The 56,870-nt window shown below is 52.3% G+C and carries 56 protein-coding genes and 6 pseudogenes (2 of these 62 only partly in view); 7 read left to right on the top strand and 55 right to left on the bottom strand.

Going from position 1 to position 56,870, the window contains the following annotated elements; all coding sequences use genetic code 11:
* The 3 genes from ACLHV8_RS25660 to chrA all read right to left on the bottom strand — a co-directional run.
* Positions 1 to 73, bottom strand: partial view of an IS6-like element IS6100 family transposase gene (locus ACLHV8_RS25660; protein ID WP_001389365.1) — the 5' portion only. The gene continues 692 nt to the left of window position 1, outside the view; 73 of the gene's 765 nt are visible here — the first part of the coding sequence; its start codon is at positions 71 to 73; the stop codon falls past the left edge of the window.
* 226 nt (positions 74 to 299) lie between these two features.
* Positions 300 to 605 carry a PadR family transcriptional regulator gene (locus tag ACLHV8_RS25665; RefSeq protein WP_000130000.1) on the bottom strand — a complete coding sequence of 102 codons (306 nt, stop codon included), beginning with the start codon at positions 603 to 605 and terminating at the stop codon, positions 300 to 302.
* A 10-nt stretch (positions 606 to 615) separates the two neighbouring features.
* Positions 616 to 1,821, bottom strand: a complete 1,206-nt coding sequence (gene chrA, locus ACLHV8_RS25670) for a chromate efflux transporter (RefSeq protein ID WP_000184001.1) — start codon at positions 1,819 to 1,821, stop codon at positions 616 to 618.
* Positions 1,822 to 2,048: 227 nt separating this feature from the next.
* On the opposite strand from chrA, the pseudogene ACLHV8_RS25675 reads away from it, so the two are divergent.
* Positions 2,049 to 3,052 (top strand): annotated as a pseudogene (locus tag ACLHV8_RS25675) (IS110-like element IS5075 family transposase).
* Positions 3,053 to 3,233: 181 nt separating this feature from the next.
* Here ACLHV8_RS25675 and ACLHV8_RS25680 read toward each other — a convergent pair.
* The 7 genes and pseudogenes from ACLHV8_RS25680 to ACLHV8_RS25710 form a co-directional block, all read right to left on the bottom strand.
* Positions 3,234 to 3,506: a hypothetical protein gene (locus tag ACLHV8_RS25680; RefSeq protein ID WP_004883563.1), complete on the bottom strand. Its 273-nt coding sequence runs from the start codon at positions 3,504 to 3,506 to the stop codon at positions 3,234 to 3,236.
* A gap of 127 nt (positions 3,507 to 3,633) precedes the next feature.
* A pseudogene (gene sul1, locus ACLHV8_RS25685) lies at positions 3,634 to 4,474 on the bottom strand (sulfonamide-resistant dihydropteroate synthase Sul1).
* Positions 4,468 to 4,815, bottom strand: a complete 348-nt coding sequence (locus ACLHV8_RS25690; protein WP_000679427.1) for a quaternary ammonium compound efflux SMR transporter QacE delta 1 — start codon at positions 4,813 to 4,815, stop codon at positions 4,468 to 4,470. Before ACLHV8_RS25690 ends, sul1 begins: the two are co-directional and overlap by 7 nt.
* Before the next feature lie 186 nt (positions 4,816 to 5,001).
* Complete coding sequence (gene dfrA33 / locus ACLHV8_RS25695; RefSeq protein ID WP_071846242.1) at positions 5,002 to 5,499, bottom strand: trimethoprim-resistant dihydrofolate reductase DfrA33; 498 nt, start codon at positions 5,497 to 5,499, stop codon at positions 5,002 to 5,004.
* Between the two features lie 68 nt (positions 5,500 to 5,567).
* A complete protein-coding gene (gene aac(6')-Ib, locus ACLHV8_RS25700; RefSeq protein WP_022631510.1) occupies positions 5,568 to 6,122 on the bottom strand; it encodes an AAC(6')-Ib family aminoglycoside 6'-N-acetyltransferase in 555 nt (184 codons plus the stop codon).
* 84 nt (positions 6,123 to 6,206) lie between these two features.
* The gene (aac(6')-Ib, locus tag ACLHV8_RS25705; RefSeq protein WP_022631510.1) at positions 6,207 to 6,761 is read right to left on the bottom strand and encodes an AAC(6')-Ib family aminoglycoside 6'-N-acetyltransferase; all 555 of its coding nucleotides are present in this window, start codon (positions 6,759 to 6,761) and stop codon (positions 6,207 to 6,209) included.
* Between the two features lie 147 nt (positions 6,762 to 6,908).
* Positions 6,909 to 7,649: a subclass B1 metallo-beta-lactamase IMP-1 gene (locus ACLHV8_RS25710; protein ID WP_003159548.1), complete on the bottom strand. Its 741-nt coding sequence runs from the start codon at positions 7,647 to 7,649 to the stop codon at positions 6,909 to 6,911.
* Between the two features lie 152 nt (positions 7,650 to 7,801).
* Here ACLHV8_RS25710 and intI1 point away from each other — a divergent pair.
* The 4 genes and pseudogenes from intI1 to ACLHV8_RS25730 all read left to right on the top strand — a co-directional run bounded on the left by intI1 (position 7,802) and on the right by ACLHV8_RS25730 (position 13,733).
* Positions 7,802 to 8,814: pseudogene (intI1, locus tag ACLHV8_RS25715) on the top strand (class 1 integron integrase IntI1).
* Positions 8,815 to 9,119: 305 nt separating this feature from the next.
* A pseudogene (locus ACLHV8_RS25720) lies at positions 9,120 to 9,676 on the top strand (recombinase family protein).
* A gap of 2 nt (positions 9,677 to 9,678) precedes the next feature.
* Positions 9,679 to 12,651 (top strand): Tn3 family transposase, encoded by a 2,973-nt coding sequence (locus ACLHV8_RS25725; protein WP_099595303.1) that lies wholly within the window; start codon positions 9,679 to 9,681, stop codon positions 12,649 to 12,651.
* Positions 12,652 to 12,729: 78 nt separating this feature from the next.
* Positions 12,730 to 13,733: pseudogene (locus ACLHV8_RS25730) on the top strand (IS110-like element IS4321 family transposase).
* A 198-nt stretch (positions 13,734 to 13,931) separates the two neighbouring features.
* Here the strand turns inward: ACLHV8_RS25730 and ACLHV8_RS25735 are convergent.
* The 38 genes and pseudogenes from ACLHV8_RS25735 to ACLHV8_RS25920 form a co-directional block, all read right to left on the bottom strand.
* Complete coding sequence (locus tag ACLHV8_RS25735) at positions 13,932 to 17,447, bottom strand: DUF6531 domain-containing protein (RefSeq protein ID WP_407197503.1); 3,516 nt, start codon at positions 17,445 to 17,447, stop codon at positions 13,932 to 13,934.
* 132 nt (positions 17,448 to 17,579) lie between these two features.
* Positions 17,580 to 18,305, bottom strand: a complete 726-nt coding sequence (locus tag ACLHV8_RS25740; protein WP_000988732.1) for a hypothetical protein — start codon at positions 18,303 to 18,305, stop codon at positions 17,580 to 17,582.
* 113 nt (positions 18,306 to 18,418) lie between these two features.
* Entirely contained in the window at positions 18,419 to 18,793 is a 375-nt protein-coding gene (locus tag ACLHV8_RS25745; RefSeq protein ID WP_000868821.1) for a hypothetical protein, read from the bottom strand.
* A 246-nt stretch (positions 18,794 to 19,039) separates the two neighbouring features.
* The gene (locus ACLHV8_RS25750; protein WP_000714162.1) at positions 19,040 to 19,279 is read right to left on the bottom strand and encodes a permease; all 240 of its coding nucleotides are present in this window, start codon (positions 19,277 to 19,279) and stop codon (positions 19,040 to 19,042) included.
* 72 nt (positions 19,280 to 19,351) lie between these two features.
* Entirely contained in the window at positions 19,352 to 19,630 is a 279-nt protein-coding gene (locus ACLHV8_RS25755; RefSeq protein WP_000268337.1) for a hypothetical protein, read from the bottom strand.
* The gene (locus ACLHV8_RS25760) at positions 19,617 to 21,344 is read right to left on the bottom strand and encodes a toprim domain-containing protein (RefSeq protein WP_000122923.1); all 1,728 of its coding nucleotides are present in this window, start codon (positions 21,342 to 21,344) and stop codon (positions 19,617 to 19,619) included. Before ACLHV8_RS25760 ends, ACLHV8_RS25755 begins: the two co-directional genes overlap by 14 nt.
* 177 nt (positions 21,345 to 21,521) lie before the next feature.
* A complete protein-coding gene (locus tag ACLHV8_RS25765; protein WP_001077335.1) occupies positions 21,522 to 21,908 on the bottom strand; it encodes a hypothetical protein in 387 nt (128 codons plus the stop codon).
* 457 nt (positions 21,909 to 22,365) lie between these two features.
* Positions 22,366 to 23,217: a hypothetical protein gene (locus tag ACLHV8_RS25770; protein WP_000595210.1), complete on the bottom strand. Its 852-nt coding sequence runs from the start codon at positions 23,215 to 23,217 to the stop codon at positions 22,366 to 22,368.
* Positions 23,218 to 23,291: 74 nt separating this feature from the next.
* Positions 23,292 to 23,849, bottom strand: coding sequence for a pyruvate dehydrogenase (locus ACLHV8_RS25775; RefSeq protein WP_000064431.1), 558 nt, complete (start codon positions 23,847 to 23,849; stop codon positions 23,292 to 23,294).
* A 73-nt stretch (positions 23,850 to 23,922) separates the two neighbouring features.
* On the bottom strand, positions 23,923 to 24,141 hold the full coding sequence (locus ACLHV8_RS25780; RefSeq protein WP_000260293.1) for a hypothetical protein: 219 nt from the start codon (positions 24,139 to 24,141) through the stop codon (positions 23,923 to 23,925).
* 13 nt (positions 24,142 to 24,154) lie between these two features.
* Positions 24,155 to 24,424: a hypothetical protein gene (locus tag ACLHV8_RS25785; RefSeq protein ID WP_000184110.1), complete on the bottom strand. Its 270-nt coding sequence runs from the start codon at positions 24,422 to 24,424 to the stop codon at positions 24,155 to 24,157.
* Entirely contained in the window at positions 24,417 to 25,022 is a 606-nt protein-coding gene (yfbR, locus tag ACLHV8_RS25790; RefSeq protein WP_000071870.1) for a 5'-deoxynucleotidase, read from the bottom strand. Before yfbR ends, ACLHV8_RS25785 begins: the two co-directional genes overlap by 8 nt.
* Before the next feature lie 71 nt (positions 25,023 to 25,093).
* Positions 25,094 to 25,297: a hypothetical protein gene (locus ACLHV8_RS25795; RefSeq protein WP_000050848.1), complete on the bottom strand. Its 204-nt coding sequence runs from the start codon at positions 25,295 to 25,297 to the stop codon at positions 25,094 to 25,096.
* 201 nt (positions 25,298 to 25,498) lie between these two features.
* Positions 25,499 to 27,952, bottom strand: coding sequence for a phosphoadenosine phosphosulfate reductase (locus ACLHV8_RS25800; RefSeq protein WP_001187970.1), 2,454 nt, complete (start codon positions 27,950 to 27,952; stop codon positions 25,499 to 25,501).
* An 87-nt stretch (positions 27,953 to 28,039) separates the two neighbouring features.
* A complete protein-coding gene (locus tag ACLHV8_RS25805) occupies positions 28,040 to 28,426 on the bottom strand; it encodes a hypothetical protein (protein ID WP_000042274.1) in 387 nt (128 codons plus the stop codon).
* Between the two features lie 232 nt (positions 28,427 to 28,658).
* Positions 28,659 to 29,213 (bottom strand): hypothetical protein, encoded by a 555-nt coding sequence (locus tag ACLHV8_RS25810; protein WP_001093868.1) that lies wholly within the window; start codon positions 29,211 to 29,213, stop codon positions 28,659 to 28,661.
* Positions 29,214 to 29,286: 73 nt separating this feature from the next.
* Positions 29,287 to 29,718, bottom strand: a complete 432-nt coding sequence (locus ACLHV8_RS25815) for a hypothetical protein (RefSeq protein WP_000687894.1) — start codon at positions 29,716 to 29,718, stop codon at positions 29,287 to 29,289.
* A 60-nt stretch (positions 29,719 to 29,778) separates the two neighbouring features.
* Positions 29,779 to 31,404, bottom strand: a complete 1,626-nt coding sequence (locus ACLHV8_RS25820; RefSeq protein ID WP_000201432.1) for a DNA cytosine methyltransferase — start codon at positions 31,402 to 31,404, stop codon at positions 29,779 to 29,781.
* A gap of 77 nt (positions 31,405 to 31,481) precedes the next feature.
* Positions 31,482 to 31,784, bottom strand: a complete 303-nt coding sequence (locus tag ACLHV8_RS25825; protein ID WP_000410925.1) for a hypothetical protein — start codon at positions 31,782 to 31,784, stop codon at positions 31,482 to 31,484.
* A gap of 77 nt (positions 31,785 to 31,861) precedes the next feature.
* The gene (locus ACLHV8_RS25830; protein ID WP_000209093.1) at positions 31,862 to 32,206 is read right to left on the bottom strand and encodes a hypothetical protein; all 345 of its coding nucleotides are present in this window, start codon (positions 32,204 to 32,206) and stop codon (positions 31,862 to 31,864) included.
* A gap of 191 nt (positions 32,207 to 32,397) precedes the next feature.
* On the bottom strand, positions 32,398 to 32,751 hold the full coding sequence (locus ACLHV8_RS25835; RefSeq protein ID WP_000994741.1) for a hypothetical protein: 354 nt from the start codon (positions 32,749 to 32,751) through the stop codon (positions 32,398 to 32,400).
* 68 nt (positions 32,752 to 32,819) lie between these two features.
* Positions 32,820 to 33,011: a hypothetical protein gene (locus ACLHV8_RS25840; RefSeq protein WP_000651508.1), complete on the bottom strand. Its 192-nt coding sequence runs from the start codon at positions 33,009 to 33,011 to the stop codon at positions 32,820 to 32,822.
* A 337-nt stretch (positions 33,012 to 33,348) separates the two neighbouring features.
* Positions 33,349 to 33,801: a hypothetical protein gene (locus ACLHV8_RS25845; RefSeq protein WP_001176699.1), complete on the bottom strand. Its 453-nt coding sequence runs from the start codon at positions 33,799 to 33,801 to the stop codon at positions 33,349 to 33,351.
* Positions 33,791 to 34,180, bottom strand: a complete 390-nt coding sequence (locus tag ACLHV8_RS25850) for a hypothetical protein (RefSeq protein ID WP_000026577.1) — start codon at positions 34,178 to 34,180, stop codon at positions 33,791 to 33,793. The genes ACLHV8_RS25845 and ACLHV8_RS25850 overlap by 11 nt, the downstream gene beginning before the upstream one ends.
* Before the next feature lie 61 nt (positions 34,181 to 34,241).
* On the bottom strand, positions 34,242 to 34,466 hold the full coding sequence (gene yfaE / locus ACLHV8_RS25855) for a class I ribonucleotide reductase maintenance protein YfaE (RefSeq protein ID WP_001102700.1): 225 nt from the start codon (positions 34,464 to 34,466) through the stop codon (positions 34,242 to 34,244).
* 65 nt (positions 34,467 to 34,531) lie between these two features.
* A complete protein-coding gene (locus ACLHV8_RS25860; RefSeq protein WP_000477209.1) occupies positions 34,532 to 35,416 on the bottom strand; it encodes a hypothetical protein in 885 nt (294 codons plus the stop codon).
* Positions 35,417 to 35,489: 73 nt separating this feature from the next.
* Entirely contained in the window at positions 35,490 to 35,990 is a 501-nt protein-coding gene (locus ACLHV8_RS25865; protein ID WP_000793769.1) for a hypothetical protein, read from the bottom strand.
* Between the two features lie 90 nt (positions 35,991 to 36,080).
* Positions 36,081 to 36,620, bottom strand: coding sequence for a hypothetical protein (locus ACLHV8_RS25870; RefSeq protein ID WP_000018872.1), 540 nt, complete (start codon positions 36,618 to 36,620; stop codon positions 36,081 to 36,083).
* A gap of 264 nt (positions 36,621 to 36,884) precedes the next feature.
* Positions 36,885 to 37,220 (bottom strand): hypothetical protein, encoded by a 336-nt coding sequence (locus tag ACLHV8_RS25875; protein WP_001071288.1) that lies wholly within the window; start codon positions 37,218 to 37,220, stop codon positions 36,885 to 36,887.
* Positions 37,221 to 37,281: 61 nt separating this feature from the next.
* Positions 37,282 to 39,078, bottom strand: coding sequence for a VWA domain-containing protein (locus ACLHV8_RS25880; RefSeq protein WP_000039318.1), 1,797 nt, complete (start codon positions 39,076 to 39,078; stop codon positions 37,282 to 37,284).
* An 84-nt stretch (positions 39,079 to 39,162) separates the two neighbouring features.
* Positions 39,163 to 40,440 carry a DUF3150 domain-containing protein gene (locus tag ACLHV8_RS25885; protein WP_000170086.1) on the bottom strand — a complete coding sequence of 426 codons (1,278 nt, stop codon included), beginning with the start codon at positions 40,438 to 40,440 and terminating at the stop codon, positions 39,163 to 39,165.
* 199 nt (positions 40,441 to 40,639) lie between these two features.
* A complete protein-coding gene (locus tag ACLHV8_RS25890; RefSeq protein ID WP_000706865.1) occupies positions 40,640 to 41,650 on the bottom strand; it encodes a YqaJ viral recombinase family protein in 1,011 nt (336 codons plus the stop codon).
* 463 nt (positions 41,651 to 42,113) lie between these two features.
* Positions 42,114 to 42,702 (bottom strand): annotated as a pseudogene (bet, locus tag ACLHV8_RS25895) (phage recombination protein Bet); the annotation flags it as partial.
* Between the two features lie 94 nt (positions 42,703 to 42,796).
* The gene (ssb, locus tag ACLHV8_RS25900) at positions 42,797 to 43,327 is read right to left on the bottom strand and encodes a single-stranded DNA-binding protein (RefSeq protein ID WP_000987165.1); all 531 of its coding nucleotides are present in this window, start codon (positions 43,325 to 43,327) and stop codon (positions 42,797 to 42,799) included.
* A gap of 60 nt (positions 43,328 to 43,387) precedes the next feature.
* Positions 43,388 to 44,296 carry a hypothetical protein gene (locus ACLHV8_RS25905; protein ID WP_000739139.1) on the bottom strand — a complete coding sequence of 303 codons (909 nt, stop codon included), beginning with the start codon at positions 44,294 to 44,296 and terminating at the stop codon, positions 43,388 to 43,390.
* Positions 44,297 to 44,306: 10 nt separating this feature from the next.
* The gene (locus ACLHV8_RS25910; protein ID WP_000085162.1) at positions 44,307 to 45,275 is read right to left on the bottom strand and encodes an AAA family ATPase; all 969 of its coding nucleotides are present in this window, start codon (positions 45,273 to 45,275) and stop codon (positions 44,307 to 44,309) included.
* 219 nt (positions 45,276 to 45,494) lie between these two features.
* Positions 45,495 to 45,680 carry a hypothetical protein gene (locus tag ACLHV8_RS25915; RefSeq protein ID WP_001186917.1) on the bottom strand — a complete coding sequence of 62 codons (186 nt, stop codon included), beginning with the start codon at positions 45,678 to 45,680 and terminating at the stop codon, positions 45,495 to 45,497.
* Between the two features lie 303 nt (positions 45,681 to 45,983).
* On the bottom strand, positions 45,984 to 46,304 hold the full coding sequence (locus tag ACLHV8_RS25920; RefSeq protein ID WP_000547566.1) for a hypothetical protein: 321 nt from the start codon (positions 46,302 to 46,304) through the stop codon (positions 45,984 to 45,986).
* 293 nt (positions 46,305 to 46,597) lie between these two features.
* On the opposite strand from ACLHV8_RS25920, the gene ACLHV8_RS25925 reads away from it, so the two are divergent.
* The gene (locus ACLHV8_RS25925; RefSeq protein WP_000796664.1) at positions 46,598 to 47,239 is read left to right on the top strand and encodes a hypothetical protein; all 642 of its coding nucleotides are present in this window, start codon (positions 46,598 to 46,600) and stop codon (positions 47,237 to 47,239) included.
* A 122-nt stretch (positions 47,240 to 47,361) separates the two neighbouring features.
* Entirely contained in the window at positions 47,362 to 48,222 is an 861-nt protein-coding gene (locus ACLHV8_RS25930; RefSeq protein ID WP_000709517.1) for a hypothetical protein, read from the top strand.
* 38 nt (positions 48,223 to 48,260) lie between these two features.
* On the opposite strand, the gene traN is transcribed toward ACLHV8_RS25930, so the two are convergent.
* From traN to traC, 7 genes are all read right to left on the bottom strand, one after another.
* A complete protein-coding gene (traN, locus tag ACLHV8_RS25935; RefSeq protein WP_001256487.1) occupies positions 48,261 to 51,059 on the bottom strand; it encodes a conjugal transfer mating pair stabilization protein TraN in 2,799 nt (932 codons plus the stop codon).
* Between the two features lie 115 nt (positions 51,060 to 51,174).
* Complete coding sequence (locus ACLHV8_RS25940) at positions 51,175 to 52,182, bottom strand: TraU family protein (protein WP_000983283.1); 1,008 nt, start codon at positions 52,180 to 52,182, stop codon at positions 51,175 to 51,177.
* Positions 52,179 to 52,850 carry an EAL domain-containing protein gene (locus ACLHV8_RS25945; protein WP_001337754.1) on the bottom strand — a complete coding sequence of 224 codons (672 nt, stop codon included), beginning with the start codon at positions 52,848 to 52,850 and terminating at the stop codon, positions 52,179 to 52,181. The genes ACLHV8_RS25940 and ACLHV8_RS25945 overlap by 4 nt, the downstream gene beginning before the upstream one ends.
* On the bottom strand, positions 52,847 to 54,112 hold the full coding sequence (locus ACLHV8_RS25950; RefSeq protein WP_000621288.1) for a TrbC family F-type conjugative pilus assembly protein: 1,266 nt from the start codon (positions 54,110 to 54,112) through the stop codon (positions 52,847 to 52,849). The genes ACLHV8_RS25945 and ACLHV8_RS25950 overlap by 4 nt, the downstream gene beginning before the upstream one ends.
* Positions 54,075 to 54,605 carry a S26 family signal peptidase gene (locus ACLHV8_RS25955; protein ID WP_001010738.1) on the bottom strand — a complete coding sequence of 177 codons (531 nt, stop codon included), beginning with the start codon at positions 54,603 to 54,605 and terminating at the stop codon, positions 54,075 to 54,077. Before ACLHV8_RS25955 ends, ACLHV8_RS25950 begins: the two co-directional genes overlap by 38 nt.
* Positions 54,602 to 54,919, bottom strand: a complete 318-nt coding sequence (locus ACLHV8_RS25960; protein ID WP_000351984.1) for a hypothetical protein — start codon at positions 54,917 to 54,919, stop codon at positions 54,602 to 54,604. The genes ACLHV8_RS25955 and ACLHV8_RS25960 overlap by 4 nt, the downstream gene beginning before the upstream one ends.
* Positions 54,920 to 54,933: 14 nt before the next feature.
* A protein-coding gene (gene traC, locus ACLHV8_RS25965) for a type IV secretion system protein TraC (RefSeq protein ID WP_000637386.1) crosses the window boundary here: on the bottom strand, positions 54,934 to 56,870 show its 3' portion. The gene runs 511 nt beyond the window's last position; the window shows 1,937 of its 2,448 coding nt (coding positions 512-2,448); its start codon lies off the right edge, out of view; its stop codon occupies positions 54,934 to 54,936.

A 56,870-nucleotide genomic window follows, 5' to 3' on the forward strand; every position in this document is an offset into this window, starting at 1 on the left:
GATAGCGACAATACCAGCGCACCGCCCACAGGATCACATCACCCTGGAAATGGCGCCACTTGAAATCCGTCATCGTTCCGTCCGTCCAATCTCCGCCAAGCATGCTCAAGCTTCACGATTTTTGCAACAGAGCCCACACGAGTATTGAGCATAGTCGAGATTGGTGCAGATCACTTCTGATATTGAACTGTCAGGAGCTGGCTGCACAACAGCCATTACGCCCAATCAACTGGTGCAGTCGTCTTCTGAAAATGACAATCCAGTTAGGGTATAGCTCAACCTGACATAGAAGCAAAAACTCAACCACCTTCTACCAACTCTCCGAACAGCTCCTTGACCTTTGTTTTCGCATCAGCAAGTGCAGTTCTGCCTTGTTCAGTGATGTCATAAACACGCCGTTCACGTCGCCCGGTGCGTTCGTGGCGTGAGGTCAGATAGCCTTTTTTTTCCAGGCCGTGCAGCATCGGGTACACGGTGCCAGCGCTCATCTCGTAGCCGTGTCGGCGTAGCTCTTCGATGATCCCCAGCCCAAAGACAGGTTCCTCGGCTGCATGGTGAAGGATGTGCAGGCGGATCAAACCGCCGTAGAGGTCTTTGTCAGTCATTTTTTGTGCCTCACAGAGCGACGCTCAACAGCCACCCAGCTGCACCGCTACCGAGGACAACCAGCCACGGCGGGAGCTTCCAGAACATAAGTGCGACAAGGGCAACTAATGCCAAGCCGAAGTCTTGCGGCTGAAAGATGGCGCTAGTCCATACAGGCTGATACAGCGCGGCCAGCAGCAAGCCGACTACAGCGGCATTGATCCCGGCCAGCGCAGCTTGGATGCCTGTATTGCGGCGCAAACGCTCCCAAAATGGCATTGATCCGACGACCAGCAAGAACGAGGGCGCGAAGATAGCCAGCAGACACACAATGCCGCCGATCCAGCCCGACGGGGCGGTGTTCATCGAGGCACCAAGAAACGCGGCGAACGTGAACAAAGGGCCGGGCACCGCTTGAGCTGCCCCGTACCCCGCGAGAAAGGATTCATTGTTGACCCAGCCGGAGGGCACCACTTCGGCTTGCAGTAATGGCAGCACAACGTGACCACCGCCGAACACCAGTGATCCGACACGATAGAAGGAATCCACCATTGCCATGGTTTGACTTGGCATCAGTTCGGCCAACACCGGCAGGCCAATCAGCAAGACAAAGAACAGCGAGAGCCAAAGCACGCCGGCCCGGTGACTGACCGTGATAGGTAGGGGGTCATGCTCAACAACTTTCGCTGGCTTGAACAATAACCGGCCTGCGATGCCTGCGATAGCAATCACGCCAACCTGTCCCCACGCGGACGGCACAAGTAAAACGACGCAGGTAGCAATTGCCATGATGGTGACTCGCAGCCCATCCGTGCATAGGTTACGCGCCATGCCCCATACTGCTTGAGCGACCACGGCCACAGCCACCACTTTTAAGCCATGCAACGCGCCCTGCGAGACGTAATCGCCATAGCTGGAGATGCCGAGCGCAAAAAGGATCAAGGCTATGGCAGACGGCAGCGTGAAGCCAGCCCAAGCAGCCAGCGCCCCGCTGTATCCAGCCCGAGACAGTCCTACCGCTATGCCGACCTGGCTGCTTGCAGGCCCTGGCAAGAACTGACAAAGCGCGACCAAGTCAGCATAGCTCCGTTCGGAGAGCCAGCGCCGCCGTGTGACAAATTCGGCGCGGAAGTAGCCCAAGTGCGCAATGGGGCCGCCAAAAGATGTCAATCCAAGCCGCAGAAAAATAAGAAAGACCGACCATGGTCTGCTGTCATCGGTAGGGTTATTCGTCATACTTTCGCCTTCATGATCTGCAACGAGTTGATCAATAATAAGCGAAATTCGATAACGAAATTCGATATAAATCTAGAAAAAAATACCTCTATGTGTACTACGCAGTTTTAGCTGTGGCTTTCACAGGAGCACGCTTACTTACGGCTTAGCGTGCTTTATTTAATGAGATGGTCACTCCCTCCTTCCCAGTACTATGCTGAGGACAGGCTTTCATTCGGAGAACCATCATGGAAAACATTGCGCTTATTGGTATCGATCTGGGTAAGAACTCTTTCCATATTCATTGTCAGGATCATCGTGGGAAGGCCGTTTACCGTAAAAAATTCACCCGACCAAAGCTAATCGAATTTCTGGCGACATGCCCGGCAACAACCATCGCGATGGAAGCCTGTGGCGGTTCTCACTTTATGGCACGCAAGCTGGAAGAGTTAGGGCATTTTCCAAAGCTGATATCACCGCAATTTGTCCGCCCATTCGTTAAAAGCAACAAAAATGACTTCGTTGATGCTGAAGCTATCTGTGAAGCAGCATCACGTCCATCTATGCGTTTCGTGCAGCCCAGAACCGAATCTCAGCAGGCAATGCGAGCTCTGCATCGTGTCCGTGAATCCCTGGTTCAGGATAAGGTGAAAACAACTAATCAGATGCATGCTTTTCTGCTGGAATTTGGTATCAGCGTTCCGCGAGGTGCTGCCGTTATTAGTCGACTGAGTACCCTTCTTGAGGACAGTAGTTTGCCTCTTTATCTCAGCCAGTTACTGCTGAAATTACAACAGCATTATCACTATCTTGTTGAGCAGATTAAAGATCTGGAATCTCAGTTGAAACGAAAGTTGGACGAAGATGAGGTTGGACAGCGCTTGCTGAGTATTCCCTGCGTTGGAACGCTGACTGCCAGTACTATTTCAACTGAGATTGGCGACGGGAAGCAGTACGCCAGCAGCCGTGACTTTGCGGCGGCAACAGGGCTGGTACCCCGACAGTACAGCACGGGAGGTCGGACGACATTGTTAGGGATTAGCAAGCGGGGCAACAAAAGATCCGAACTTTGTTGGTTCAGTGTGCCAGGGTATTCATACAAAAACTGGAACACCAGTCTGGCAAGTTGGCCGACTGGGTCAGGGAGTTGTTGTGTCGGAAAAGCAACTTTGTCGTCACCTGTGCTCTGGCAAACAAGCTGGCCAGAATAGCCTGGGCACTGACGGCGCGACAGCAAACTTACGAAGCATAAAGGCAGAAATACACCAGTTTAAACAATCATTCATCTGGTTTTGCGAATACTGATATTGATGATACTAACGGCCCACCGGCCTGTTGAGGAACCTGTAAAACGGAAAGGCTCATTGAAGCCGTATATTTTCTGGAGGTTCATCAGGCGCGGAACTCATCGAGGCGCGGGAATAAAATCCCATTCAGACGCCGGATAGATTCAAGCAAGCCAACTTGTCGTCAAAATCGGTGTTGCAAAAACGGGAGTGACCATAGATTCCGTTTTCTGAGGCGATCCCTAGGAGCTCGGATCTCAGGACGAAGGTCTCCGCGAATGTCCGGTCGATCCGCGCGACGTCCCAGGCGGGCGTTCCCTTGGCGGACATCCACGCCGCAGCGTCGTGCATCAGCCGCACAACCTCGTCGATATCACCCGAGCAGGCGACCCGAACGTTCGGAGGCTCCTCGCTGTCCATTCGCTCCCCTGGCGCGGTATGAACCGCCGCCTCATAGTGCAGTTTGATCCTGACGAGCCCAGCATGTCTGCGCCCACCTTCGCGGAACCTGACCAGGGTCCGCTAGCGGGCGGCCGGAAGGTGAATGCTAGGCATGATCTAACCCTCGGTCTCTGGCGTCGCGACTGCGAAATTTCGCGAGGGTTTCCGAGAAGGTGATTGCGCTTCGCAGATCTCCAGGCGCGTGGGTGCGGACGTAGTCAGCGCCATTGCCGATCGCGTGAAGTTCCGCCGCAAGGCTCGCTGGACCCAGATCCTTTACAGGAAGGCCAACGGTGGCGCCCAAGAAGGATTTCCGCGACACCGAGACCAATAGCGGAAGCCCCAACGCCGACTTCAGCTTTTGAAGGTTCGACAGCACGTGCAGCGATGTTTCCGGTGCGGGGCTCAAGAAAAATCCCATCCCCGGATCGAGGATGAGCCGGTCGGCAGCGACCCCGCTCCGTCGCAAGGCGGAAACCCGCGCCTCGAAGAACCGCACAATCTCGTCGAGCGCGTCTTCGGGTCGAAGGTGACCGGTGCGGGTGGCGATGCCATCCCGCTGCGCTGAGTGCATAACCACCAGCCTGCAGTCCGCCTCAGCAATATCGGGATAGAGCGCAGGGTCAGGAAATCCTTGGATATCGTTCAGGTAGCCCACGCCGCGCTTGAGCGCATAGCGCTGGGTTTCCGGTTGGAAGCTGTCGATTGAAACACGGTGCATCTGATCGGACAGGGCGTCTAAGAGCGGCGCAATACGTCTGATCTCATCGGCCGGCGATACAGGCCTCGCGTCCGGATGGCTGGCGGCCGGTCCGACATCCACGACGTCTGATCCGACTCGCAGCATTTCGATCGCCGCGGTGACAGCGCCGGCGGGGTCTCAGCCGCCGGCTCTCATCGAAGAAGGAGTCCTCGGTGAGATTCAGAATGCCGAACACCGTCACCATGGCGTCGGCCTCCGCAGCGACTTCCACGATGGGGATCGGGCGAGCAAAAAGGCAGCAATTATGAGCCCCATACCTACAAAGCCCCACGCATCAAGCTTTTGCCCATGAAGCAACCAGGCAATGGCTGTAATTATGACGACGCCGAGTCCCGACCAGACTGCATAAGCAACACCGACAGGGATGGATTTCAGAACCAGAGAAAGAAAATAAAATGCGATGCCATAACCGATTATGACAACGGCGGAAGGGGCAAGCTTAGTAAAGCCCTCGCTAGATTTTAATGCGGATGTTGCGATTACTTCGCCAACTATTGCGATAACAAGAAAAAGCCAGCCTTTCATGATATATCTCCCATTTTGTGTAGGGCTTATTATGCACGCTTAAAAAAATAAAAAGCAGACTTGACCTGATAGTTTGGCTGTGAGCAATTATGTGCTTAGTGCATCTAACGTTGGACGTAACGGGCGCCGAGGCGCAGCCGAGGGAACCCAAATGCGCAGCATTTGGGTGTCCCGTTGACGGACTTGTTAGCCGTTACGACGTGCATAGACGGAGTGCGTGTACGTAATTGTGGCTTGAACGGTTTCGGCTGAGACAACGTCGAATTCTGCTGCGTCGAGCACTGGGAAGAAGGCGTCACCCTCGAAGGTTTGATGTACCTCAGATAGAAAGACGCCATCGGCACGAGGTAGTGCCAGTGCATATACCTCGGCTCCGCCGGCCACGTAGAGTTCCTTGCCGTGTTCGGCTGCGATGGCAATAGCCTGCGACAGCGTTGAAACAACTGCACAACCAGCAGCGCTATAACTAGCTTGGCGCGAGAGCACCACTGTGCGACGGTTTGGTAAGGGCTTGCCTATGGACTCAAACGTCTTGCGGCCCATAACGACCACTTTGCCCTCGGTGAGCCTGCGAAAAATCTTTTGCTCACCAGGGATATTCCAAGGGATATCAGGGCCATTGCCAATAACCCGATTGGCACCCATGGCAGCGACCAGATAAATGCGGACCGATTCCGGGTTCATACGGCTAACGTTTGACATGAGGGGCGGCCAAGGGCGCCAGCCCTTGGACGTCCCCCTCGATGGAAGGGTTAGGCATCACTGCGTGTTCGCTCGAATGCCTGGCGTGTTTGAACCATGTACACGGCTGGACCATCTGGGGTGGTTACGGTACCTTGCTTCTCAAACCCCGCTTTCTCGTAGCATCGGATCGCTCGCAAGTTGCTCGGCGACGGGTCCGTTTGGATCTTGGTGACCTCGGGATCATTGAACAGCAACTCAACCAGAGCTCGAACCAGCTTGGTTCCCAAGCCTTTGCCCAGTTGTGATGCATTCGCCAGTGACTGGTCTATTCCGCGTACTCCTGGATCGGTTTCTTCTTCCCACCATCCGTCCCCGCTTCCAAGAGCAACGTACGACTGGGCATACCCAATCGGCTCTCCATTCAGCATTGCAATGTATGGAGTGACGGACTCTTGCGCTAAAACGCTTGGCAAGTACTGTTCCTGTACGTCAGCAAGTGTCGGGCGTGCTTCTTCTCCGCCCCACCACTCGACGATATGAGATCGATTTAGCCACTCATAGAGCATCGCAAGGTCATGCTCAGTCATGAGGCGCAGTGTGACGGAATCGTTGCTGTTGGTCACGATGCTGTACTTTGTGATGCCTAACGTTTGACATGAGGGGCGGCCAAGGGCGCCAGCCCTTGGACGTCCCCCTCGATGGAAGGGTTAGGCATCACTGCGTGTTCGCTCGAATGCCTGGCGTGTTTGAACCATGTACACGGCTGGACCATCTGGGGTGGTTACGGTACCTTGCTTCTCAAACCCCGCTTTCTCGTAGCATCGGATCGCTCGCAAGTTGCTCGGCGACGGGTCCGTTTGGATCTTGGTGACCTCGGGATCATTGAACAGCAACTCAACCAGAGCTCGAACCAGCTTGGTTCCCAAGCCTTTGCCCAGTTGTGATGCATTCGCCAGTGACTGGTCTATTCCGCGTACTCCTGGATCGGTTTCTTCTTCCCACCATCCGTCCCCGCTTCCAAGAGCAACGTACGACTGGGCATACCCAATCGGCTCTCCATTCAGCATTGCAATGTATGGAGTGACGGACTCTTGCGCTAAAACGCTTGGCAAGTACTGTTCCTGTACGTCAGCAAGTGTCGGGCGTGCTTCTTCTCCGCCCCACCACTCGACGATATGAGATCGATTTAGCCACTCATAGAGCATCGCAAGGTCATGCTCAGTCATGAGGCGCAGTGTGACGGAATCGTTGCTGTTGGTCACGATGCTGTACTTTGTGATGCCTAACGCTAAGTTCAGCGGCAGTTTGTAAGTTGCGCGTTGTGGAATACTTTGCGAAGCAAACCACAAAAGCGCAACTTACAAACTGTCCAGCCACGTCGTGGCGTGCTGCAACGACTTGTTAGAAATTTAGTTGCTTGGTTTTGATGGTTTTTTACTTTCGTTTAACCCTTTAACCGCCTGCTCTAATGTAAGTTTCAAGAGTGATGCGTCTCCAACTTCACTGTGACTTGGAACAACCAGTTTTGCCTTACCATATTTGGACTTTAATAATTTGGCGGACTTTGGCCAAGCTTCTATATTTGCGTCACCCAAATTGCCTAAACCGTACGGTTTAATAAAACAACCACCGAATAATATTTTCCTTTCAGGCAACCAAACCACTACGTTATCTGGAGTGTGTCCCGGGCCTGGATAAAAAACTTCAATTTTATTTTTAACTAGCCAATAGTTAACTCCGCTAAATGAATTTGTGGCTTGAACCTTACCGTCTTTTTTAAGCAGTTCATTTGTTAATTCAGATGCATACGTGGGGATAGATCGAGAATTAAGCCACTCTATTCCGCCCGTGCTGTCGCTATGAAAATGAGAGGAAATGCTGCCTTTTATTTTATAGCCACGCTCCACAAACCAAGTGACTAACTTTTCAGTATCTTTAGCCGTAAATGGAGTGTCAATTAGGTAAGCCTCAGCATTTACAAGAACCACCAAACCATGTTTAGGAACAACGCCCCACCCGTTAACTTCTTCAAACGAAGTATGAACATAAACGCCTTCATCAAGCTTTTCAATTTTTAAATCTGGCAAAGACTCTGCTGCGGTAGCAATGCTGCAAAACAAAAATATAAAGAATACAGATAACTTGCTCATACTTTTCCTTTTCTAACTTTGTTTTAGGGCGACTGCCCTGCTGCGTAACATCGTTGCTGCTCCATAACATCAAACATCGACCCACGGCGTAACGCGCTTGCTGCTTGGATGCCCGAGGCATAGACTGTACAAAAAAACAGTCATAACAAGCCATGAAAACCGCCACTGCGCCGTTACCACCGCTGCGTTCGGTCAAGGTTCTGGACCAGTTGCGTGAGCGCATACGCTACTTGCATTACAGTTTACGAACCGAACAGGCTTATGTCAACTGGGTTCGTGCCTTCATCCGTTTCCACGGTGTGCGTCACCCGGCAACCTTGGGCAGCAGCGAAGTCGAGGCATTTCTGTCCTGGCTGGCGAACGAGCGCAAGGTTTCGGTCTCCACGCATCGTCAGGCATTGGCGGCCTTGCTGTTCTTCTACGGCAAGGTGCTGTGCACGGATCTGCCCTGGCTTCAGGAGATCGGAAGACCTCGGCCGTCGCGGCGCTTGCCGGTGGTGCTGACCCCGGATGAAGTGGTTCGCATCCTCGGTTTTCTGGAAGGCGAGCATCGTTTGTTCGCCCAGCTTCTGTATGGAACGGGCATGCGGATCAGTGAGGGTTTGCAACTGCGGGTCAAGGATCTGGATTTCGATCACGGCACGATCATCGTGCGGGAGGGCAAGGGCTCCAAGGATCGGGCCTTGATGTTACCCGGAGCTTGGCACCCAGCCTGCGCGAGCAGCTGTCGCGTGCACGGGCATGGTGGCTGAAGGACCAGGCCGAGGGCCGCAGCGGCGTTGCGCTTCCCGACGCCCTTGAGCGGAAGTATCCGCGCGCCGGGCATTCCTGGCCGTGGTTCTGGGTTTTTGCGCAGCACACGCATTCGACCGATCCACGGAGCGGTGTCGTGCGTCGCCATCACATGTATGACCAGACCTTTCAGCGCGCCTTCAAACGTGCCGTAGAACAAGCAGGCATCACGAAGCCCGCCACACCGCACACCCTCCGCCACTCGTTCGCGACGGCCTTGCTCCGCAGCGGTTACGACATTCGAACCGTGCAGGATCTGCTCGGCCATTCCGACGTCTCTACGACGATGATTTACACGCATGTGCTGAAAGTTGGCGGTGCCGGAGTGCGCTCACCGCTTGATGCGCTGCCGCCCCTCACTAGTGAGAGGTAGGGCAGCGCAAGTCAATCCTGGCGGATTCACTACCCCTGCGCGAAGGCCATCGGTGCCGCATCGAACGGCCGGTTGCGGAAAGTCCTCCCTGCGTCCGCTGATGGCCGGCAGCAGCCCGTCGTTGCCTGATGGATCCAACCCCTCCGCTGCTATAGTGCAGTCGGCTTCTGACGTTCAGTGCAGCCGTCTTCTGAAAACGACACCATGTGCAAACGATGTCAGAATAGAGTTAAATTTCCTATTGATTGACATATTCCGTCAAAGGTAATAGATTTCATCCTGACACTTTTGCCTTTGGAGGCATCTTGCAAGGTCAACGCATCGGCTATGTCCGCGTCAGCAGCTTCGACCAGAACCCGGAACGGCAATTGAGGGTGTTCAGGTGGCGCGGGTGTTCACCGACAAGGCTTCTGGCAAGGACACCCAGCGTCCCGAGCTGGAAAGGCTGCTGGCCTTCGTCCGCGAGGGCGACACCGTGGTGGTGCATAGCATGGACAGGCTGGCACGCAACCTTGATGACCTGCGCCGCATCGTCCAAGGGCTGACACAACGGGGCGTGCGCATGGAGTTCGTCAAAGAAGGGCTGAAGTTCACCGGCGAGGACTCACCGATGGCCAATCTGATGCTGTCGGTCATGGGAGCCTTCGCTGAGTTCGAGCGCGCCCTGATCCGCGAACGTCAGCGCGAGGGAATCGTGCTGGCCAAGCAGCGCGGTGCCTACCGGGGACGAAAGAAATCGCTGAACAGCGAACAAATTGCCGAGTTGAAACGGCGAGTTGCGGCAGGCGACCAAAAAACCTTGGTGGCCCGTGACTTCGGCATCAGCCGCGAAACCTTGTACCAGTACCTGCGGGAAGACTGACCATGCCACGCCGCTCAATCCTGTCCGCCACCGAGCGCGAAAGCCTGCTGGCACTGCCAGATGCCAAAGACGAACTGATACGGCACTACACGTTCAACGAAACCGACCTGTCGGTGATCCGTCAGCGTCGCGGCGCCGCGAATCGATTGGGCTTCGCTGTGCAGCTTTGCTACTTGCGATTCCCTGGCACCTTTTTGGGCGTCGATGAGCCTCCGTTTCCGCCCCTGTTGCGCATGGTGGCCGCGCAACTCAAGATGCCAGTGGAAAGTTGGAGCGAGTACGGCCAGCGCGAACAGACACGGCGGGAGCACTTGGTCGAGCTGCAAACGGTTTTTGGGTTCAAGCCCTTCACCATGAGCCACTATCGGCAAGCCGTGCATACATTGACCGAGCTGGCCTTGCAGACCGACAAAGGCATCGTGCTGGCGAGCGCACTTGTCGAGAATCTGCGGCGGCAGAGCATTATCCTGCCCGCCATGAATGCCATCGAGCGCGCAAGCGCCGAGGCCATCACCCGTGCCAACCGACGCATTTACGCGGCGCTGACCGATTCTTTGTTATCACCCCACCGTCAGCGCCTGGACGAACTTCTCAAGCGCAAGGACGGCAGTAAAGTGACGTGGCTGGCATGGCTGCGCCAGTCGCCTGCCAAACCGAACTCTCGCCACATGCTCGAACATATTGAGCGCCTGAAATCCTGGCAAGCACTTGATCTGCCCGCAGGCATCGAGCGGCAGGTTCACCAGAACCGCCTGCTCAAAATCGCTCGTGAAGGTGGCCAGATGACGCCTGCTGATCTGGCAAAGTTCGAGGTGCAACGACGCTATGCCACGCTGGTAGCGCTGGCCATCGAAGGCATGGCCACCGTCACCGATGAAATCATCGACCTTCACGATCGCATCATCGGCAAGCTGTTCAACGCGGCCAAGAACAAGCATCAGCAGCAGTTCCAGGCTTCCGGCAAGGCGATCAACGACAAGGTGCGGATGTATGGGCGCATCGGTCAAGCGTTGATTGAGGCCAAGCAAAGCGGCAGCGATCCGTTCGCCGCCATCGAGGCCGTTATGCCCTGGGACACCTTCGCCGCCAGCGTCACCGAAGCGCAAACATTGGCGCGGCCTGCCGACTTTGATTTCCTGCACCACATCGGTGAAAGCTATGCCACGCAACGCCGCTACGCGCCGCAGTTCCTGGGCGTGCTCAAATTGCGGGCTGCGCCCGCCGCCAAGGGTGTGCTCGATGCCATCGACATGCTGCGCGGCATGAACAGCGACAGCGCGCGCAAGGTGCCCGCCGATGCGCCAACCGCATTCATCAAGCCGCGCTGGGCAAAGCTGGTTCTGACCGACGACGGCATCGACCGGCGTTACTACGAGTTATGCGCCCTGTCGGAGCTGAAGAACGCGCTGCGCTCCGGTGATGTCTGGGTGCAGGGTTCTCGCCAGTTCAAGGACTTCGACGAATACCTGGTGCCGGTCGAGAAGTTCGCCACTTTGAAGCTGGCCAGCGAATTGCCGCTGGCAGTGGCCACCGACTGCGACCAATACCTGCATGACCGGTTGGAATTGTTGGAGGCGCAACTCGCCACAGTCAACCGCATGGCTGCGGCCAACGACTTACCGGATGCCATCATCACCACCGCGTCAGGCCTGAAGATCACGCCGCTGGACGCGGCAGTACCAGACGCCGCGCAAGCCATGATCGACCAGACAGCTATGCTGCTGCCGCACCTCAAAATCACCGAGTTGCTGATGGAGGTCGATGAATGGACGGGCTTCACCCGCCACTTCACACACCTGAAGACCAGCGACACGGCCAAGGACAAAACCTTGCTGTTGACGACGATCCTGGCCGACGCGATCAACCTGGGTCTGACCAAAATGGCCGAGTCCTGCCCTGGCACCACCTACGCCAAGCTGTCTTGGCTGCAAGCCTGGCACATCCGCGATGAAACCTATTCGACGGCGCTGGCCGAGCTGGTGAATGCGCAGTTTCGGCAACCCTTCGCCGGCAACTGGGGTGACGGCACCACGTCATCGTCGGACGGCCAGAACTTCAGAACCGGCAGCAAAGCAGAAAGCACTGGTCATATCAACCCGAAGTATGGAAGCAGTCCAGGACGGACTTTCTACACCCATATCTCCGACCAGTACGCGCCCTTCAGTGCCAAGGTGGTCAACGTGGGCATTCGTGATTCAACTTACGTGCTTGATGGCCTGCTGTACCACGAGTCGGACTTGCGCATCGAGGAACACTACACCGACACGGCAGGCTTCACCGATCACGTGTTTGGCTTGATGCATTTGCTGGGATTTCGCTTCGCGCCGCGTATCCGTGACTTGGGCGAAACCAAGCTATTCATCCCCAAGGGCGATGCCGCCTATGACGCGCTCAAGCCGATGATTAGCAGCGACAGGCTGAACATCAAGCAAATACGCGCCCATTGGGATGAAATTCTGCGGCTGGCCACCTCCATCAAGCAAGGCACGGTAACGGCTTCGCTGATGCTGCGCAAACTCGGCAGCTACCCGCGCCAGAACGGCTTGGCCGTGGCGTTGCGCGAGCTGGGGCGCATCGAGCGCACGCTGTTCATTTTGGATTGGCTGCAAAGCGTGGAGCTGCGCCGCCGCGTCCATGCGGGGCTGAATAAGGGCGAGGCGCGCAACGCGCTGGCCAGGGCGGTCTTCTTCTACCGATTGGGTGAAATCCGCGACCGCAGTTTTGAGCAGCAGCGCTACCGGGCCAGCGGCCTCAATCTGGTGACGGCGGCCATCGTGTTGTGGAACACGGTATATCTGGAGCGTGCCACCAGTGCTTTGCGTGGCAACGGCACGGCGCTGGACGACACATTGTTGCAATATCTGTCGCCGCTGGGGTGGGAGCACATCAACCTGACCGGCGATTACCTATGGCGCAGCAGCGCCAAGGTCGGTGCGGGGAAGTTTAGGCCATTGCGACCGCTGCCACCGGCTTAGCGTGCTTTATTTAATGAGATGGTCACTCCCTCCTTCCCGGTACTATGCTGAGGATAGGCTTTCATTCGGAGAACTATCATGGAAAACATTGCGCTCATTGGTATCGATCTGGGTAAAAACTCTTTCCATATTCATTGCCAAGATCGTCGCGGCAAGGCTGTTTACCGTAAAAAATTTACACGGCCAAAGTTAATCGAATTTTTGGCGACATGCCCCGCTACAACCATCGCAATGGAAGCCTGTGGTGGCTCTCACTTTATGGCACGCAAGTTGGAAGAGTTGGGGCATTTTCCTAAGCTGATATCACCACAATTTGTCCGTCCATTCGTTAAAAGTAACAAAAACGACTTTGTCGACGCCGAAGCTATTTGTGAAGCTGCATCGCGTCCGTCTATGCGTTTTGTACAGCCCAGAACTGAATCTCAGCAGGCAATGCGTGCGCTGCATCGTGTCCGTGAATCCCTGGTTCAGGATAAGGTAAAAACAACCAATCAGATGCATGCTTTTCTGCTGGAATTTGGCATCAGCGTTCCACGAGGAGCTGCCGTTATTAGCCGACTGAGTACCCTTCTTGAGGACAATAGTTTGCCTCTATACCTCAGCCAGTTATTGCTGAAATTACAACAGCATTATCACTATCTTGTTGAGCAGATTAAAGATTTGGAATCCCAGTTGAAACGAAAGTTGGACGAAGATGAGATTGGACAGCGCTTGCTGAGCATTCCCTGCGTCGGAACACTGACAGCGAGTACTATTTCAACTGAGATTGGCGACGGGAAGCAGTACGCCAGCAGTCGTGACTTTGCGGCGGCAACAGGGCTAGTGCCTCGACAGTACAGCACGGGAGGTCGGACGACATTGCTGGGAATTAGTAAGCGAGGTAACAAAAGATCCGAACTTTGTTGGTTCAATGTGCCAGGGTATTCATACAAAAACTGGAACACCAGTCTGGCAAATTGGCCGATTGGGTCAGGGATCTACTGTGTAGGAAAAGCAACTTTGTCGTCACTTGTGCTCTGGCAAACAAGCTGGCCAGAATAGCCTGGGCCCTAACGGCACGACAGCAAACTTATGTAGCATAACGGCAGAAATACACCGGTTTAAAGAATCACTGATCTGGTTTTGCGAATACTGATATTGATGATACTAACGGCCCACCGGCCTGTTGAGGAACCTGTAAAACGGAAAGGCTCATTGAAGCCGTATATTTTCTGGAGGTTCATCAGGCGCGGAACTCATCGAGGCGCGGGAATAAAATCCCATTCAGACGCCGGATAGATTCAAGCAAGCCAATTTATCGTCAAAATCGGTGTTGCAAAAACGGGAGTGACCATAGATTCCGTTTTCTGAGACGACCCCTGATAGGTCTGTCCTGACTGAGCAAAGCTCAAGGGGGTGCCATCGAGCCAGATATACTCCGCCAGCACGTCTCCAGTGGCTGCGTCCAGCTCCTCGATGAGGTTTCCTGCCAAGCCGTAAATCAGTAGGCGGGTCTGGCCGTTTAGGGTCTTAGTTACACGCTGATCCAGATGGTTGTAGGTGTAAGCTGCTGTCACTCCAGCGACCGTTGCGGCCACCAGCCGGTTCTGGCTGTCATAGGTGAAGGTATCCGCCCCCTGCTTCGTCAGGTTGCCATTGGCGTCATAGCTTCTGGAGGTTTGCCCAGTCTTCACCAGCCAGTTGTTCATGTAGTTGATGGTGTAGCTTTGGCTCAGGCCATCGGTCGTGATCGAGGTCCTGTTGCCGGTGGCGTCATAGCCATAGCCCAAAACGCCATAGAGCCCCTCAGCAGAGGTGATGCGGCCAACCGCGTCATAACCGAGTGACTGATTGACTGATGAGCTGAGATTGTCGTCTATGGCTGAAATCAACGAGTCTGGCGTGTACCGATAGACCAGCGAATGCACTCTAGTAGCGTCGATGCCGGTGACTCGGTAATTGAGATCCAAAGAGCGACTTTCTGAAATGCCGTTCCATCTGACCATACTGGTGACGGGGCCAAAGGGCGCTCGCTCGATCTGGCTTGCCAGGCTTGTTGTGGTGCCTGCTTGTGTCGTTGCCACCTCGATGACGTCACCGGCTAAATCACGGGTGTAGGAAACCTCACGACCACTGGGATACGTGATCTTCGTGATGAGGCCTGCACCATCGTATTGGTACTGGGTAGTAAGGCTCTGCCCGTGGGTTTCCCAGGTCTCGTAAGCCAACCATCCTTCGGGTGTATAGCCATATCTCCGGACACCGTTGCCATCATCGACTGAGGTCAAGCGGCCCATGCCGTATGGTGAGGTTGCTTCGTCGTACCCGTACAGAATTGGCGATTCGCCAGCGACACCGCTGGATGCCTCGATGATCCGGTTCAGCGCGTCGTAGCTGTAGCTTGTGGTTTGTCCCTTGGCCGTCTTGCGCGTTGCCACGTTACCGGCTTCGTCATAGGTAATGTCGGTGGTGCCGGTGTCCGGGCTCCGGACCTGAGTCACTTCGCCAAAGCCGTTGTAGCTGTAGTAGGTCAGGCGCGAACGAGGGTCGGAGACACGGTAAACATCGCCGGTATCCTTGTAGAGCACCTGCGTGACCTTCCCGAGTGGATCGGTCGTTTGTGTCCGGTGATGGAAGCCGTCGTACTTGTAGGAGTGTGTGTTACCAGAGGGACTGGTCTCCTGTATCAGGTTTGCCACCACATCGTAGGAAAACGATGACTGATTGCTATAGGCGTCGGAGACACTGGAGAGCCAGCCGATTTCGTTGAAGATCCGGCGCTCTATCCAACGGGTCTGGCCCAGCGCATCGAGCAGTCGCTCTTCTACTGGGTTCCCGAGGTCATTGAGCTCAAGCTCGCGCCGGTTGCCCTGTGCATCTGTTTCCGCCACCAGCCGATGTGCAGCGTCGTACTCATAGCTGACGGTTGCACCATTTGGCTTAGTCAGCGAGCTCAGGAGGCCCACAGCATCATAGTTGTAGGCCGTGGTTCCTTCTGGTCCAGTGGAGCTGACAAGTCTTCCTCTGGCGTCATAGGTGAGGGTTTGGGTTACACCGTTGACGCCCTGAATGGTCCCGGCGCGACCGTTCGCGTCGTAGTCACCAAACTGCATCACCTGCCCCAGCGCGTTTGTTGTCCGGATCAGGTTGCCCTGGTCATCGTAGTCAAATGTCGTAACATCGCTGACGTCGGTGCGCGGACCATCAACCGAGGCCAACAGGCTCGGCTTTCCTGTACCAACAGGGGCATAGGTGTAGGTCCATGTCCGGGAAGCGCCCGAGCTGCGATCTGTGACCTTGCGGCTTATCACCCGGAGATGAGTGTCGTAGGTAAGCTCAGTGATCCTGGTTGGTTCCGTGATTTTTGCAGGGAGCGACTTGGAAGGAAGCCAGTCGGTCGTAACCTTGCCCCCATCCTGGTCTATCTGGGTGGTTTCCAATCCCCGGTCGTTATGGGTGAACGTGCGCTTCTGTCCAGCACGATCTGTAATGCTGGAGACGAGGCCTTTGCTGTCGTAGACGTAGGTTTCCTTGCCTCCCACAAAGCCGGTACACGGCGCACCCTCAACAACATCAGGCTTGAGCATCCCGTTGTGACGGCTGTAGGTATATCGCTGAACGTGGCCGAGGGCGTTGGTGACAGAGACGCTTCCGTCAGCGTTGTAGCTTACCTGAGTCTTCTCTGCGCCCCCGGCGTGTTCACTTAGAACTGCCATCCCCTGAGCATCATATCCCCATGTGGCGAAACGGTTGCCGTTCTCGTCCACCAGCCCAGAGAGCAAACCCGGTGCATTCGGGTCATCGTAGAGATAGCTGCGGCTCGTATTGTCCTGGTAGATCACTTCCGCCAGCTTGCCAGCGCTGTTGTACTGGTACTGAATACTGCCACCAGCAGGATCGGTGACACTGACCATGCGGCCATCTTGATGCTGGAACTGGATGTTGCGGCCAAAGCCGTCAGTGATCGAGGATAGCTCTCCGTTCAGATAGCTCAGGGTGATGTGATTGCCGTTGGGCTTCTCGATGCCGGTCAGTCGTCCGGTTTCATCATAGGCCTCGACTACCCCGTCAGATTGAGTGTAACGCCAGCCGGTAGCATCCTTCGTCAAGGTATCATCGGTTTTCCATGTTGGCACCCAGACAGAGGACGAGTTGTAGAACGCGAGTTGTTGCCCTTCTGGCCGGTGCAGGACAACCATGTTCTCACCGTACTTCGAGGCGTTGACCTCGACGCTCCGCGAGTAGGTATGCCGCCAGCCGCCGAGCTCTTCATCAGGAAGGTGGCTATTGTAGTATCTGGTGAATGTGAAAGGGTCGGAGCCTCCGCTTTGATAATCCAGTTCAGCCTGGAACTTGTTGCCGGTGCCAAGATGGATAGGGTTCCCTACACACATGGTCGTTGTTGGTAAGCCGAGATCCCTGTCCAGGAACGGTGTTTTATCCATCTCACCCGGCAGAACATAGGTTGAGCGCCAGTAGACCGTAGCTGGGTCGCCAGTGCAGGTAGTGGGGTCATAATCGCCAGTAGCACCTAGATACTTAAAACAGATCCTGGAGACATAACGGCCATCACCATAACTGGCAACCGGATAAAGCGCATCCCCAACTGGCGTTCCCTTCCCTTGCTCCTCACCAGAGCGATAATTCTTCATGAAGGAATGCGCGTCTATGATGGTGTTGAAGCGCATTTTGTCTACTTCGGTGCTCACGGCTACAACCCGCCATTGTGCAAAAGCAACGCATGGCAAAGTTGCGAGCACCACAACGGCCAATGACCGCAGGTTTCGCATCAGTAAAAGGGAAGGTCTCGATCTCATTTACAGCTCCAGTTTTTATGCTGGAGCTATTTTCAGGTGGGAGAGTCGTTATCAACGACTGCGTTTTTGCCCTTTTAGGGTATGAATACGTGATTTGGAGAGGTTGTGTATTCAGAACAAATGAGAAGCAGGTTACTCATTTCGCTCAAACACTGTGACAAGAACACGTTTTTGGTTGTCGTCGTTGATCACCATCAGGTACTTGAACTTGGAATCTCTATGGCCCCAGACTTCCACGTTATCTACGCGGCCATACTTTCTGGCTTTATGGCGAGCCACTTTCTCGTCAAAGGGTTGAACCTGTAACTCTGGATGCTGGAGGCGACCAACGAGTGAGGCCCACGGTTTTTTAGGGTCTCCAGAGGTTATCCGGGCCTGATACTGATCGATGGCATGTTGAGTAACAAGGACGGGACCAATGGCCGGTGTAGAGATTTCGTCATGGGTTTGAGTATAGGCTTGCTTGTCCACATCGAGGAGCTCAACGTTGCCCTCACCCGGCTCATCCATAAACTCCATGCTCTGCGAAACTTCAATAGTAGCGCCCTTTAAACGTCCAGTGAGGCAAGCCGCAAACTTGAATGCAAACTCCTTGGTGGATTTGCCCAGCGCCAGCTTTTTAATCGCACCTTTGGATACCACCAGCTTGTAACCAGCACCAGCACCTGGCTCTCTGCAAAAAACCTGTTTGTCCAGCGCCAGATAGCGAATGGCTACGAGCTCAGCCAAAAGATCTGCCTCCTCGTTGTCAAAATCAATACGAACATCAAGGATGCCTTTCCGTTTTGTACCAACGCGCCAGAATACAAGGGCTGAATTATTAGAAGTTTTCTTCGAGACAGTAGTCAGTGTCATCATGGTCTATTTCTCCATTATCGGGATAATGGTCGGCATCGCCGCCAGCACCCCTATTCGTTAGGGTTCATTTAGATGCTACCACGGGTTTTAAAAATGCAACCCCTAGTGCCACTCTATTTGTGGTCCCAAGTATTTTTATAAGCTCGGGCTAGGCGTTTCTCTATCACTTCTGACAAATTGCAACCATCGACTTCTGCCAACCGCTTCAAAATCCTGTGGGCTTTATCGCTTATAGTTATGCTTTTACCAACACCATATCCCCTTCTGCGACGTTGCCTAATTGATGTCCCGAGTTTATTGATTTGCTCTGCTGTCAGATATTTATTAATCCATTCAGTGAGTTCTGATGGTGATCGCCCCATGCTGTTCAGGCTGTCCACGGCTTCAAGTTTCTTATCGAATGGGACGTCACGCCAGAAAGCTGGGCGCGAAGCAGCTCTGAGGAGATAGATCGCCGTAGCCTGAGCATCTTCATTGGATACTTTCAAAAAAACACCTTTACCGTTACATGTCACACCAACTTCATCGTGACATGTAACACTTCAAACTGCAAGTATAAAAAAAGGCCAGCTATTGCTGGCCTTTACGTTCATTATCGCAGTTACTCTTTAGGCGTTGTGATGCTTTTTTTCCTTCTGTTTCTCATGGTAGAGATACAGACTGCCGCCAGTGACGACAGTGAAAAAAATGAGCAACCCCAACATGCCTAATGTGAAAGCGTCCATTTGACCCCCTTAGGAATTGCTGACCTTGGTTAAGATTATACCATAGATCCACAGGATAACCCCAATGACCAACACCAAACCGGCTTCTTTGACGGTTATAGTGTCCCCAGATACAGCCAATCCTACAATACCGACACCGATGGCTGTTACGGCGACCTTACGCAGGTCTTCACCGATAGCTCCCAGAGTCTTCTTGTCAGGAGAGAAAAGACGCACAAACCACGTCTTAATACGCAAAAACTTTTTCATGATTACCTCCATAGTTGAAGAGGAGGCGAATCATGCCCGAGAGGGCATGAACACCCCCTCAGGGTTAAAGTTTTAGGCAGACAAAGCTGTTGGCTTCGCCTTGTTCATCTTCATTGAGTTAATGATCTTCGTCGCTTCATCAGCAAACGGGCCAGTAACTTGGATAGGCTCCCTTCTTGCGAAGGAGGCTGTCACCATCATTCTCTGGCCGTGCATCAGATGACGATACCGAGACCGCATAAGCTCAACGTAGGCCGCAGAGTCCCCCTCCCACCCCTCAGGGGGAGAAAAGGGGCACACCGCGTCGTTACCAGGCGTTGTATCAACCTTCGAGACATCAATGACGGCCATACTCAGCTCTCCTTCTCGCAATGAAATCGCGCAGGTAGCGAGCATTCGGGAAACCGAGGCTTCCCTGACTCATCAGGACATCGTTCCAGTCAATCCCTTTCGCTCTGGGCGGGATCGGGAGTTTAGGCAGCAGGACGTACACACGAATGCCGCGCTTCTCCAGCTTGGCTTTCAGCACGTTCGCTGACTTCTCACCAGTCACAGACTTATCTTTGTCAGCCCAGATCAGTACGGTGTGAACACCTTCTGGAACCTCGAAGGACTCCATCAGGGTCGCATTGACCGTTGACCAAACCGGGATTTGAGTGACTCGATAAGCTGACAGGGCTGTTTCCAGCCCTTCTGCAACACCCAGGATACCCTCAGTCGGTTCACCGAGGCGGATGGCCGCGCCATTGACATCCAAACCGTCAGGAATGGGCATCATCTTCTTGGCGTTGCCGACCTTGGCTTTTTTACCGTTTTGGGTGAGATAGGTGCGGTGGAGCGTTACCAGGTTGCCTTCCACATCTCGGATAGCGCAGACGATAGCCGGGAATTTCCCAACTTCATTGCCATCTTCGTCGTAGTAGGCCATAGCCGGATTGAACCGCAGACAGTCTGTTTTTTCTACTTCATCAACCTTGAACAGAAGCTCGCGGTTTTTGAAGTACAGACGCATTGGCTCAGTCACATGACTGGAGAACGGCAAACACTCGTTCCATACCTTCTCGATTTTCTCACGGAGACGAGCACTGTAAGCGCGTTCGCGCTCCATTCTCTTCTCCATTTCTTCTTGGAGCTCAAGCAGCCAAGGCTTAGGTTGTTCACGAAACATCGGAACAACTTTCGGCTTGTTTTCGCTGCTTTGCTCTTCCGGTTGTGTGGCCGCATGTTGTACTTGCGGTGCCGGAGCTTCTACCGTGCGGTTGACCACAGGGGCCGACTCAACATGGTGACTCACCGGCTCAACACCACCGTTCGAGCGAGCGCGGAACTGCGTTACCGTAGCGCCGCGACGTTCCACCAGCCAGGTGTTGCGATGCGTTTGCATAGGTTGTTCTCTCACAACATTCCCCTGCTCGTCCTTAACTTCAACGACGACAGTTACAGGCTCGCGCCCGAGGTTTGTCATGACGATCTCATCCCCATACTTGGCTTCACTTTCACCAATGGCTCTTTCAAGATCCACGCCCCAGATGGTGCGTTCCAAACCGCTCTTGTCACGGATGAAGGCAAAGTAGCTGAGCTCGTTGTCTTCGTTATGCTCATAAGGAGCTTTACCGTGGGCAATCAGAGTACCGGCAATGGATTTTTTACGATTCTTGGAATCGAGAACCTTGTTATTCACCTTCATAGGCTCTTGCTGAACAGGCGCTTTGGCCTGGACAGGAGCTCGTGTCGGTGCAGCGGCTTGTTGATACTGGGGTTGCTCTTTCTCAACGCCCAGATAATCACCAACCTCGCTCAGGCACTGTTTAAAGTCCCAGTTATTGAGCCACATCAGCAGCTCAAAACCATCATGATTGGCACCGCATGTATTGCATACGCCGCCACCAGTCAGGTGGGCATCCTTGAACAGTCGGAAGCCATCTTTCCCGCCGTGGATAGGACAAGAAACATGACGACCAGGTTTACGGAGAGCTGGTTCAAGATGGGGCGCTAGGGCCGCCAGGATGAATAGCCAGTTTCCGTTTGCAGCTTCACGAACGGTGTCAGCTTTGTAGTAAGACATAGGTTTTCTCCTTAGCGTGAACCCCAGCATCGAGGCTTCCTTAAACCCCCGTCGCCAGGGTTTTAAGGAAACCCCGACACCGGGAGAATGTGCCAAGGAGGCTCCCCAGCCGGGGAGAACTCCCCGGCGAGGGGTTTAAAAAGGTCGCCCCCGAAACGGAGGCGAATTTTGTGAATATCACAAGCACAAATGAGTGCCATCTTCCGAGGCCATCATGATTGTGACATCTGCGGTTACAGGATCTGACTTAATCACAACCTCAGTGGGTTTGAAAAAGCCATCTACAGTGGGCATGGGGTAATAAAGACGAATCTTTCCCCAATTCTTGTTGTCGGTAAAAGCGACCTTTGTTTGAGCAACACAAAGCTGCAAAAACATGAAAAGGAAGTCTTCTACCGAGTGCTTACCATCTGCACCAAATACTCCATCGACAATTGCCGGGGTCACTGCCACATTGGTCAGGAAACCAGCTTGTTTACCGATGGAAGATTGGTCCACCAGCAGACCATCATTGATGGCTTGTTGACGGATTTGGGCGAGGTCCAATTTAGCTACTTGGTTCATAAGGTGTACTCCAAAGTTAATGGGTACACCTACCCCGTGCGGGGAAGTGTACCCGCATGGGTTATTGAAAGGTCACGGCCAAAGCCGAGCTTTAAGGTTCCGAGTTTTACGCTGGCTGAATGCGCCAAAGAACGGTCGGAGGAAACGAGTCAGCGACACGCTTCACATTCGCGTAAAGAGTGTCCTTAAAGACACGCTCTAAGCGACGACCACCTTGACGATAAACCAACTTAAAGTCTTGGAATTTGTTCATGGATACCTCCAGAAATAACGGGAGGTATCTCCAGCAGGAGATAGACTCCCGCAGGGATTAATAAATTAACGTTAATTTGCTGTTTGTTTTTGGCGACCAGCTATCGCACGCTTTCGCCCTCAGGGAGGACAAAATCTGCTTACTGATGGCTTAACCATGAGTAAGAAGACTTGGGAAGTAAAGCAGGGGTTTCCCCCTGCCTTGTTATGCCGCTTTGAGGTGGCGAGAGAAAAAGTCCCTGGTTTGCTGGATAGCGCCCCGGAGAAGTTCTCGTCTGTAGCCAGCGTAGCTCTTGTCATCACTGGCAACGGTCAAGCCGTGCAGACTCTCTTCACCCAGGACAATCTCGTTTTCACGAGAGAGTACCTCAACACGTAGGCCAAGCACTCGCTCTTTCCCTTCCAGGATAGAACAAATTGTTTGGTCTCTTACTTCGTCATCCCAGTGGCCCATATCGAAATCCCGCTCAGGGAGTTCAGTAACACGCACCAGGTAGTTTTCAGTGGCCCGTTCCCAAACCACTTCATCTTCGCATGGAGAGGCCTCGATCAGCGAGTACCCGTCCGCTTCGAGCTTCTTGGAAAGACTTTTTACATCATCCGCCAGCTCCAGCACAAAGCGTTCCCAGAGGTCTTGCCAGCGCTCGACCATATCCTGGTTAATCCCTTCAATGCCGGTGCCAATCATGGAATCATCATCAGGGAAGATCCCTGTGAAGTCCACGTTGTCGTCGATGTTCATGCAGTTCCAATGGCTGTAGTGATGCCCGTGACTATTCCGAGTAATGGACAGGTCACAGGAACCATATTCGCGGAGGACAGAAAGCATATTCTCAATGTCTTTCTGTGCCATCAGGTTCTTCACGCGGCTGACAGCATCCACTTGGCCGGGCTCAGTGCTGAATAGGCGATTCATGAGAGCTTTGACGTCATCAACGCTCAAATCCCCGTAGAAGGCTACGCCATCCCCCTGGCAGTATCCGAGACTGTACTCAATCGTCAGATCATCCGGGTATCCACACTTAACCAGTTCGTTTTGAAAATGCTGTTTAATCATTGGTATCTCCTTAATTTCAGAGGGAGACACCATCCCCTCAGGGACCGATGTCCCCCGTGGGGTTAATGTTTGGGTTAAGAAGCCTTGCGGTTTAATTCAGTATCAAATCGAGGACCTTTGAGAACCGCAGTTTTCATAACCTCGAAGTTTCTTGGGTAACGCAGCTTTGAAACTGCGCCAGCTCGGATGTCGGCAGCCTCACTTGGAGAGACTAGCCTTAACCCTTCGCTGGTTTCAGCGTAGAACCAACCGGCATAACGCTCATAGGCATTCTGCTGGTACTGTTCAGTCGCCATATTCTTCCGGATCGCCTCTGTTAAGGCCTCAACAACACCGTCATCTTTCGTGATGATGTTGAAAACATGAGAGACGGTCAGGAAGTTCCCAAAGAAGCAGGCTGCCCCAAGCCAAGGCTGGAACATTTCGCCATTTCGCCCCGTCCTCACCATTGGTTCAAACGGGTATGGGCGATAACAGTGATACTGCTCAAACATCGGGTCAAGAACGTTGTCACCCAGGACATCCAGTAAAGTCTGAATGCTGTCCGGGTCTTGGCCTGCCCACTTACTCCCATTGCTGAGAATCAGTGTTTTACCGTCAGTACGCTCCAGAGCTTGTTCAAAGTTAGACATAGTGCATTCCTTTTGGTTAGGACGCACCACACCCTCTCGGGATGATGCGCCCGAGTGGGTTAGTTGAGAAGGCTTAGCCGTCAAGTCCGTAAATTACGGCGGAGCCGGGCTCCATCTCGACAACTTGTGCGCTTCCTTCTTCTATCAGCTCCTGCATGTAACCAGACTCAGCATCCGGATTACGTTCGCAGTGTTCGTCCCAGCGTTTCAAAAGCCCTTCTGTGGCTTGTCCGTGGGTCTCACCAAGGCCGATAAACTCATAGTGTCCTGTGTTTACGATGATCACCACCATAGCTAGTGCTCTCCTACAGGTCACTTGGTACATACAGGTCATCTTTGATGGCAGAAAAATCGACAGGAGACTGGTCCCCATAGGTTCGATTCACGCCACCAGCATCATCGACACTGACAAAAACCGTGCGGAGTAAACCGCTGGGCTTTGCAGGGTAAACGATGCTGACATGCTGACCTTTGTACTGTTCTGACAAAGTGCTTTGAAGCTCATCAACCGAACGGAATTTCCGGTCGCGGCCAAAGTCCTTAATCTTGATGTCGCCAGGGATTGGATTAGTCATCGTTACCCCCTGCCAGCAGTTTATCTACTGAATGGCCGAGTCCGTTACCAAACCATTTGTCCAGAGCGTCGATTTCCGGGAAGTCCGATTTCACCTGAGCAACAACACGTTCCATTTTGCTGAGAGCATCCTGGAACTCAAGGCCATTACCTGCGGCCACCTCAAGTTTGCACTTGATGTAAGCGGAGTAGGTATCACAGGCCTTAACCAGTGATTGTTCATAGCCACCGGGAGCGAAGGCTATGGCGACTGCATCCTGGAGTTCTTCGGGAAGAGTCTGGATGAGTTTGTCCTCTGCGGCCTTTTCCAGTCGTTCAAACTCACGCTGCAAAACAGCGTTTGCTTTCTTGACCGGTGTTACAACATCCGAACAGAGAACCTCGGCTGCATCATGCAACGAAGCATGAGCAAGCATGACTGCCAGATCCACCGACTTCCCTTGCTGAATGGCAATATTGCCAGCCAGGTAGGAAAGCAGGGTAACAACAGCGCTGTGTTCCAACACAGACTCCGGTTGAACAGAGTGCATCAGTGACCAGCGTTTGATCAGGCGTTGGCGCAAGGCCAGAGCTAGAAAGCCGAAATTTGAATTAGACATAGTGCCTCCAAAATTGGTTGGAGGTACACCAAAGCCGACCGGGCCTTGGTGTACCCGGTTGGGTTACTTAGTTATCTCGGGTCAAGCTGCTTAGCTATAGCGAGTAAAAACGGATGGAATGGATGATCTTGCGGGACACCCCCAACAAGCTCACGGGCTAAACCGACTGAGTTTGTAGCCAACACCTCTTTGACGGCCAGAATGATTTCATTGTCGATTTCATCCTGGGTCTTTCGTTGTTGGTCCACCAGCCGACTTAACTTGTCTAGGCTCATGCTTCTCTCCTTTGTTTGTGGGAGAGAACCCAGGAGGGGTTTCCTCCCGAGGGGTTAGGTTATTGCTGTTTTGGGCCAGCTACCGTTATAGCCAGCAAGCGCTGACAATGAACAAAGAGTATGACAGCCACCTAAAAGGGTAAAACGCTGTAATTGCCCTTTTGGGGTGCAAAAGAAAAAGCCCTCCCGAAGGAGGGCTTTTTATGCGGCCAAGGACAAGCCTTGCTGTCCTCTTTGCAACTCTGTGTCGTCGCGGCGATGTAAGCGTTGAACCGCCTTGATCATCGTTCTGACATGTCGCTCCAAAGAGGCTGGATGGCGTTTTGACAGTAGGTTGATCCAGTCGAGATAGATAGCAAGCGCGGAACCTTCGGTTAGGGCTGCCTGTATCGCCTCATACTGCCCTACGGCACTCTGGACCACATCATTCACCCACTGGGCGTCAGTATTGTCCAAGAGCTCGCAGAGGGCCGTATAAGCCTTCCTTCTGGTCGCGGCCATGTAACGACGAATGTTGGCGTTTCCGCTCCCCTCTCGCCCTTCCATGACGCTCATACAGAATGCGCTGGAGTAACAAAGCATCGCGTCAGTCACGTAGTTAAACCATCGCTCCTGATGCCGTTTCTGTTCTTCCATTGCTTCCTGGTCAAGTTGCTTCTCGATGAACAACCCCGTCGGAGTACGGTGGTGCAGATGGTACTTGAACGTTAAGTGCAAGTTGACCCACCAGCGTACCGTTGCCAGTCTTCCCTTGATTTTTCGCTTCACCAGATCTTTGTACTTAGCATCGCTAAGCACTTTGACATCCTTGCGCTGTTGGATTCCTTCCATCGTCTGTAGCCCTGTAAGGCCCATCTGGTGGTAGGTTTGACCTCTTTGCATCATACGGTGATACAAAGCGCCTTTTCCTTTCGCAAGCTGGATTGCTCCGAACCGAAGGTAGAACTGCGCTGCACTACCGGGCGTATAATGTCCCTTTAGTACAGACTCCCTTAGTCGCGGGTATTCGTTCCAGATGATGAACGCAGCGGAGTCGGGATCGACTTTCACTTCATCATCTTCTGCGAAGCAAACCACCCTTCTCTTTCCGTCTGCGGTATTGATCACTTGCGCTGCCAACGGGTCATCCCCGCCGTCAAAGTAAGCCATTTCCGCTAACGGATCGGCCAAGCCATCAGAAAGCGAACCATCGCCCCAGCGACCAACCTTCAACCACAATGGCTTCGGAATTGGTGACTGAGGAACGGTTTCACACTGCGGCTCGTCTTCCAGCAAGTCCAGATCACCCATCGACCAAACCCTGTGGTAAATCTCCAGGGCATGGAAAGGCTTATCATTGAAATGATGGAAGGCCCACATGAAGTCGATATGGACTAAAGCCTCTTCCGATATGATCCGGAATTGTGGCTCTGCCATTCGACGGTTCCAGTCGTTATCCTCTGCTTGACCAGTAGCCAGCTTGTATGCCAGCTCATCAGCTCTCTTTTGCTCCATGTAGTCCATGCTGCAACAGACATGAAGCAATCGTTCTAGGAAAACAGGACTGTAAACGTCCGGCTGTATTTTGATGTATCCGCCCTCGTAAATCGTTCGACCTACGGGATGGCGGTCTTCCCATGCGTACCGGCGTTTTGCCAAGTAGCGCTGGATGCGGTTCAGCCCCGACATATAGCCATGCCTTTCAGGGTCCGTGGCAAGCAACGTCTCCATTGACTTATCCAACCCAACAGCCTGGCAAGCCCAGCAACCGAAGCGAGCGCCACAGGCGTCACTGGCCTTCTTCTCTGTTGCCGACCACACGCACTCCCCTGTTGCCGCCTTGTAAAGCTCTGCCGTAGTGACATTGCTCTCCAAGTAACTTGGCAGAGGATATGCTGAGCCCATGCCAGCGGATAGTAAGAACTCCCAGACATCACTCGCCAACCAGTTTTTCACCACATACAGCTCACCCCCATCTTTCGTCTTAATGACGCGATCTGAGCTTCCTCGCTGTTTTGCAATGTTGGCCGCACGAATAGTGCTTTCAGCATCACGACTGCCCAGCAAAAGGCAGACTTTCTGTCGAACCTCTTTGGGAAGCTCTCGCATATAAGCTGCCTTCGCTCTTTTGGCAGAGGTGATTTTTAAATCCTGGCTACACTGGCGGGCCGTGGAGTTGGAAAACGTAGGCAACCCCCTCCCAGTAAGGATTCGGCCCGTCCAACTCTGCGAGATCCCAGGCTTTGCTAGAACGATGGTCAGAGGAAGGTTTTCCTTCGCAATGAAACGCTCCAGCTCGGCCAGTTTCTGATCCGCCAGCCACCTTACCTCTGGGCTTTCGATCAGTGTGTCAGTGTGCAAGATGAAGTGGTGCTGGCTGATGGTCGCCCCACTCCTTACAGCCCGGATCAGGGCCATCAGGAACAGGTGCAAGACCGTTTCAGAATCTTTACCACTGGAATAGCCGATCATCATGGTCCACCCATCAATTAAGGCCGTGTGAATGGACTCAACCGATGACGTGATCAACGATGACAGACTGGTTCCTCTACTGGCATCAACGAAGTTCAAATCCTCGTTATCAGTCAGTTCTGACCAAACAGAATCCCACTTATCCCCACGCAAAAGCACTGGGATGGGTTGTTCTGATAGATCAAAGTTTAATGTTTGTTGCATAGGGCCTCCTGGATTAGCAGGGTGCCCATCCCTTCCGGGAAAGCACCCCGGTAGGGTTAAAATTGAATCCTGGCTATCAGACCTGAACTAGCTGCTACTCGACATCTGGTTGTCTTCGTATTGCTGCTTGGCCTGTTTCACCAGATCAATGTCACCGTCTTGCAGCTTTTGAATATCAAGCTGTAGACGAGCCTTGTGTTTCAACAGTTCAGCGACCGCATTATCAATGTGATCAATGAGCGATTGGTTTTTTTGGATGGTGTAACTGTTGAGTTCATCGAGCAGGGGCCATGCAACACTCGAATGAGTGTTGAGCAATGGGTACTCTGCTTCGATCTCACAAACCACACCGTTTGCTCCTTCTCTGTAATGAGGGAACCCGACACGCAGACCGATACGACGATCCAGCGCTGCATTTACAGTACATTCCAAAGAAGTTCGGTTTGAAAAAACATCGTTGACGTTTTTAGACATGCTATATCTCCGTTCAGTTTATGACGGAGCCCCCCTAACAGGAGGTGCTCCCGTCAGGGTTGATAATTTGCTGTTTGTTTTTGGCAGCCAGCTACCGCACTTGAGCGCCTAAGGCACTTTCCGAAGCACCCTGGGAAACCGAGATGCTTGGGAAAGCGCGGGGTTTCCCCCTGCGCTGATTACCCTTTTTAAGGGGCCGGTACGCCGATTTCTCGGCGCACTCAGGTTGAAGCTACACAGTCAAGAACCAACGTTTCATAGGGACGGTGATGTCTATCATCCCGTTTCCACATGGATTCTGGCCCCAGAATCTGTAGGTCGTCTCATAGAAGTCAAACTCAGACAAGGACTGAATCTGCGCTTCTGAGATCGGCTCAAATGGTCCACCGCAACCGATGTGCATATTGAGCCCATAATCTCGAAGCTCTAGCTCTCCGAGATTTAGCGTCTTCCCGCCCACACAAGCAACCAAGTTCTGGTTTCTGACGTCGCCTTCTTTGAACAGCAAAGCTGACTCATCGTAGCTCCCATATTGGTTGGTAAACTTCACAATATGCCCGTGCTTAGGTGAGGTTTGTTCCGACAACTCTTTCAGTAATCGCTTTACGCTTTGAAATCTCGCGTACAGAGCTGGCGTAAACTGCCCAGAGTAGTTCAAGTTTGGGCAGATCATTTCAAGCATCTCATCAGGTACAGATTCAAGCCCCATTTGCGCGGCCAATGGCTTCGCCTTTTTCAGACCTTCCTCAAGCACTCTCTGATTTACAAGTTGTTCTAATGTGTTCATTTGACTCTCCACTTTCGAGAGAGCAATGCAAGCCGTCTCCGGACTTACATTGCCCGTTAACGGCTTTATTGGTTTATCCCAAGAGGTACGGAGCTACGCCAGTCAGGAAGCCCATGACTCCCAACACAGCGCCAACCACGCCCAATTTGATTGACAGTTGGACACTTTGATCCGGATGGTTCCAGAACCACTGCCAGACTTCCCAGCGCCTGGCTCTGCGAACCTCAAGATTTACAGTGTCTTTAAAACGAACACCCAGAGCATCTACCGCATCGTAATCCAGCGCGACCGCCAGCTTTGTGATGGATAAATTCCCAGGGTTGCCCATCGCATACCGGAGAACCTTTGCTTTGGTCTCTGGGTTTACGATCATAACCGGCTCCCTCCTGAAAAAACGGGTCTTGTCTTTTCGCTTGGAATCCATGTTGCGGTTATGGAACCTGGCAATGCAGTGTTGAAGGCCTGAATCCTCGGGAGGTAAAGGCACAACAGTTTCGATTTTCATGATTACTCTCCTTTCGGATAGGCCGGAGCAAAGGCCTTTCGGCATTGCCCCGGTGAGTTACTAATGAACCAAAGATGAAGTGACCATGATTGCGTCTCCGGACATCATTACCGGGAGATATTCGCAAGGCTCATGGCCGCAGCTCTTTTTAGTTCCGTTAGGTGAATAGACAGCCAATTGACCATCCATAATGTTGAAGGGCATCCCCTGTTTTTTCGCTGCCGGTGACAGCTTGAGAGTGCCCTTTGCGTCAACCAATGCCGTTGCCCAATGGAAGTCTTCACCACCGATCACCGGCTGTGATTCATCCACGACTTCGACCATGATTGGCATCATTCCAACCCAGCTCCACAGGCTGTTCCCTAATGCGAGGGCTAAAGCCTCGAACGCGGGAAAGACTACCGATTGCCCGAGAATCTGGTGGGCAATAGTGTCCGACAGACCTTGGATGAGTTCCTCTGGTATCCCTTTCACTCGACAATGTTCTGTCGGTGTAAAGATGCGAGACAACTCCGGCTGTTCTGGATGAACAATGAAAGGTTCGGTACTTCTGCATTTTGCATAGTCCTTACCTATGGTGCCGCAAAACTCATCGTCGCCAGTCAGAAGCTGGCGAGAGAACCCCTTGCCAGCAGCTTTGTCTCTCAACTCCTTCTCAGCCAGATAGTCAAATGACTTCCAACGTTCAGAATCGAGCGGAACTGGCTCCAGGATGTCCTGTATGCGACTTTCCTTGGTGCGAACAGGCTGAACCTTCTCAAGTTCAAACCCGTCGATCCCGTGGGAAAGCGCAACAACACAAAGACGCTTGCGGCGCTCAATAACCCCAAACTCATTGCCGTCGAGAATGCGCTCTTGTAGGGAGTAACCCAACGAAGAGAGCACCGAACGAATCACTTCCATCGAAGCGGTGTTCTGGTACTCAGGCACGTTCTCAATCAGCACAACGGCTGGGTTTAGCGCTTCTACGAATTGCAGGAAGTTGAAGAACATGGCACCTGCCGCCTCATGCGATTCGGCAAACTCCAACTTGTTCTTACTGCGACCTGACTTTGACGCGCCGGTACACGGTATGCCCCCCATCAAAACATCCACCTGTGGTGGGCGTTTGCTGAGATTCACAGCCTGGATTGGCGATTCGATAACAATAGAATCTTCGTTCCAAAGCTCCGGGTTATTTGCCAAAGACGAATCGAGATATTTCCCTTCCATCTCCACGGCCACAGATATGGCACTGGCAATTCCCGCCTTGTGAAAACCGGCGTGAATCGCTTTATCAAGCACACCACCCCCATGAAAGAGGCTGCATACCGAAAGCGATTCTCCATTCTCCAGCTTACTGATAAGCCGGTTGACGCGCTCGATCACTCGCTCTTGTTGATGGTGAGCAGAGATCACAATTGCGCCGTTACGGATGAACACGCGGAGCATCTCTACACCGTCAAAAACGGTAGCAAGCTCCTGCACGGTCAGATCGATGATTGGAGACACCCGGCCATTGCGCTCGCGCTTACTGATGGTGAACTTACCCTCCTCTTTGACGCGAAGCACAACCTGGGAATCTTTCAGCTCCAGATCATACTTCATGCCAGGATAGTAACCTTCACGCAGTAGCTTTTGGCCTTCCAGCCAGACGCGCTTCTTGCCTCGATGTTCTCCTAACTTGGTGTTTACGATAGTAGCCATGAGCTCTCTCCTTTCGGTTGAGAGGCCACTACCGTCCCAATCGGGAAGTAATGGCCCCGATGGGTTTAAAGTGGTTCTCAGTTCACAGCGATGCCGTGAGACTGAATGGCATTAGCAAAGCCAGCCATTTGTTCAGGGAAGGTGTAGCGGTTGATGTCCTGGCTGCGAGCCAGATTGACATGCACCTTCTTCACCTTCGTTTCGTCAGAGTCGTACTTTTCAAGCGCCAGCTTCTCAGCTTCTTCCGGATCTCGGCCCAGCGAGTAGGCGTAAATCACAGAGGTGAAGCCAAGTCCTGAGCCGAATGCGTAGACTTGTTTCTCGAAATGGACGTCAGCGAAATAGATGCTGAATCCGGATTTGAGGTTATGTTTTTCCATGATGCACTCCAAATAGTTTGGGGGCGCACCACGTCCCGAACCGGGCGGATGCACCCGGTTTAGGGTTAGTAGATTGCTCAAGCTGTTACGCCAGCCTGAGCCTTTATTGCTTCAAGCACGATCTCTGCTTCCTTGATAGAACCAGTGCTGTACAGCTTATGCAGCACCCGGCCAAGGTTCACAGAGATCTTTTCTTTCACTTGGAGATACTTGACATAGAAGTCATACAGTTTCTCCGCCTGCTCAAGGTGGGACATGCTCTCAACGGGAATGGTATTCCCTGGATTGCAGTACCACTTTCCGAGCACCTTTTGTACAAATCCCTCTTTGTCTCCTACGAACTGATTTGTGCCAAACACCCCACTGGTTGGTGAGCGTTGAATAACAGAAATCGGATTCGCAAAGCTGGCAAGAGTAGTCATAGTTGTGGCTCCATGTTTGTCAGGGAACCACCAGCCCGAGGGGCAGTGATCCCCCAAGGGTTATGTAGAATGCTGTTTGTTTGGGGAGGCCAGCTACCTCACTATTCACTCTCGACAGAGAGCAAAATCTTGCTTTCCGAGGGGCACAAACTTTCACATGTGAAAGTCGATGCCACTGGGAAAGCAGGGGGTTAACCCCCCGCTTTAACCCGCGCTAAGCGGTTTAGGATAGACTTCACGCCTTCCCTTACTCCAGATGGATCGTAACCTGCTTCATCGCAGCAGACCACAAATGAGAATGGATGTACCTCATCGGACATCACCCAAGCCATCGTTTCCTGCTTGATTTCACTTCCAGCTCGACCATCAGCAAGGACTCTAAGGCTATGCCATAAAAGCCCATCACGTAACTGCCTTACCTCATCATCAGTCCATTCAGGCTTTGGCTCAAATGGAATGACTTCTGCGGTCTTCGGCTCTTCATCCAGGAAGAAAAGCGGCAGCTCAAGCTGGTTTTCCTTCTGGATCATCTTCACTGCATTCATGGTGACTCCTTTTACGGGCACCATGCCCCCACAGGGGCATGAAGCCCCCAGTGGGGTTACAGTCATAGTTACTTCACGCCTGCCAGTTGAGAATTGATGTTCTCTTCCAGCCAGCCTTGAAGCGATTCAAGGTCACGTTTGTCTTCCGTATTGCTGGCTTTACGTGCATCTTCCGACACAGCGCTCAACATGGCGTTAGCCTCAGCAAGTGATTCAACATTGTTCCCAGGGAACACAATCGTTTGACTGTGATCTTTCATGGTCTTCTCCTTTGAGAATGGAGGACCGTCTCCCATCAGGAAGAGCGGCCCCGTGGGTTAAAAGTAAAAATCCTCCAGCTCTTCATGGTCAGGCTTTCGCTCAACTGGTCGAAGCAACTCAGCTTCATCAGCGAACTCAAGCTCAGGATGAAAAGCAGGATGAAATCCTCGATGCCAGACTGGACGGTCATTATCGAGGTCTAAGTAGCAGTGCCTCCCACTGGCTGGGTGATAGCAGTAAAGCCACTGTCTACCACTAACGGTAAACGGCTTCTCTGCACCTCCACATGCCGGTACAAGGTTATCTGCTGCTATATGCGCTACAGCATCCATAGGATCAGTCCTCATCTTCGTCATCACGAACACAAAGATCACGAGCAACTATTTCCGCAGCTATCAACGCATAATCGTTGCCCTGCCAGAACCACCGCTCCGCCAGCTCATAGGCTTCGCTGGAAGGTTCGCCATAACCATGAGCCACCACGTAATCGTGGAACACTTCATGATCAAATGCCTTGCCATCAGCTTCCATGAACCAACCGACAGGGCACTCCAGAATGCGATGCCTTACGACATCTCGCTCTGAATACCCCTCTCTGACGGCTTGCTCCAACATTTCCCGCGACATACCAGGAGGAGTGATGATCTCTATGCTGATCCCGTCACTTCCTGCAAGATTGTCCTCGTATGGAAGACCGGCAAGTGTAAGGTGATTGCGCTTGCACCAGCCGATGGTCCGAAGTATCCGACTTTTGTCAGACTCCCTGGCCGTGTATCGGTTAAGCTGCATAGCCACCTCCAGCACACTCCCCATCTTCGATTTCACTTCCGAGCTCGACCATTCCAATCAGGTCAAGCTGGGTCATGTCCGAATCCAGAGAGCAGTCAATTGCTGACTGAATGATGCCTTTGTGGGCCAAGCCTAAAACGGACTTAATAGTCGAAAGCAGAGACTCGGCTTCGCTCTCGATTTGCTCCAGAATGTCTTTCCATTCCCAGTGCTCAAACGGTTGCCAAACGACCAGATCCTCAGGCTCGTCTCCCCGTTCGACACACTCAGACAAATACTCATAAGCCTTGCACCAATTCTCTTGTTGGCCCAGTTCACTGAGCACTAGAGCGGTAGCATGACCGTATGCGATTTGTTCAACTTTGGTATTGATAGACATAGTGTTTCTCCTCGTAATGGATAGAGGAGCCCCACCCGCAGGAAAGGCTCCTCCGGATGGGTTAAATTTCCAAGGTCACATCGGTTTTTGCTTTAGCGCAGCAAACCAACACTTCCCCTTCTTTGACAAATGCGATGGGCGTCTCGTCATAGGCCACTTGACCTTCGAGTAGACGAACCCGGCACATGCCACAAAAGCCACTGCGACAATGCGTTTCAACAGTGAGGCCTTTGCTTTCGATTTGCGCCAACAGCACATTGTTGCTGGCTTGAAGTTGTACGTTCATGGTCACGCTCCTTTGTTGTTGATGAGCGCGACCAATCCCCTCCGGGATGTCACGCCCCGGTTGGGCTACTCAGCAAGTGCATAGACACCTACCTCGATGCGAATAAAGAACCTGGCATCTTGAAGAACTTGCCTGACCTTTGCTTGCCAGTGGTTGTTCTCTCGATGCTTTGCGTAGGGTTCAATCTCTTTGTAAATCTGCTCCAGCTTCAACGTTTTCCCCTGTAGGGTTCGGCGTATTGCAGCTTTCCACGTAGTCGAAACCATATTGGTTGCTCGACGGTGTACGGCAGCAAGAAGACAGAGCGATGAGGCAACGTCGTTACGACGAAACACCAACAGCTTTTCATGGGCGATACGCACCAGCTTCCCGGAATACTGAGTTCGGTCACTCACACAGTTGTGCTGTGTTTTGATGATCTCATCCACCAGCTTCCCAGGTGCGATACGTTCCACAAGGCTGGACAGGTTGAAATAATCCCCATCGCGCCTCAGGTTTCCCATGAGGATTCCGTAATGCCCTCCTCGCTCACAGGCGTCATGAATATTCATAACGGCCAGCTCAAGGGCTTCAACGAACTCAGGCAAATTCATGCGGCTCATATCCCATTTGTTGGGCTCGCCCCACTGCTTACCTGAATACTGGATCATGTCCCAGTAAGGAGGGTGCCACCAGATCAGGTGTGCAGGCTCTCCGAGGAACGAAAGGAAGTCATCCCGCAACAGGTTGAACCCCTGATGCAAGTCTGTCCCTTTGAAACGGACACCAAGTTCATTGGCAACGTCGATGCTAGAGCCACCCCCAACACTTGGGTCTGCCACCAGCCCGTTCGGCTTTCTCATGTAAGACTCAATGAAGTCTTTAACGATAAAGCCCGAGCAGTTGCCTCGGTACTTGTTGTTTCCGTAAGGCCCCCTGTTTTCGTAGGAGCATACTGATGATTTGAACATGGCGTCCTCCATCATAGATGGGGCGCACCATGCTCCCATCAGGGGCCGGTTCGCCCCTGGTTAGGGATTAAGATCAAGCGTTATCTGCATACCACCAGCTAAGGCGATTGCAATCACGAAAGAAGGTTGCTTCATCAGGAGCCTTCATCATGACCACATCACCTTCGCAGTAGGTGCATAGCTCAAGCGTTGCTTCATTTTTCCAAAAGGCACTGCACCCCGATTCTTGATACACAACCTCCCATTTGGGATGTCGCAAGTACCGATGGAAGAAATCGAGAGTGTCACCATAAGGGAAGTTGAAGCGCTCCATCACTGAACCATTTTCTGTCAGTTCAGGTTTAACCTTGCCGGTTTTCAAGCGCTTCTTGATGATGCGCTGAACCCAACGAAGTCGTGCAAACAGCCGATTGGTGTCTTTCTCGTACCACTGGGGATTACGCTTGCTCCAGTAGAGCTTGGCGAAGATTTCCCCGGACAAATCCTTCATCTGGTTTTCGTTGAGCTCATCAAGAAAACGTCGAGAAGGTTTGTCGTAGTCAAGAACTGCTTCCAAAGCTGATAGGTTTTTCATAGGGACTCCTTATTGCGATTGCGGAGCCCCGTCCCCTCAGGGCTATCGGAGCCCCATAGGGTTAATTAGGGTTAATGGTTGAACGGCGATTTATCGAGGGTTGGTGAATCGAATGGCTTTACCAACGAAATCGGCCATCAGTCGATTCCCAGTAGAGCTGAAATAGCTCTGCCACTCTTTCCAACCACCAACGGATTCCACCGAGCTTGGAGACTCGAAGATACCCCAGATACGCATTTCACAACCTCGTTGCAACACTCGGTTTACCTGGTCAACCAAGTATTCCTTGTTCTGCAATGAAGAGAGGTTGCAAGGCATCTGCATGATCAGCTTTTCAGCTTGCTCGAAGTCGATTTTTTCAATCAACCCCGTGCGGGTATCCACAGAGAATGGAACCACCTGTTGACCGTGGTTAGACCACAACCAATGGGTGATATAGATCGGATTAACGCCAACTTCCGCTGGCACCAATACGCTGCCGCAAGACCGCAACAGCCAGACCAGACGTAAACCATCGAATCGATCCAGAGACTCCACATCGGTAGTGATGTCATCCTGGTAGATTTCAGGCAGCTTATGTTCGGCGGCGAGAGAGATCATTACGGATTTGAGATTGTTCAGATGAGACATGTGTGCTCCTTAAAGTAACTTGGGCACACAGAGCCTGTCAGGCGCAGTGCGCCCTTAGGCTGAGGTTGAATGCTGTTTGTTTTTGGCGACCAGCTATCGCACGTTTCGCCCTCAGAGAGGACAAAATTCACTTTCTCAGCAACCCTCAATGAAGGCCTCTGAGAAAGTGGGAGGGTATTCCCTCCTCACTTTGATTGTTCCACGAGAGCTGTGTGAACAGGAACGCTCAAACTGCCCTTTTCGGGTGCAAAGCTCAAAGACGCATCAACTGCCCCGTCTTTTCAGTTCTTCGACCAGATGTTCAGGCACCTTACTCGCAGTACAGGCCAGCAATACATCGAGGCCTACCGGCTTGTGAAAGCGCTTATTTGACCAGGAATCGCCAACTGATGACTTTGCCCAGTCGATTGCTTGCCCAAGACTGTGGAACTGCCGCCTGCCTGTGTATCCCATACGACTATCCAAAGTAACACCCTGGAACAGTCTCCAGTACATCGGAGGAATGCGCTTAGCAAGCAGTAAAAAAGGCGTCTCCGGCACTGTAGCCCTTCTACCTTTGTTCCGATGATACAAATCCAAAGATGAATGGAATTGGTTCATAGACTCTCCAAATAAAAACGGCCACCCCCGAAGGGATAGCCGTTTGTCGTTTCACTTCCTGTTAAGCTGCAAAAGCAGTCAATGACCGCTCCATCAACTTAAACAGTGTGCGTTGCAGAGCTGCCGCATCATCAATGACAATGTTCTTTTGGAACAGTCCTGACACTGCGGTAGTCTCTACCCCTATGCCGATCACCTCAACATCGCTTCGTTCACAGAGGTCAATCACTGAGCGACATGCCGGGGCGCTTTGAGGCTGCCCGTCAGTCACTACGATCAACATTTTTCGCTCTTCACGGGTCTTGGTGAGTTCAAAAGCTGCATACCACATAGCTTCCGCCATAGGCGTACCGCCAGTTGCTTTGAACCCAAACCGACCGGCCCGATTCTGAACCGTATCTCCATGCTTCACGACACTGAACACTGGCTGGTTCCGGTTGCCACCAAAAAAGGTGACTGCCGGGTTTACGCCGGGTATTGCTTCCAGAGCCATCGAAATAGCCAAGGACGCTTCCCGCGCAATGTCTTGACGCTCCTTTCCATTGGCGGCCTTGTAGGCCATCGAGGAGCTCATATCAACCAGGATGTGAACCGCCGTATTAGGGCGTTTCTTGGCTTCCGGCTTGAGGAATACGCGGGTATCACCCGTCACTACACGATGTAGTTTCCGAGCATCCACACGCTTCCCTGATCGTTGGTTACGGTGAGCAACTCGCTGGCTGGCCTGGACCAATCCGTAGAGCTGCGTTCTTATCTTTGAAGTGGTGCTCTTCACATCCCCTACCAGGCTTTTGCCAACAGCAGGGTTGTCCTGGGTGTTCACAGCAGAGCGAACAGTCATATAGCTACTGTCCCCCTTATCTTGAGCCACCCGGTTGAGCTCGGCTTTAAGTGCATCATGCGCGTCACCACGCAAATCACCGGCACCGGCATTCAGAACCTGCTGGAGCATTTTGGCCGCGTCTTGTTTCGCCGCGTCAGAATTGCCACCAGCCTGGCTTTGTCCTGCCTTGCTGCCACCATCAGTATCCGACTTGCCTTGGTCGCCCTGTCCTTTCGGATCAGATTTCCCGTTAGCATCGTCTTGCTTCTGGTCTTTACCTTGCTGATCACCACCATTGGCATCAGGCCCTTGGTTTTGATCGTTACCACTTCCGCCCTGACTGTTCTGAGGTTGGTTGCCACCAGCATTCTGCTGGTTGTTACCATCCTGACCATTCAGGGGCTTTTGCTCTTCTTTCTCCTTTTCCTCCTCGATCATCTTGATGATTTGGTCGGCCAAGGATGTCACCTCTGCGGTTGACTTAGTGTTCACAGCCTTACGCAGTAAAGCGTTCAGCCGAACAACAACACCCTGAGGGAACACGCGCTCGAATACGGGGGTAGCCGAATCGAGATAGGGTTGAAGGACGGATTGCCCTACAGCCTTGGTTTGCAACCAGTACAAACAAAACCCTGTCAGAATGGAGGCAGGGGCCTCTTTGTCTGTGACGTGCTCGTAATGACCAGCTTGAGCCATATAGCGAGCAACCTCATTCAGGGTCTGCGACGTACCGGGGAAGAGTTCCATCATGGCCCGTTCTATGCGGCAGTCCTCCAAAACGTTGGACAACTCAGCATGAAGACCTCTGCGGCGCTCAACACCAAAGTCCGTAAACCGGACATGGGCTGCTTCATGGGCCAAATACCCCCAGACAGCATCCATGTGAGGATAGTCGTCGGGGATATTCGGAACCACGATGGTCTTACCATCGGTGTATGCGTCATCGTTACCGATGGCGACTTTGACACCGAGTTTTTCACCATAGGCTGCGGCCACGATTGGTAGAGCGCTGTAAATGGTGCGTTTTTTGGACATATCTTTTCTCCTGGTAGGGAAGGAGATAGTCCACCCCTGGAGGGAATGGCTATCCCCTCCGGGTCGGTTTAGTTGAAGTGACTATTAGAAGAAATAGTCGCCATCGTCGTCAGTTTTAGGCAGCTCCTGGTTGAGAGGCTCCTCTGTCGGCTCCTCTTGGACAGGCTCTTGCTCTACCGGAGTTTCCTCAGGCAAAACCGGCTCATCCTCAACATCAACGCGCTCTTCTCGAACCACATCACCGGCATTGGATTCATCTTCCGATTCACCCTCGCCTCGTTCTGCAAAACTCTTGAAGAAGTTGTCGATGTCTTCATCCAGGTCAACAGCGTTACCACCGCTGTTAGTCTGTTCTGATTGAACAGATTCAGTACCACCTACCTGTTGCTGCTTGGTTTCGCCACCCTCTGTTGCAGGGATAAGCTCACCGGCTTTATCGCTTTTCTGTTCGGCCTTTTCATCTTTAGAACGGTCCCCCATCTGGGCTCCCGAACCGCCAATGTCATTAGCCATGCCCTCTACAGTAATCGAGCCATTGGCATACTGCTCGATGCGGTCCCTCTCGCTCATGATCAGCACTGCGGCCACGACCTGATAAAAGAAAGGCGCAACGATGTTTCGGCCATCGGCATGTTGCTCGTATCCCCGGAGGGTTTGGTCGAGCAGCTTGACCAGAGGGTTAAAAGCGCTGTTCAGGAAGCTAAGCCCATCCACCTTGTCGCGGATGTTACGGAGTGTCTGCCGAGTAGTGACCGCACATTGGTCTCGACCGGCCAAACGTTCCATATAGAACTTATTCGCTTCCTGAACCACTTCGGAGATGAGATCGTCACCCAAGCGCTCAACCTTGCGGTTAAGGCGTTTGGCGTTGGCCTCATCTTCGTTCACAGGCTGGATCATGAACACCTGGTACTCAAAGCCAATCCGCTCCTCGACCGTTTCCTTTGGAAGGGCTCCGGCACGGATAGCTCGTTCATACTCAGGGTTCTCCTGACACCATTCATCCACGGCTTTGTTGTAACCTTTGATGAAATCCTGTTTCAGTTGGTTAAACTGAAAGTTTATGTCATTCAGCTTGTTACAGATTTCATCGGTCTTGCTGACGGGTACGGCAAATCCGTTCATGAACGGCATACCGAATTTCAGCAGGAGGCGACGAGTTTCTGTTTTCAGGCGATGAAAGCCTTTCAGCTTAGCCGGATCACAGATCTTCTTACTTCCCAGTTGAGCTACTTTCTCAGGTGGAATTTCACCACCCTCGCCCAGCTTGAGATCAGATGCAGACAAACGGGTTTGTCCACTCCAGATGTCAAAGTCTACGTGGATAACACAGAGGCTTTGTAGATGGTTCACTTTAGTCATGATGCACTCCAAAAAGTTGGGGGCGCACCACGTCCCGAACCGGGCGGATGCGCCCGGTTGGGCTAGTAAATTAACGTTAATTTGCTGTTTGTTTTTGGCGACCAGCTATCGCACTTTTCGCTCTCCGAAGAGAACAAAATCTTGCTTTCCGTTGGAGACTCCCAGAATCCCCAAGGGAAAGCGGGGGAAAATCCCCCACTCACCAGTAGAACGTCTCTACTTCTTCCGGCAAATCATCAAGAGGAGCAAGCACGTCCTCATCAACAATGTACCGTGGCTTCACAGAGCCAGTAACCGTTACACGGCACCGCTCTGATGACTTCTCTCTGTACTGGTCAACATCCTCAGGCTTCACGCCTGACGCCTTATCAGCCAACAGCTTTTTGTAGTCTACCCGGCCAGCCGCTTTGTATCTCGTTACCATCACACCGCAGTAGTCGGCATGGAAGTATTCCCCCATGAGGGACTTCATGGTGTCGAGATGAGGCTTTTGCCTTTCTTGAAGCTCAGACAGTCGCTGTTTCAGCTCCTGAATCTCAGCATCATAGAGGCGGTATTCCTCAGCAGCAGCAATCCAACGGTTGACCTCTTCACCTTGCGGTATGTACAGGTCTCTCTCTGGATCTTTGTCGGGCTCCTTCTTGTCTACTACCTGTTGCCAGAACTTTTTAGCCTCGGCCAAGATTTCTTGAATCATGGCTTCGTCTCGGAGTATTGGAAACTCCTGAATCTGACCTTCAAAGTAGAAGACTAACCAGCCTTGCTTGGCCCCCGTTACCAGGAGCTGGTGTTGCACCTGCGGGTAATAAAGCTGGTATGCCTTGCTGTTTGCTTTCTCAGCACAAACATCTTCCCAGACAGTCGCACTCGGGCTTTTCAGCTCGACGGGCTCCCCGTTATCTCTCAGGCCATCCAGGGAGGCCCTCATGAGCGGGTATTGAACCGATTCGACACAGGCGGGGAGCAGCATGTCATCATACTTCTCCTCGAAAGCGCGTCTTGCAGCATCTTCGTTTTCTATCCCCCGGCGAACCAGCGGATTAAGACTCAGATCGACTTCACGCGCATACCCAGTCTTCTCGGCCCACAGTCTCCATCGTGTTTTGTACGGAGACCGATTGAGCAGGATAGCGGCGTCAGTGGCTGTTACACCTTGACGCCGCCAATCAAGCCAATCTTCCTCTCGTTGCGATAGGTTGACTATTTTCATGGACCTCTCTCCAATGGTTAGGAGGGAGATCTCCCCCAGCGGGGGAGTCCCCCCCGTTGGGGTTAGTAGTAACTGCCTTCCGCGCCCTCCTCTTCTGTAACAGGGATCATGTCCTCGTCACTCAAAGGCGGCATTTCTTCGGCACCAGGTTCAGCATTTGCAGAACCACCAGCGGCGGACTCTTGCTCGTGCGCTTCCTGGTAGTCAGGTTTCGGAGGCTCCATTTGATCCATCTCCTTGTCACGAAGGAATTGAGTCGCATATTGCAGTTCCGAACCTTCATACCGTCCCTTCACATACTCATGCGCCGCAGACCATGCGTTTTCAGCAATGGCGCGATTTGCGAGTTTGGTTAGGATCGGGTCAAGCTCTTTGTGCTCAATAGCCAAAGGCTCTTGGCTTTGAACTTGAGATGGTGAAGGGAGATTGGCAATAGCCGGGTTAATGGCCGATGCCTGCTCCATTTCACGGATGCGTTCAGCTTCATCCTGGTCATAAATACCAGAGAAACCAAATGCGACACGAGAACACTGGATCAGCGACTTGTGCCGGAGTTGACGCTTGGTGTGCGTTTGCCAGGGGCCATCAACAGTGTAAGCACCATTGCGACCTTGACCCTGAAACGGTTCACGGTACACCTCATCAATGAACTCCTTGATGCGGATAGGGCGAGATCTGTCCTTACGGTAAATCACGCATTCAATCCACTCAGGGCAGTCAACTTTCGCCCCCTGCATTCTGACCATCTTGTCCGAATACACGAACTCGACGCCATCATACTGGGGATGCTCGTTGATGATGCGGCTCCAACCATCAACACCTACTACCGGAATGATCCCATTTTGCTTGTCAGGAAACGCATAGATTTCCCGAGTGAAAGGGTTCAAACCGTACTGTTCAGCCACGATCAGGAGCGTCATCATCTGCTCATCGGTCGGGGCACTTCCATCTCGCTGCTTGAATGCGGTCGCCTTCAAAGTTTCATAGAACTTTCGGGTGTCCACGCCAAACCGGCTTGCGATACGGGTTACAAGAGATTTGTTATCAGACATGGTGTTTCTCCAATTCACGAATGAACGGTTTGAGGACACCATGACCCCCTCGGGGCATGAGTGCCCCCGTGGGGTTTAGTAAGAGTTGGCGGTGTTACCCGCCAGCCAAGTGGTGCAGCCGCATGAACGGGATGTCATCATCCCAGCCATCAGGAGCGGGACCATAGCCTCCGCCCATACCACCTTGCGGTGCTGATTGCTGCACAGGAGCAGATTGCGTACCGGCTCCTGTACGTTGCCCTTTTTGGGGCGCTGCACGTTGAGAGTTGTCCTGAGGTGCATTTCCACGACCACCAAGCATCTGCATTTCAACGCAGTGTACTTCGGTGGTGTAGCGCTCGATTTGTTGGCTGTCAGTCCACTTCCGGGTGCGGTTGCTCCCTTCGAGATAGACTTGGGAGCCCTTTTTCAGGTACTCACCAGCGACTTCTGCCAAACGACCTTTAAGCACAATACGGTGCCACTCAGTATGCTCTCTTTGCTCGCCAGACTGCTTATCGCGCCACGTATCCGTTGTTGCAACGTTGAAGTTGGCAACGGCAGTTCCGCTTGGCATGTAGCGAATTTCCGGGTCAGAACCGAGATTACCGACCAGAATTACTTTGTTGACGCCTTTAGACATCATGACCTCCAAGTTATTTGGAGAGGGCCAACGCCCCTTTCGGGGAGCAAGCCCCCGTAAGGGTTAAAAAAAGTGATCCTCTTGTTCGGCGTCGATCTCTGCCAGGCGAATCAGCTCAGATACAAGGCCAAGCCTTTCTGCATCTGCTCTTACTTCGTCGTAGCTGAAACCAAACCGTTCAATGAGGGGTTTTAGTGAATCAAAACGCTCGTAGTCGAAGGTATCACCCTGTTCATCACAGAATGCCACCAGCGGCTTCTCTACGTTTGAAAAGTCATCCGCGAAACGCTGTTGCAGGTAAACCAACATCAGCAGGGGTTTGTGACCATGTTCCGGGCGGAGTTCACCAGCGCCTTCCAGCGTAGCTGGATGGATAGTGTTTTCGCCTAGTCCAGTGCTAACCCCAAGCTCATAACCGCTGTCAGTACGCATCAGCACACTGGGTAGCAAGTCATTTGAGCCTTCGCTCCGAGCAACCTCAAAGCCGATTAAACCGGCTCCTTTGGCAAAAACCCCAGCAACAAAACCTTTGAAGAGGTTTATGTCACCTGGAGGTAACTCAGAGGGCGGAGATAACAGCCAGTTGAGAGATCCCAAGCTGGCTGTTTGTCCGGCTGAAACATTCCCCCCTTCCAGCACCGTCTGTGTCTCTGCGTTTACCAGCACCTCATCCAGAAAGGTGTACCCCTGGCTGAGAAACTGTGACACATACTGGCTTTCTTTGTCCTTGTAGGACATTGGGATCGTGTCTGGGCCGTTAGCTTCAAAAGGTCCTTCGAGCTTTGTCTCAGACCAATTTTCAGCTTTCCCATCAGTGACGGTTCGGCGTAGCTCGACCATCGTGAATTGGCCTGGCTCCGAGGAGCTGGGCTCCCGGAGCAACTTGTAGCCAATGAAGACTTCTATTGTGGTTTCGTCATTGCCCCACTCTTTAGCAGTGTAACGACGGCACAAACAGTCATTTTTCTTCATGCGTCACCCCTTAGCGCCATTGGTCCCCGAACACATCCTTCGCAACACGCAGGATGGCTTCACGCTCCTCTTTGGCCGCACGGATAAGCAGAGCTTGATCCAGGGCGTATTCAAGAGCATTTGGGGCACCACGGAACGCTAGAGACAGTTTCGCCCAACGCACCAACGTCCGAGTGGACATGGTGACGCTGATCTGACCATCTTCACCGTTTTCGCCAAGAAACAGTTTGCGGACCTGATTAGCAATCCGAACCATTCCCTTCCGCACATTTTCCGGAAGTTTCGGAGTAACACGGCCAAGAATGCTGAGTTCAGCTTCCTCATCCGCATACCCTACTTTGGTGAAACGATAGCGATCCATAGCTGCGAGGTTCTGCATCATCACCCCCTGGTACAAACCAGAAGCATCACCGGACCCCGTAGAGTTACCAGTAACGACCACACGAAACATCGGGTGCGGCTTGATGATTTCCCCGCCATTCTGAGCGATCACAAGGGGACGCCCTTCAAGGACATCGTTGAGACCAGCCAGCTCGGCAGGGTCGGCCAAATCCACCTCGTTGATGAGGAGCAGATGACCTTCACGCATAGCGACTGCCAGAGGTCCATACATGAACTTCATGACAGGTGGTTGACCAGGCTTTTCCGCGACCAGAGCGTGATGTCCAATCAGATCTGTCAGCTCCATCCGCCCGTGGGCAGTGATTTGCTGAACAGGCCAGTTGAGACGACCAGCGATCTCGGTGATACCTGAGGTTTTGCCAGACCCGGTAGGGCCGGTTACGAACAATGCGTCACCGCCAGGCTCTTTGAGATAGGCCAAGACCTCTCGCAGAAACTCTTTGCGGAAAACGTAGTTGGTATCAGTGGCAGGGATGAAAGGGTTTGAACCGTCAGCGTAGCCGATGGCCGTTACCTTCTCCGGAATGCTGGGCATACCGAAAACCTTGCTTACTGAGAATTGAGAGTATTGAGACATAGGTGCGCTCCTATTGTGACAGGCGCACCACGTCCCGAACCGGGCGGATGCGCCCGGTTGGGCTAGTAAATTAACGTTAATTTGCTGTTTGTTTTTGGCGACCAGCTATCGCACTTTTCGCTCTCCGAAGAGAACAAAATCTGCTTACTGATGGTATTCACCATGAGTAAGAAGACTTTTAAGGAGCGAGGAGAGTAGCCTCTCCTGGAGGCCACTCCCTCAATGGACGAACATCACCACATCGTCGTTTTGACCAATGACCCCGGTTTCTTTGGCCCACTTCACTGCTTCACTGTGCGCCTGGTAGGAGCTGGAATACAGTTTCGGATCAAATTTCACCTCGCGTCCATCAGCCAGATAGATGATGCCTGCGTGATCGTCGTAAACATGAAGATTCTGTTGCATTCGACATTCCCCCTGTAGCTTGTCGTCAAAGCCAACTGACACCAGAAGACTTTGAGGACAAGCCACAGAGGCTTGACCAGAAAGAGAGGGGTTGCCCCCTCCCTTTGCGTTGACTATCAGCAGTAACCGAACGATTCAGCGATTCTCACGAAAGGACGAGAGATTGCCCAACCAGTAGGGATACACAAAGCGATGATAGCGATTTCCATGATGTTGCTCCTAAGCAAAAAGGGGCAACATCCCCGTCGGGGTATGGTTGCCCCGATGGGTTTGAAAGTGTCGAAGATTACTCAGCGACAGTTATTACCAAACAAGTTCCTTGCCCTTACGAAGGTAAGTCGGGATTTCGAGATAATCCCAGTCAGGTTCTTGTTTAGCGACTTCTTGAACTTGAGTTACCTCAGGTTCAACGACTGCTTTGGCTTGTTCAGCCTTGGCAGCACGTTCTTTGATGACGGCCTGTACAGACCGCATTGCAGGAACTGCGAATTTGTTCCAAAGGAACAAACCGATACGCTGGAACACTTTAGCGAGAACGATGAAGGAAAAAGCAAATGCCTTCGCGCCTACGTACAGTGCGCCCAGAGATGCAAGCAGAACTACAATGAAAGTGATGATGTGCATGGTGTTGCTCCTATGTAAAAAAACAGGGGCAACACCCGAAAACCGGGAGAAGCCCCCGGCTTGGGGTTAAGTAATGCCATACGGCATAAGACTAGATGCTGTTTGTTTTCGGAGACCAGCTATCTCACCTATAGCCGCAGAGCGACTAAGATGATTCAAATATAGCTCACCTTTGCTAAACAGAAAACGCTGTAACTGTCCATTTTGGGCACTTCGAGAGGTCAGGTTACAGATTGACCGCATTTATCCTTTCCAGTGCGTTTATCTGTACCTCAAATTTAGGAGTATCTCTAATGGCAGAAGCACAAGTAGCACTGGACACAAACAACGACCGCAGCAACCACTACTCTCGCCCTGTTTTCAAGCAAGTTCTGAAAGTAAACAGCCTCCAAGCTCAGCGCGTCATGGAACGCAGCTTTGAGCGAGTTTCCAACTCCCTGTTCTCCATCGACGTGATCCTTCGCATCATCGGTGAGCAGGACGAAATCGACCAGGTTGAAACCGTCATCCTGGAACACATTTCCAAGGTCTCCGAAGACCTGGACAAAGCTACCGCCCAGCTCAACAAGCTGATGGAAGACAACGGCATCGACATGATGCCCGGCTACACCAACCCGAATGAATACACCATCGAGATCAACTCTCCTCAGGTTGCTCAGTTTGCACACCTGATCCGCAAACTGGATACCCTGATGGGGATCGTTGACACTCTCTGGCTGAACACCGTACTGACCAGCAAGCAGCGCACCGACGCCACTTACCAATGGCAGCAACGCCTCATCAAGCTGGCCGGTCGAATCATCGGCATCGAGAAACGGGCTCGCATTTCCGCCCACAGCAAAGGCAAAGAAGGTGAAGTGGCCGAAGCCGCTCCGGAATCTGCAACCGGCGACAAGGAAATCGCAGACGAAGCCGAGAAAACAAAAGCAGCATAACCCAGCCCAAACCTTTGCCCCTCGCCCGAGGGGCTTTTTTTTGTCTTTTATGGTTGCATTTTTTGATGCTGTGATATTATCGAAGTAAATCAGATTCAACTCAGGTAAGAACGGAGAACAACATGAAAAAGGCTTTAATCACCACCGTGGCTCTGGCTGTAGCAGCTCTATCTGGCTGTGCATCCACCAGCAGTTACGAACCCACAGCGTACAAAACCAATCACAGTCGCGCTTACAACATCGCGGAGGCCGGTGGCCTGGTAACAGGCATCCAAGACGCTTCTGTTCCGCGTGACAAGCTGGAGCGTCTGACCGACACCAAAACGTTTGGGGCAGCCTACGTGCTGTCTGGCTACATGTCCCCTCAGCTCGGAATGACCGACTGGCAAGGTGGCTTGGTCAACCTTGCGAACTGGGCTATCGGCCCCAAACAGCATGGCGCTCGCAATAGCTTGATCGCTTGGATGCCTGCTAACGAAGCAGTTTCACCGGCAGACGCTCAGGCCAAATTTCTTTCACATGTGAAAGTTTCCATTGAGTCAGCGCTGACTGATTTGGGTGCCAATTTCACGCTTCTGTATGACAAAGATGGTCGCCTAACCTATCAGTTCTACAAGAATGAATGGGGTTGCCCGACGTGGGTGAACGGACAAAGTAAGGTAGCTGACATGTGTTCCGTTAAGGTGAAAATCGTGGAGCCTCGCCTAGGGTCAGCTCCTAATTTTGTCTCTGGCGTTCAAGGTACAGCGTATGCCTTCACATCAGGCCATGAGACCGCATACAACTTTGTGAATGTCGGTAATGGGGCAGCAAGCCATGCTCCTCAGCAAGCGATCTACGCAGCTATTAGCAAACAGCTACCAGCTTGGGCCTACCTCTACCTTGCTCCAAAATCGGTTGAGCTGGATAATGGCGAAAAAGTTGCTTTCCCTTACCTTCTTGATCAGGGAAAAGCAGAGTTATTTGTTTACCCAGAAGCGTAATCAATCTACATGAGAAAGGGGCCGAAAGGCCCCTTTTTTTATCCACCACCACCAGTTGGCGCGCCTGTTTGAGGGTCTATGCTGTTTGTCGCCTCTTTTCGCTTCGCGTCAATATCAATCCCTTCCAACCGCTCCAACGCCCTTTCCTGAGCATTCTTCCGCGTCCCGTCAATATTGAAGTCATTCCCTGCTCCAGTCAGCGAGTCGAGATTTATTGAGGCCGGATCAGGGAATTTACCGTTCTGCTGTAATATCCCAAGCCACTCATCCAAATTAATTTTGCTCCAATCAATTTCGGCAATTTTATCTAGTGGAATCCCTTCACACTGAGGATTTTTGGGGTCTCCAAAGTTCTGCCCCAATTGAGGGCGAACCTGTTCTTGTATAATACGAGAGAGCGGAGAATTGAAGCAGCAATACGCTTCTCTTTTTTCAATACAAGCGCCCAACACCTTAGATTTACAATAAGAGCCTACATAGGTGCAATTCTTGAGCGCTCTTTTGGCGTTCATAGTGAACTCTTCTTCCTCGCACTTATAAATCATCTGGATCATCACCATCGCAACGACATAGACGGTATATATCGTCATGGCAGTGCTAAGCCATGTTGTCGCAGTCTCCATCATTGCTTCGGCAGCTTGTTCAGATGCTGCGGCAGCCGCCTGCTCTGTTGCTGCATCTTGGCCTGCTGATTTCATGACATCCATCATCACTTCTTTGACTTGCTCTTTGAGCTGGTCAATGAGTTGATCAACAAACTGCTCTACAGGCTGGAAGAACGAATCAACAGCACCTGAAACGTTCTCTATATAACTTGTGAACGGTTTTGTGACTTCTGTCCACCCTTGAAGGGCAGGTTCCCTAAGTACCTGATAAGCACCTTTAAGCGCATTACCATCAGTCAGCCCCATCACTGCGCCATCGAGCTTTGGAACGGCCATTATTAGGTTCAGATAATCGGCAAGAGATATATTGGTTGGCTTTTCACAGCAATCAGAAACTCCCCCAACAGCTATCTTGCATTCGCCAGCTTCCCCTGCAAAAGCAGAGCAAATAACGTTTTCATCCCCGGTAGGATTGTCATCCCCATCTTGGCCTGTGCAGCTCATATCCTGCGTCATGAATTGGGCTGCATTGAGCAACGCAGTAGCGCGAGCAAAATCAGTGCTTTGTGTTTTGGTCAAATCAAGGCAGTCATCTCCCATGCAGCGTATAGGCCCACCGCACTGGTACTCAGTTTCCTTTTCCAAGGTCGGAACAGAAACATCTGTACCACAGTCATAAGTATCCTCGTGGACGTAGCACGTACCAGAACTTCCCTGAGCACCATCAACACATTTGGAACTGATGAAGCCGCACTGAGGGTTTTCTTCATATTTCTGACAGCTATCGAGATTCCCGCCCGTGTTTACCGGACAGTGCGTTTCACCTTGAGGGTCTGTCCAGCAGTCCATTTGCCCCTTATAAAAGTCATAGTCAGCTTTAACTCGAACCTTTTTGCATAGTTTTGGAATACCAGGCAAAGGTGACGGCTTGAGTTGAGATTCGCAAACTTTGATCCCATTGATGACTGTGCAGCCCGTAGCATCAGTCGGGTCATCTATACATGTGATCTCGCCTTCCGCAAAACCATCTACAACCCCTTTGGCTGAATCCATGCAGCTCTGTGGAGCCCACTCATCCTTGGTAATGGCTTTTGATGGGTCATAGCGTAGCTTTATGCGGCCAAAACCCTCACCTGCGCCAGTTACTGAAACGCGGATCTTAAACGTAACAACATCACCATCTTTCACATTCTTGAAATAGGGAGTGACATCAATATTAGGGTTTCGCTCCCAACTTGTTGACAATTCACATCGGCCAGCCGTTTCTGGAGGGAAATTGCCGTCAGGGCCGGACCATACTTTAGTTTCCTGACCTGATTTACCAACCCAAACTTGCATGTAGTCATCCCACTTGGCGTACTCAAGAGTTGCAGACACTATGGCGTCTGGATTACTGACTTGGACCCGCGTGTATTCCTCATAAATCGAACAGTTGCCACTCCAGTAGTCGTTACCAACTCGGCCAATCCACAACTCAGTACAGCCTTCTCCACAAGATTTGAGGTTATATGGACCATCATAGTGCTTCACCACAGAGGCATCGTAGTCATGGACAACCTCACAGTCCGCGCTTTGATCTACAACACGCTGACACCGTTCATACTCTGGAATGTGGGCGTTGATAGTATTCTGATTGATGGTTGTTTCGGCAGAACAATCCCCAAAGCCACCTGCGATGAGGTCCATATCCTCATAGGTCTTTTTGCTTAGATTTAGTACAGGGTCATTACTGAAATCAGGGCGTGATCGATTAGAGGCATCGAGAAGAACCTTGTATGCCGCACCAGAGATTGATGGATTAGCACTATTGGCATCACTCCACAGCGACCCTTTTGCATTATTCCCCACGCTGTCCATGTCATCGCCAGAGTCGTAAATGCCTTGCAGACCGCCCACATCAGGTTTATTGGCATCAGGGAAGTAATAACTATCAGGTTTATTGTTGGTCCCGCTCGTTCCGGGGAATAGATCATTGACATTAATCTGACTCCCCCCGTTCATTTGGAATTGACCGTCTTTCAACGTCGGCATAGAGATTGTGCCATCTTGCACAGTCCCCGAGCTCGACTTGAATGAGTTTGAGAGGTTTTGTCCGAAAGCCTGGGCCTCTTTACCCACCGCTGTGATGTCCTGGTCTTGGCTACCGTTAGCGTAGGAATGTATCGGCAGCGCAGACATGGTTACTGTCAACAGCGAGGCCACAGCTTTCATAAAGTAATTATGACTTCGCATTGTGTTCTCCATTTCAACCTTCCCATGCTATCTGAGAAGACAAGGGCCACCTGTACGTGTAGTGGCCCTTTTGGGGCATAATCTAAAATGCCCGTGCAAATTCGTTAGGGTCTGCTCAATTGTTACAGCAATCATTCCATCGCCAGATGGTGTAAATAGGGTCTTGCCCAATTGCCGGTATAGTTCGCGCCAGACCCCACGTAAGAGTGGATTCGCCAATTACGTGAGATGAGTTTGTCTCTGGAACCGGATGCAATAGCGTGAATTTGTACTGCGTTTTGGGTAGTGTTGGGCTAATAACACCTCTACACATAGCCTCAGAACCCATTGTCTTCCACGCTAACCCCCGGCGATGCAAAGCAGCCAGAACCCTTGTGCTAAGAAGACTGCTATCGCGGATAACACCTTTTCCACCATTCTGGTTGCCACTAAATGGATACAGGGTGCCCCATGAACCAGCACACCAGAAAAGCTGTTTTAAAGGTTTTCCAGCGGTTGATGAGACAGCATCAGCAGTACACGCAGCCGCCGCAATTGGGTTTGCTACTGCCGCCGCCTCTGGATTGGTAAAAAAAGCGAGCTCATCATTGTTCCAGGTCGGGTCGAGCTCCGACATGTACATGATGTCGAGATCCATATACCCATCAGCATTACAGGTCTGCTTAATAAATAAATCGAGCATCACCAACAGAGGAAACGCATAGTAGTGATAGTGCATAAAAGAACCATCACCACCATCCATGTCTCCCATGCCATGATGCCCTTGGTTAGTCCTATCAAACGGGAACCTGACACCATTCAAGACAGATGAGCAGCCAGGCACTCTCTGAAATTCAACAAGCCGTGCTGGCTCCCACATAGAAGTGGTGACTCCAGGCCGAGGGACCCCTAGATTATCCTCGCACATACACAGAGGGTTGCTTACGGCTTCACTCGGGAATGATCCGCCTCCACCACTTATAGGAACCCCTGCTACTTTGATGGGAAAAATACAGCTCCAGCAGATGTCAGTAATCAGTTTTCCGCCGATTACTTCCGCATTCTGGCACCCAGGGTCAGCCGATACCGAACGAACCCAAAAGACCGCGCTAACGGCAATGACCCGTAGAATTTTTTGCATCATGGTAAGGCCTTTACGTAATTCAAGTGTTTCTCCATGACAGCAGGCTTCCCGTGATAGAAACCTTGTTGCCATGACAGTCCAAGTAATTTGGCGCTCTCCCCCAATGGGAAGCTCTCCACCTGCTCAGCAATGAGCTGTATGCCTTTTCGGCGGCAGTGGAGGATGGCCGAGTAGTCTTCAAGCGACCGCAGTCTTCTCGCGTCAAACTTGCAATAGTGCCAGTCATAACGACTCAGGCGCTCCAGCGAAGAGTTTTTGTCTCCATAGTCATCCAGCGCCAGCTCAACCCCTATTTCGGTAAGAGCCTCCCATCTCAATGCGAGAGAGGCATCCTGAATGCCCTCGGTAATCTCGATGACAAGCCGTGATGAGTGATTCTTAGCAATGTCGCGGACAACCCTCCACCACGCTTTGAAAATGACGTCTGATTGCAAAGTATGTTCAGAGACATTCAGAAAAAGAGCTGGGTACAGATCCAAGCAATAATGAAGGTTGTCCTGAATGAACCGTGCCATCTCCATATCCACCAGCCCCCAATAAGGAGGTGATGACAGAGAGGATGGTGTAAGAACCCGGCCTTCGTCGTACCAACGAGCCAGTACCTCAGCAGCGACAAACGAACCTGTGCCGACGTCTTTAATTGGTTGGAAAGCCGGGGCAAAAATCATTCACCGCCCTCCTCAGCAAGTTCGCGGACAACAAACTTCTTGCCTCTGGCAGTAATGACGCTCGGTGTGTGCTCCAGCTCGAACCGGGTAATCAGATCTGGCGTCAGCAGATATACCGGCGCGTCAAAGTTGTCGGTGACACTCTTGTAGGAATCCCAGCCTTTGTCTTTGTCGAACTCTGTGGCGATATAGGTAATCCGTTGTACGCCAGGTTCCTGCTTAATTTCAGGCAGCTTCTTGGCGAGCAGCTCCATTTGCTTTTTGTCCAGCGGGTCGAAAACTACGACCGCTTGGGTAAATGGCCGCGTTCCAGGCTTGCAAACTTCCTTCGGATCGCACAATGGGTTGATCACGTCACCCGCGTGAGCGAACACAGTGCCATCCGGAGTGCTGATGTCACTGGTGATCATGACGCTAGGGTCAATTTCTCGTGTTCGAGATTTTGGCGCTCTGGGCAGCTCATTGAAATTCTGCTTGGTCCAGAAGCGCTCTATAGCCTGTTTCTTCTTCTCTTCCCAGTCGATATTGGCAAGGCGTTTCTTGGCAACATCAATAAGGTCTGGCTCACTGATTTTCTCCACCGGCCCCTTAACGCCGAGATCGCCTTTTTCTCCGTTATCCACTTCCCGAGCCAACCATACCGGGTCGGACAACCCGGAGACCTGGGCGACGACGTTTGGTTGTTCGCCAGGCAGCGGCTCATCCTCCAGCATCACAATCGTGGGAACGGCTGTGATGTTGTACGTTTTGAACAACGTAGGGTTGATGATGATGTTCGGCACTGGGTCTTTTTTGGCCGCGAGCGCCTGAATAGCTTTAACTCCCTGCCCCAAGTTCATTCCTTCCGGGATGCCACGGAACACAATTACAGAATCAGGCTGGCCTGACACCGCCGTTAGGACGTCATCTAACCCCTGTTCGCCAAGAGACAACGAGGCGAAAACCAGTATCCGATGGTCAGAGTAGATACCCTTTTCAGCCTGTTTCCGGTGCATCTCCTTGAGCGTTGGGTTAGTAGTTTGGAGCTGCTTGAAAAATGCCTTGGCTTCGGCCTGAGCCTCGTCCATGTGTTGGTTTTGCAACAGAGATGGCATTTCCATCTTCTGGGCCTTTTGGGCAATTTGCTTTCCTTTCTCAATAAGCGCCTTATCCTGCTCTGTGAGCGGAGACTCTTGAGCGTATGCCCCGCCAGCCACAGAGAATATCAACGCCACCAGAACGCTCTTAGAACAGGGGATATGCGCGGCCAATGATCTGATCATTTTTCACAGTCCCCCAGTAACGTGAGTCGAAGCTGAATGGGCTTTTGCCCATAAACCAGTAGTTATTCTCTTTCAGCGTGGTCTTGCCGTAAAAGTGGCTCTCTGGCAGATGTAGTTTCCCTGCGAGCTGGAGCCCCTCTCCGACGACATCACCATTGACGGTGATCTTCCACTTATCGTTGATCTCGACTTTATCCCCCGGCATACCGGTGAGGATTTTGACCATGCGAGTCCCGTCCTTGTAGAAAGGCTGCATGTTCTTGGCTTGGAAGGCGTAAACAGCTCCCCTCTCCAGAGTTTGGTCGTTCAGATCAATGAGGAAGAAGGTGTAACCCGGCAGGCACTTCTCCTGTTGTGGATCAATGCCAATACGGTAGCGGCTGGCAAAGGCCGCACCAGCAGCCCAAAGAACCAGTAGTGTCACACCGGCCTTAACCCCGAAGCGCTTCCAGGATTCCTTTTTGACGAAATACTTCTTGAGTGGAAAATTCATTTCAGCACCTCATCAGGGAGGTACACGTCACTTGGAGCACCGACGACAGCACTTGCGTCAAGGACCAAATAACCTGCGTCTTTCAACTTCAAAATTGCGTCATTGGTCTTGACCATCAGTCTTTCAACTTCCTCCTGAGAGGCACCAGCGGGATACGCCGACGCCACTTTAGCGAAGTCAACCACGACCACTGGCGGGGTTTGATTCAAACGCTGATGGATGCTTGCCGTTTGTTCGCTCATCACGTAGTAGCTACCGCCGAAGCCACCAGCGGCACCGAGAATGGCGGCGATTGCGATTGATTTAATGTCCATTACTGTCTCCCTGGTTATGCAGCCTGCTGACGGCTTCGCATCACGGCCTTGATTGCCTCAGGAATGCTCATGCCTTGTTTCACAAACTGGTCGATGGCGTTAACGTCCACCGGATCGGTCGAATAAAGCAGCTTCTGGAAGTCGCCCACTATCAAGCGTCCGACGCCCATGCCGCTCTTCGATTTGATAAAGATTTCTGAGTACACGCCCTGGATGGTGTGTACCGTCTTGAGGGTGTGGAACCCGCCCTCTGAAAGGGTCAGACGACCGCTACGTTTAACAGATTCCACGGTTTCTTCGGTTTGGCCGAGCAAGTACATGCTGGCCGAGTTCTCCGCGATGGCGCGGCCCACTGCGTTCTCATAGAGGTCGTTGATGGACTGCGTTGCAATGACAACGGAGCCACCGTACTTACGGAATTTGCGGTAGGCATGTTCCATGAAGACCGAGACCTCGCCCTCTTTGAGCAGGTCCCAGGCCTCATCCACGATGACGACTTTCTTGCGGTTACGTTCACCCAGGAATACTTCTTGCTGGATCTGGTAAATAAGCTGGAGCAGTACAACCTGACGCAAGTGCTTACGCCCTTGCAGTTCATCGAGCTCCAGTACAGTGAACTGGTTCTGGAAGCTGACGTTGTTCTTGCGAGAGAAGTATTTCCCGTAGCTACCTTTCGACGTAAAGGCGTAGAGCTGCTGACCAATATCCTTGAGGCGCTGGTCGTTTTCTTCTTCCAGACAGCGCTCAGCGATGTCGTCAACCTTCATCTCTTTACCTTTCTCTTCCCACAGGCGAGAAAGGACCTGTTTCAGCGCAGAGATTTGCCATTCATCCAGCAAGCCTTTGGCCGACGCCATTGCACAAACGAGGCTGACAATCGCGTCTTCTTCGTCCTCGTAGTTCTGTATGAGCTCGAACGGGTTGAGGCAGACGTGCGTTCCTTCTTCAAAGTGAACGAAGTCGCCATTGAGCATTTCCGACAGCTTCTGGTAGGACTTACCGGCATCAATAACCCAGACCTGAGCACCCTCGGACAAGTAGGAAAAAATCAGTTCGTTGGTAAGGAACGATTTACCCGAGCCGGATTCGGCTGCGATCACCAGGTTTTTGTTGGTATTACTGTCGTGAAGAGACAGACTCATGAGCTGGCCGTTGCGGGAAATCAGCGCTGCATGATAGGTCCCGGTCCCCTTCCATTCCCCAAACACCGGCAGGACCACAGCCGCCTGCTCGGTTGTCATGGTCTTGTAGCGGAATAGGTCTCGCACTGCATCCCGGTCTGTACAGAATGGCAGGCAGTTGAGGAACATCGGCAGAGCAACGAACTTATCCTCCATCAGCTCGAACCGAGATTCACGCCAGATGTTTCGTGCGGCCATCGCCGCCGCTTCAACACGTTCTTTGGTTGGAGCAAATAAAACCACCGAGTAGGTGATCTTGACTGGCTTAGCCCCCTCTTTCATGGACTCATAGAGAGTGTCGAAGCTCTCCTTTTTGTCCGCCAGCACCGGCACGAATTTGAGCATCGGCCCGTAGGCTTGGTTTACAGTGAACTGGCGTTTGCGCTCCAGAGTGTTTTTCGTGCTTTCTGCCTCAGGGAAAAACACATTGGTCACAACCATGTAGTTTTCTTTGATGCTGGAGTTGCCGCCGCTGAGATCCCCGGCATAGGTCAACGCATCACCAAAGTAGAAAACGTCAGGCAGCTTTTTCGCTGACATGACTTTCGCGTGGTAGTCCCCCAGCCTGATGCCGTTCTTGCTGACTTCCACATCAGTGCCGTAATCGAAGATTTGCTCGCAGATGGGCTTATCCATCTCCCAATCCACAGAGTCATGTCGCCATGAAGCATCCGGCCCCCAATTCAGGATGGTGCTCATGATCCGGATGTAGTTCACCGCCGTCATTGTGCGGGGACGCAGACCAACGGTTTGAAGCGATGATTCGACCT

The organism is Enterobacter sp. CPE_E863 (assembly GCF_046521465.1).
GTDB classification, from domain to species: Bacteria; Pseudomonadota; Gammaproteobacteria; order Enterobacterales; family Enterobacteriaceae; genus Enterobacter; species Enterobacter adelaidei.

Coding starts and splice junctions, on each gene's coding strand:
- ACLHV8_RS25870 (WP_000018872.1), bottom strand. CDS start 36,620: ATGTCTCATCTGAACAATCTCAAATCCGTAATGATCTCTCTCGCCGCC.
- ACLHV8_RS25880 (WP_000039318.1), bottom strand. CDS start 39,078: ATGTCCAAAAAACGCACCATTTACAGCGCTCTACCAATCGTGGCCGCA.
- chrA (WP_000184001.1), bottom strand. CDS start 1,821: ATGACGAATAACCCTACCGATGACAGCAGACCATGGTCGGTCTTTCTT.
- ACLHV8_RS25765 (WP_001077335.1), bottom strand. CDS start 21,908: ATGAACCAAGTAGCTAAATTGGACCTCGCCCAAATCCGTCAACAAGCC.
- ACLHV8_RS25955 (WP_001010738.1), bottom strand. CDS start 54,605: ATGAATTTTCCACTCAAGAAGTATTTCGTCAAAAAGGAATCCTGGAAG.
- ACLHV8_RS25755 (WP_000268337.1), bottom strand. CDS start 19,630: ATGGCCGTCATTGATGTCTCGAAGGTTGATACAACGCCTGGTAACGAC.
- ACLHV8_RS25750 (WP_000714162.1), bottom strand. CDS start 19,279: ATGAAAAAGTTTTTGCGTATTAAGACGTGGTTTGTGCGTCTTTTCTCT.
- ACLHV8_RS25950 (WP_000621288.1), bottom strand. CDS start 54,112: ATGATCAGATCATTGGCCGCGCATATCCCCTGTTCTAAGAGCGTTCTG.
- ACLHV8_RS25885 (WP_000170086.1), bottom strand. CDS start 40,440: ATGACTAAAGTGAACCATCTACAAAGCCTCTGTGTTATCCACGTAGAC.
- ACLHV8_RS25945 (WP_001337754.1), bottom strand. CDS start 52,850: ATGATTTTTGCCCCGGCTTTCCAACCAATTAAAGACGTCGGCACAGGT.
- ACLHV8_RS25865 (WP_000793769.1), bottom strand. CDS start 35,990: ATGAAAAACCTATCAGCTTTGGAAGCAGTTCTTGACTACGACAAACCT.
- ACLHV8_RS25690 (WP_000679427.1), bottom strand. CDS start 4,815: ATGAAAGGCTGGCTTTTTCTTGTTATCGCAATAGTTGGCGAAGTAATC.
- ACLHV8_RS25770 (WP_000595210.1), bottom strand. CDS start 23,217: ATGATTAAACAGCATTTTCAAAACGAACTGGTTAAGTGTGGATACCCG.
- ACLHV8_RS25780 (WP_000260293.1), bottom strand. CDS start 24,141: ATGGTGGTGATCATCGTAAACACAGGACACTATGAGTTTATCGGCCTT.
- ACLHV8_RS25810 (WP_001093868.1), bottom strand. CDS start 29,213: ATGAACACATTAGAACAACTTGTAAATCAGAGAGTGCTTGAGGAAGGT.
- ACLHV8_RS25960 (WP_000351984.1), bottom strand. CDS start 54,919: ATGGACATTAAATCAATCGCAATCGCCGCCATTCTCGGTGCCGCTGGT.
- ACLHV8_RS25925 (WP_000796664.1), top strand. CDS start 46,598: ATGGCAGAAGCACAAGTAGCACTGGACACAAACAACGACCGCAGCAAC.
- ACLHV8_RS25845 (WP_001176699.1), bottom strand. CDS start 33,801: ATGCAGCTTAACCGATACACGGCCAGGGAGTCTGACAAAAGTCGGATA.
- ACLHV8_RS25910 (WP_000085162.1), bottom strand. CDS start 45,275: ATGTCTCAATACTCTCAATTCTCAGTAAGCAAGGTTTTCGGTATGCCC.
- ACLHV8_RS25740 (WP_000988732.1), bottom strand. CDS start 18,305: ATGATGACACTGACTACTGTCTCGAAGAAAACTTCTAATAATTCAGCC.
- ACLHV8_RS25915 (WP_001186917.1), bottom strand. CDS start 45,680: ATGCAACAGAATCTTCATGTTTACGACGATCACGCAGGCATCATCTAT.
- traN (WP_001256487.1), bottom strand. CDS start 51,059: ATGCGAAGTCATAATTACTTTATGAAAGCTGTGGCCTCGCTGTTGACA.
- ACLHV8_RS25875 (WP_001071288.1), bottom strand. CDS start 37,220: ATGAACCAATTCCATTCATCTTTGGATTTGTATCATCGGAACAAAGGT.
- yfbR (WP_000071870.1), bottom strand. CDS start 25,022: ATGTCTAATTCAAATTTCGGCTTTCTAGCTCTGGCCTTGCGCCAACGC.
- ACLHV8_RS25795 (WP_000050848.1), bottom strand. CDS start 25,297: ATGAGCCTAGACAAGTTAAGTCGGCTGGTGGACCAACAACGAAAGACC.
- ACLHV8_RS25920 (WP_000547566.1), bottom strand. CDS start 46,304: ATGCACATCATCACTTTCATTGTAGTTCTGCTTGCATCTCTGGGCGCA.
- ACLHV8_RS25800 (WP_001187970.1), bottom strand. CDS start 27,952: ATGCAACAAACATTAAACTTTGATCTATCAGAACAACCCATCCCAGTG.
- ACLHV8_RS25905 (WP_000739139.1), bottom strand. CDS start 44,296: ATGAAGAAAAATGACTGTTTGTGCCGTCGTTACACTGCTAAAGAGTGG.
- ACLHV8_RS25930 (WP_000709517.1), top strand. CDS start 47,362: ATGAAAAAGGCTTTAATCACCACCGTGGCTCTGGCTGTAGCAGCTCTA.
- ACLHV8_RS25940 (WP_000983283.1), bottom strand. CDS start 52,182: ATGATGCAAAAAATTCTACGGGTCATTGCCGTTAGCGCGGTCTTTTGG.
- ACLHV8_RS25665 (WP_000130000.1), bottom strand. CDS start 605: ATGACTGACAAAGACCTCTACGGCGGTTTGATCCGCCTGCACATCCTT.
- ACLHV8_RS25785 (WP_000184110.1), bottom strand. CDS start 24,424: ATGACTAATCCAATCCCTGGCGACATCAAGATTAAGGACTTTGGCCGC.
- ACLHV8_RS25835 (WP_000994741.1), bottom strand. CDS start 32,751: ATGAATGCAGTGAAGATGATCCAGAAGGAAAACCAGCTTGAGCTGCCG.
- ACLHV8_RS25735 (WP_407197503.1), bottom strand. CDS start 17,447: ATGAGATCGAGACCTTCCCTTTTACTGATGCGAAACCTGCGGTCATTG.
- ACLHV8_RS25725 (WP_099595303.1), top strand. CDS start 9,679: ATGCCACGCCGCTCAATCCTGTCCGCCACCGAGCGCGAAAGCCTGCTG.
- ACLHV8_RS25820 (WP_000201432.1), bottom strand. CDS start 31,404: ATGGCTACTATCGTAAACACCAAGTTAGGAGAACATCGAGGCAAGAAG.
- ACLHV8_RS25850 (WP_000026577.1), bottom strand. CDS start 34,180: ATGTCTATCAATACCAAAGTTGAACAAATCGCATACGGTCATGCTACC.
- ACLHV8_RS25840 (WP_000651508.1), bottom strand. CDS start 33,011: ATGAAAGATCACAGTCAAACGATTGTGTTCCCTGGGAACAATGTTGAA.
- ACLHV8_RS25710 (WP_003159548.1), bottom strand. CDS start 7,649: ATGAGCAAGTTATCTGTATTCTTTATATTTTTGTTTTGCAGCATTGCT.
- ssb (WP_000987165.1), bottom strand. CDS start 43,327: ATGATGTCTAAAGGCGTCAACAAAGTAATTCTGGTCGGTAATCTCGGT.
- ACLHV8_RS25825 (WP_000410925.1), bottom strand. CDS start 31,784: ATGGAAAAACATAACCTCAAATCCGGATTCAGCATCTATTTCGCTGAC.
- ACLHV8_RS25805 (WP_000042274.1), bottom strand. CDS start 28,426: ATGTCTAAAAACGTCAACGATGTTTTTTCAAACCGAACTTCTTTGGAA.
- ACLHV8_RS25775 (WP_000064431.1), bottom strand. CDS start 23,849: ATGTCTAACTTTGAACAAGCTCTGGAGCGTACTGACGGTAAAACACTG.
- yfaE (WP_001102700.1), bottom strand. CDS start 34,466: ATGAACGTACAACTTCAAGCCAGCAACAATGTGCTGTTGGCGCAAATC.
- ACLHV8_RS25760 (WP_000122923.1), bottom strand. CDS start 21,344: ATGTCTTACTACAAAGCTGACACCGTTCGTGAAGCTGCAAACGGAAAC.
- ACLHV8_RS25830 (WP_000209093.1), bottom strand. CDS start 32,206: ATGACTACTCTTGCCAGCTTTGCGAATCCGATTTCTGTTATTCAACGC.
- ACLHV8_RS25680 (WP_004883563.1), bottom strand. CDS start 3,506: ATGGACAGCGAGGAGCCTCCGAACGTTCGGGTCGCCTGCTCGGGTGAT.
- ACLHV8_RS25890 (WP_000706865.1), bottom strand. CDS start 41,650: ATGAAAATAGTCAACCTATCGCAACGAGAGGAAGATTGGCTTGATTGG.
- ACLHV8_RS25860 (WP_000477209.1), bottom strand. CDS start 35,416: ATGTTCAAATCATCAGTATGCTCCTACGAAAACAGGGGGCCTTACGGA.
- ACLHV8_RS25815 (WP_000687894.1), bottom strand. CDS start 29,718: ATGAAAATCGAAACTGTTGTGCCTTTACCTCCCGAGGATTCAGGCCTT.
- dfrA33 (WP_071846242.1), bottom strand. CDS start 5,499: ATGAACCCGGAATCGGTCCGCATTTATCTGGTCGCTGCCATGGGTGCC.